The sequence below is a fragment of the Bacillus sp. 2175 genome, assembly GCF_057812155.1.
In genome coordinates this window covers 4,662,672-4,716,570 of record NZ_CM173819.1, presented here as the reverse complement: position 1 = coordinate 4,716,570, position 53,899 = coordinate 4,662,672, and the positions used below count along the sequence as shown (strand labels likewise).

Genomic DNA, 53,899 nt, shown 5'->3' with positions numbered 1-53,899 from the left:
GTTACTTAATTGACTTAGACGGTACGATGTATCGCGGGGAAGAACAAATTGAAGAGGCAAGCGACTTCGTAAAAGCATTAGGAGAGCGCGGCATTCCTTATTTATTCGTTACGAATAACTCAACGCGTAAACCAGAACAAGTGGCAGAAAAACTTGTTCGTTTCGATATTCCAGCGAAAGCAGAGCAAGTATTCACAACGAGTATGGCGACTGCGAACTTCATTTATGAACGTAAACAAGACGCAACTGTATATATGATTGGTGAAGAAGGCTTGCATGATGCACTTGTGGAAAAAGGATTTGAACTTGCGGATGAAAATCCTGATTTCGTTGTTGTTGGTTTAGATCGTGACATCACATATGAAAAATTAGCAAAAGCGTGTCTTGCTGTGCGTAACGGCGCAACGTTTATTTCTACAAATGGGGACATTGCCATTCCAACTGAGCGCGGATTATTACCAGGTAACGGTTCATTAACATCAGTTGTAGCAGTATCGACAGGTGTGGATCCAATCTTTATCGGAAAACCAGAATCAATCATTATGGAACAAGCTTTAAAAGTGCTTGGCATAGAAAAAAATGAAGCATTAATGGTTGGGGATAACTACGATACAGACATTTTAGCGGGAGTAAATGCTGGCATGCATACCCTTCTTGTCCACACTGGAGTCACAACTGTGGAGAAGTTAACAGAATATGAAGTACAACCAACGCAAGTTGTGCATAACTTGACGGAGTGGATTGAGAAGATGTAATGAAGAAAGCTGTTCCAAACTTTGGAACAGCTTTTTTTCTAATATTTGCGGGCAGCCCGATTGGTGTGGGCTAACATTCAGTTGTGACTAGTGTCGATTTTTGTCGGTAAGTCGATATATTTGAAAAATCGCCGATATAATATGAGTTGCGCCGATATATTTAGAAAATCGCTGATATAATATGAGTTGCGCTGATATATTTAGAAAATCGCTGATATAATATGAGTTGCGCTGATATATTTAGAAAATCACTGATATAATTTTATTAAAAAGCACGATTCACAACGTCTTTAACCTCTTCAAGATATTGTTTACGCACACTGTCATCCACAGAAGGAACACTTGTATAGAATGTATGCTCAATTGTTTCAATGCCTGTAAATTCAAAAATACCAACATCCGCTGTTTTCTTCATCGCATCAAACATGCCGCCTGCTGTGTATGCTTCTTTCGTATTGCCCATTGTAGATAATAACAATCCTTTTTTACCGCTTAATAACTTTTCAATACCGTTTTCACCGTAAGCATAAGCAAATCCATGGCTAAACACACGGTCAACGTATCCTTTTAAAATAGCAGGAAGTCCCGCCCACCAAACTGGATAAATAAATGTAATGCTATCAGCCCAAGAGATATGCTCTTGTTCTTCTTTAATATCTTCTGGTGTATTTCCTTTAGAAAATGAGATGAAATCGGAAGCGCCTAATACTGGATTAAAGTTTAATTCGTATAGATCGCGAACGCGTACTTCGTGACCTTTTCCTTCTAATTCACTTTTTACCGTTTCTAAAATCGCATGGTTGAAGCTTTCTGTATTCGGGTGTGCATAAACGATTACATGTTTCATTTTTCTTCCTCCTATTTGTGGATATGTGAATAGTTATTTGTATATCTGTAACTATTATGGTTACTGTTTTTGTAGAAGTCAAGTAATACATATGTATGTATAAAAAGACGCCCGAAAATCGCCTTTTTATACCCCGCTCATACAAAGTACAAAGAAGACAAATAAAATAATGACAAGCCCGATGCCGAAATTAAATACGAGAGTGCTATCCATATATGTAGCCTCCTTGTTTGAAAGTAAAAAGCACTCTAGTTAAGAGTGCTTTTTTATTTTGAATCTACTTTATAACTTTTAGAAAGTGATTCATGCGTGTAATGATTTACATTATTTTATGTATTTATACTTTGAAATGAGTAAGTCCTTGTTGGATATAGAAAAAAAGACACTCGTTGGAGTGTCTTTTAAGATGACAAAATGTGCCAATTGCTTGAGGTTGATAAGACGCTAATTTCCGTGTTAACGCCTTTTCTTTAATCAAGAAGTGTAGCAACAGCGATTCAAATAAATTGTACCACTTGTTTAATTATGGTGCGTATGCAATTGTGCATATTATGATCATGGGGTAGGTAATGAACTGTGAATAATTTGAAGTGATTTATTTACGATTTCTTCTGCAGCATATATGCCAATTGCGTCTGTTTTTAAAATATGGGGTTGTAAGTTATCATGCATTGCCCCTAACTCACCATGAAGTGGTGCGAAGGCATGGTTCGCCTTTTCAAGCATGCATAAATCAAGTAAAGAATCCCCAGCTGTAATAATCGTATCTATTTGCAAAATTTCTTTTATATATTGCACAGCGTCCCATTTGTTAATTGGTTTTGGTACAAAGTATAGCTTTCTACCTTGAAGTGAATGATTCCAGCCTTGTTTGTCTAACCAGGAAGTGAAAGATGATAATTCATCATAAGGAATGTTCTCCCGTTTAATAATGCAATAATGGAATAGATCATCGGCTGTTTTTTGTGATATAACCCAATCTTTATGAGCTATTTGTCCAAATTCCTTTAGTATGTCGTTTCTCTCTATACATTCAACCGATAGTCTTTCTTTTACTGTCCTGTTCCAAGTACCATCTTGTTTCCCGTTATGAAGGATATTACCGCCATTACTTGTAATGGCGTATTCGGGAATGATTTCGTCTTGGAATAAAGCAATCCGCTGAAACTGCTCAATAGTTCTTGTTGTAACTGGGATGAAATGTGAGTGCAGTTGTAATTTTTTTAGTAGTGAAATGGTTTTATGTGATATAAAAGAAATTTCTTTCCCATCTAAAGTTTCAATGAGTTGAATTGATTCATCTTCTATAGGGGCACGAAACGATTTCCGGGAATAAATAAGCGTCTGATCAAGATCACTGGCGAAAATCATATCGTTTTCCTCCTAAGGGGCTTAATGAGCCCGCAACATGAATAAGCCATATTCTCATAGATTTCAATAGAGACATTCTTTTCTTTAGCAAGAAGTAAAATATGCTTTAAATCGGGATTGTTTTGCTTACGTATTAAAATTTTCCACGGTATTCTCCGGAGTAATACGCGAGTTGTTTCACCGACTCCTGGTTTAATTAAGTTAATATCGTCAATTTCAAAGTGATTTTGGATAGACTGTATATCTTTTAATCCTTGCCAAGAGGGATCAGTGTAAGTTGAAGTAATATAACGTAATTGATTATCTATATGAGAATGAACAGAAGGGAATAAATCTGTTACCTCATCAACGAAGAAATTTGATAAGTCTTCTTGCTCTAGCTCTTTATAATATTTAACACCATGAAAATCATTTGGACCGATATAGGTGTCATTTAGTACAGTGCGGCTAATGAGTCCAGAGACTGTTGCATTTAAGCAAGCGCTAGGAATAAGAAAATCTTCACGTGTACCGTAAATTGAAGTACAGTAACCGGGATCAGCAAGCACAGCCATACAATGAGAAATGTGTGTATTATTTCGTTCGTTAAATGTGTGTACTGCATATTCTAATTCTTTTTTTATTGCACCTTTTCCAGTCCACCCATCAATGAATTGAATTGTTTCTTTAGGGTGATGTTCCAAAATATAATGGAGTGCATTTTCATCAATACCGCGTCCGCGAACAATAGAAATACAATAGTGAGGTACATCAAGGTTGTATTGATAGCGTATGTAGCGTTTGATAAGAATGCCAATAGGTGTACCAGCACGAGCTAATGAAACGAGGACAAGGTTAGTTCCTTTAGTTTGTATAATCTGTTCGGCGACAACTCCAACAGCGATGGCTAGTTTGTGTTTGTATTGTTGCAGGGAAGAAAAGAATAAATCCATATACGCTTTAGAGGGTTTATATTCCATTGGTAACATTTCGGAATAATGTGTGCCAGCTTGAATTGCTTGTTCTCTAGTTTCCGTGGAACTTTCTTTCATTAAATCACTAATATCTTTTAATAGAAAAATAGCATCATTTGGATTGTAACTACTAATATGAGAATTTACTTTTACCATAATTATCAACCTTCCTTTTCTATGCTATTTGAAAATGAGACGATATGAATAAAAGGAATAACTGTTTGTAACTGCTGTAGAAGAGGAGATAGGGCTTCTTCCCCTAAATCACGCTCAATGAAAACAAATACTTCATCGTAATCATGAGGTGAAATATTATAAAAGTAATTTGTAATAGTAGAATCTTCAGGACTTGGATATGAGAAATGATTATGAATGGCGTAGTTCACATCATTTGAAACAGAATGGATAGGGCTTCTTGTTGTAGATTGATATAAAATATTTTCACCCATTTCAGCAGCAATTTTCATTGGGATATACATAAATTCACCCGTTCCGAGACAGAGTGTTCGTTTTCCAATTCTTTCTCTTTTTAAAGTTTTTCCTGCTTCTTGGGCGAAAGAATGAATGTGCTTTTGTTCATATGCTGAAATGCCAAATCGCCCAGTATATTTTATATAATTTGATGTATAGGGTGATTTTAGGCAGGTAAGGGTATGTTTTTTGAAATCAGGTTTTGTTTCTTCAATTTGAATCTCTTTTTTTGCAATATTTAATGGTTGGCCAGTTGTATGAATACTGCCTTCTAATAAAGAAATAACATGAACCTTAATTTGAAGTTCTTCTTCTAATTGTTTAAATTGTTTTCTATTAGTATGAGAACGCCAGTCTAACAAAGAAGCAATTATATATTCTTCTCGTGGGAATTTATTTTGAATAGATCTAATAATATTTAATGCTGTTTTTCCTGTTGTCATCTCATCATCTACGAGAACAATTGGATTGTTGTTTTGAAAAAAGCTTTCATCTACATAACAACGGTGTGATGTTGCATGAGAATGTTCTTCCTCAAATGTAATGACAGATTCTAGGTGGGGTATCGATTCCCTAGTTGTATGTACATACTTTGCATTTTGAAAGCATTGAAACATAGAATGACCAAGTGATGTCGCTGTTTCAGCGAATCCGATGAACAAAACTTCTTCTTGCAGAGGATATTGATAACGAAATACTTCCTCTGGGATTTCATCAATTTCTAATGAAATGAGATTTAAAATTTCTTTTTGAAATGGATGAGAAATATTATGTAGTATTTCCATATATCTTGCAGCGAGAGCAACTCCACTTGATAGAGAGACTGCAGGTTTAATAGGAAGATGCTTTCCAAGGATTGTACTCACAAATAAAAAACTACGTTTCTTATTTATTCTCGCAGCCATTTGAAAAAGATTGTCTAGCGCTAAATTATATGGATTATCACGTACTTCTACATGAACTTGTATATTATTTAAAACGTTATACGTGTTGCTTTGCGTTTGTAATAAGGAGATCGGTGAATTGTTTGTTTTCATGTAGCACCCCGTAAATATTAGATTTTAAAATGGTTTTGCGAGCCCAGCCATAATGAGGTTTTACTTCATTCATTTTGTTAGAAAAACTGCTTTTTAGCACTCCATTATACGTATCTGCATTTTGTAAAATTAATCTCGCATCTAAATAATCTTCCATTGTGACAATGTGCATTGCCTGTACAACTTTAATATGAGATGGGTGAATAACTGTCTTTCCGATTAAGCCATTTGCATGGTCAAGTGATACCTCTTGAATAAGCCCTTCTTCATGATCATTAGAAAAATATTCCCATACACATCCTGAAATAATATATTCATTTGTTGCCCTTGAGAAAACGTTAATAATGTCTGAAATACAATCACGGACAACAGTAATATGATAGATAGGTGTGTATTTATTGCGCCGAATACTAAATATACTTGAAAAATCAGTAGCACCAATACGTACATTTAAGATGTAATCGTGATAAGAATCTAGTAAATCCTTTATTTGTAATAATGATTCTGCCCGTGTTTCCTTATACATAATTTCGGGTGATTCTAAAATCGGCATGCCATATAGCGATAATGAGTATAACTCGTTTATATATGCAAGCTGATCGATATAAGTCTTTCCGTTAATCGGTGTGAATTTTGGAAAGACAAAACCACATAAACAATGAACAGCACTACCTAATTCAGTAACAATTTTCTTCATTTGACTTGGCTGTCGAACTCTAATAAAAAGAAGTGGGATGTCTGCTTGATTTAGTATGTTGGCACTGACTAAGTTAGCGATTTGCTGTATTTGAACGACGATGTTTTGCTCTGCAAGTTTTACTTCCTCATCGCTTATAGCGTCCTCTAGACAAAGAATAATTGAGATAGCATCCACATGTTTCCTTCTAATTATATCTTCCGCAATCGTTTCTTTCGTGCCAGGAGTATATAGTGTAGCGCCTAGTGCGTAAGCTAGTTGTTCTTTTCCTATATTTTTTGAAAAACTAAGAGGTTCTTTATAGAAAAAATTTTGCCGTTCTTCTGAGGAGAGATAAGAAAAGTAATTCAAATTGTCACCACCTTATTTATAATGATTCTGTTTAATCGTAACATAATAAGAAAAATCTTCCATAAAAATTAAGCAAGAAATTAAAAAAATATATTGAGAAAGATGAATTATAAGATGAATATCGAATATTGTTAATAGAAATATAATAGGGGGAAAGAGAAAGTGGATATACATAAATTAACAGAGGAAGAAGCAAATGAGATAAATACTTGGACGTACGAGGAACCATATAATTTATATAGTTTTTCAGGCGAGAAAGAAGTAATGGAAGAGCTATTAGATGGAACGTATTATGGCTGTTGTGATGATCAAGGAGACCTCATCGGTTATTTTTGTTTTGGAGCAAATGCACAAGTACCAGGTGGAAGAGATGCTCATTTATATGGTGGAAGAGATGCTCATTTATATGGTGGAAGAGATGCTCATTTATATGGTGGAGAAGATGTGATTGATATTGGACTTGGCATGAAGCCGGCGTTAACCGGGAAAGGAATGGGGAAAGAATTCTTCCAAGCTGGAATAGCGTTTGCCACGAAAGAGTTTAATGCAAAAATGTTTCGATTAAGCGTAGCGACATTTAATACAAGAGCGATTACGTTATATAAAAATATCGGATTTAAGCAAGGGCCTATTTTTTTGAGTCGCGGAAGAGAATTTATGCTGATGGAATATGAAAGACCGTCAGCATGAACCTGACGGCCTAGAAAACACTATTATTCTGAGTGCTCAGCTCGGTGCGCTAAACGGCTTGAAGCAGCGGCAGCGATTCCGCCAACGATATCATCAAGGAACGTGTGCACCTTTCCAGTTGATTTATCATTTAAGTATTCTAAAATACCAGGTTTTAATTTATCAATATATCCAAAGTTCGTGAAACCGATAGAGCCGTACACATTCACGATAGAAAGTGCGATAACTTCATCAATTCCGTATAAGCCTTCATCACGTTTTACAATATCTTGTAACGGTTCACTTAGCATTCCCTTTTCAGCAAGGACATCAAGCTCGATACCAGTAATCAGTGCGTTTTGTACTTCACGTTTTGATAGTACACGTTCTACATTGTAACGGCATTCTGACATCTCTAAATTTGGATGATATTTTTTTTGAAGAAAATGAACAAGTTCAGCAATATCGTCAATTGTTACACCGCGTTCTTGTAATAGTTTTAATGCTCTTTCTTGTAGTTGATTTGATTCTTTCATGTTTATCACCTTTTTTTCTTTTTAGTATTTGTATACGTTTCGTTGCTTTATCATGTGCATAGGAATGAAAGGCGAGCACAAGCTCATATATATAAAGAAAAACCATAGGTGGCGACTGCGATGATTCAGCATATTTATGAGCATTATCACATGCATGTTAAAGAATTAATCCCCCTTGGCCCCTATAAAAGCTTTTGGATTCGCAACAAAATTTATGTACTTGTTCCAATTGGAGAAATGGAGGAAGAAGTACTTGTAGAGATGAAAAAGCTCAGTGATTATATGAACCAGCAAGGGGATATAACTGTAGCGACTTTCGTTCCGACTATACACGGCTACTATGTAAGTGAGATAGAAGAACAAAATTATTGCTTATTAAAAGGTATGCGCACGTTAGAACGACATGCTATGTCATTAGGAAGTGAGCTTTCTATATTCCATAAACGAGGTGCATTCTTTCCAGAAGAAATTGAGCAATTAAGCCGAATTGGTGAATGGAAAGCGTTATGGGAAAAAAGGCTCGATCAATTAGAAAAGTTTTGGCAATCACAAGTGATGAACCACCCTTCAGATGTATTCGATCAATTGTTTATTGAATCCTTCCCGTATTACTTAGGAGTTGCAGAAAATGCCATTCAATATGTTGTCGATACAGAAATGGATGATACGCCGCAACTAACGGATGCAGCAACAATTTGCCAAGAACGATTCACACCTTTATTATGGCATCAAACGAAGCGTCTCAAACTTCCTTTTGATTGGGTGTATGATCACCCGAGTCGAGATATTGCAGAATGGATCCGCCATATGACGATAGAAAAAAAGAAAGACTGGGAGCAAACAATCGTTCAATTTGTTACGGATTATGAACGGAATTATTCGCTATCCTCATTTGGCTGGCGCTTATTATTTGCAAGGCTCCTGTTCCCGCTGCACTATTTTGAAACGGTCGAACGATATTACCAAACTGGAAACGAAGAACAAAAAAGCATATATAGAGATCGCTTAGAAGCCATTTTACACGATGTGAACCGCTCAGAGCAATTTATGAAGCATTTTTATGGTTCGCTTCGTTTACCAGTAGATAAGCTTGGGATTAGAAAATTAGATTGGTTATCTTAAAAATATAAAAAAGAGACCGAGTGAGGTCTCTTTTTTATATACCACAATTTTATGTAATACATTATGCCCCTACCTGCTGATCTGTACATATATTTAAAACGAATTGATGCTTTTCGAGCTTTTCATTTACTTTACCCAATAATTCTTGCTGGATTTCTTTAAATAAAAATTGATAGCTTGTATTCCACGTTGGTATAGCGGATGAAAGGCCTAATAAATACTCTTTTTTCTTTTCTAGTTCTTGAATTGTTAAAAAAGTGTTCCCCATTTTTGGCATGTGTCGTCCCCCTATGTTTTTTACTTTATATGTGTGAACGATTCACTATATAGTATTAATTATCGCATTTTTTGAGAGGGATTTCCAATTTTGTTTTATGATGTTAACGGATAAATGTGATTTGAATAAAAAAAGGAGACCAAATTTGGTCTCCTTTTAGCAAGTGACTTTGAACGAGCCGCTTCCGCTTTTAATTAAAATACTTGTTCTACTTCGATAACGCCTGGTACTTCTTCAAGTAACGCGCGCTCGATACCAGCTTTTAGTGTGATTGTAGAACTTGGGCAGCTTCCGCATGCACCCATAAGGCGTAGTTTTACGATACCTTCTTCAATGTCTACTAATTCAACGTCTCCGCCATCGCGAAGTAAGAATGGACGTAATTTATCTAATACTTCTAATACTTGTTCTTGCATATGTGGGTTTTCCATTTTTATCGACTCCTTTCATCAGTTTTATTATAATCAAGATAGAGGGGAAAATCTATTTTTTCTCTTCTTGTTTTATTGTCGAAATTTTGTATCGTGTTTTTTCAGTATAGGGGTATGGAATAAGTTTGTAAAATGATGTGCTTATGTAATAAGACATCTGAATATACTGTTGGGACAAGAAGTGGGGGAGAAGAAATGGTTAATGTTCAAGTGTATGGGACGAAAGTAATTTGTGCGAGCTGCGTTGGAATGCCATCTTCAACAGAAACGTTTGAGTGGTTACAAGCGGCAATTGGTCGTAAATATGAAGGACAAGAAAATAAATTTAATTTCGAGTATATTGATTTCCAAGAAGAACAAGAAGATGCGGATAAAAAAGCATTCGCAGAGCGCGTAGTGGAAGAAGATTTATTTTATCCGGTCGTTCTTGTAAATGGAGAAATTGTTGGAGAAGGAAATCCTCGTTTGAAGGATGTTTACGAAGAAATCGAGAAATATTTATAAAACAAGAAGTCTTTGCGAATTTGCAAAGGCTTTTTTTATTGGAGGGATAGATATGAAAAATGGAGTGAAGCATGCGTTACCAACGGAAGTAGAGCAGTTAATGGAGCGGTACACAGTAGAATTAAAAGAAATTTTTTTGGATGAAAAAATAGTCGGGGTATATATTTACGGATCCATCGCACTAGGTGCATTTCATAAGGAAACGAGCGATGTTGATTTTGTTACAGTGATAAATGATTCCGTGAATGAAGCTGAAAAACAGCAGCTTGTGGAACTACATAAGAAACTTAGTGATAATATGCTAGGTAAAAGAATGGACGGTATGTATATTCCGCTTGCTGACTTAGGGAAATACAATGATGAAATGAACGAGTATGTGTATTGTGCAGATGGTAAAGCTAATGTTGGTCATTGGGACATTAATGCGGTCACATGGTGGACGTTGAAAAATCAAGGCATTACAGTTACCGGAAAAGAAGCAGAAGATCTTCCGCTGCAAATACAATGGAATGATGTAGTAAATACGATGAAATACAACGTAGAACAGTACTGGAGTGGGAAGGCGAAGAAGCCATATTTATTCTTTATAGAAGAATGGGTAGAATCAGCGGTTGTTACGATGGGGCGTATTTTATATACACTAGACCATAAAACAATCGTTTCAAAAGATAGAGGACTACAATACTTGTTAGAACATTCATCGGAAGAATGGGGACCTTTATTAAAAGAAGTAGAGAGAATACGGCAGAATCCAAAAGAAAAGCGAATGCTCTCAAGGTGGAGAAGGGCAGATATGACGAAGAGGTACTTACTACATTTAATTGAGATGTGTAGAGAGAAATGGTAGGGAAGAAAATGGACAATACAGTGGGGTGTATTGTCTTTTTTATTTTGTAGTAGATAGAAAAGTATTTACAAGTATTGTGTAGAGGAAAGATAATAGAAAAAATATGTGCATGGGGGAAGATGATGAGTAAATATAAATTACATATAGATAGAGAACAATTATGGAAAGGATGCGTTTTAAATTCGATTGCCCATGCAATTAATGTAGCGCATTGTCCAGATTTCTCACATGAAAGTTCATGGGATGGATTTAACTATAGTATGCAAGATAGCCAAGGCGGACAAGGGGTAATTACGTTTCATCCGAATTATACGATTGTATGTCTTCAAGATGTGAATAGTGAGAGAATGGATGAGTGGATTGATGCGAAAAGTTATTTTGAAGGGGCACCTTCGGAAGTAATAGATATTGCGAAAGAAGAAGCACTTCAATACGTATTAGAAGAAGTAGAAGGCGAAACAGTTCCTTTTATTACAACTGCATTTTGGATTGAGGATAGTGGTGCGTATTCAATTGATTCATTTGAAGAGATGGAAGAGCACGGTGGATTCTTATTAGAAATTCCATTACTTGATACAGAATCAGCAATGGAAAGACTGGAAGAAGAGTATGAACTGACAGAGGAACAAATAGAGCTTTTACAACTCGTGTATGAGAAAAAAATCCAAAGGCCAAATGAGGAAATTAAGTTGTCTAAAGAAGAAGTAGCAATGATTGGAACGGAAGATAGCGAAGGATTGGAAGCTAATAAGGAGTCATTTGCAGAAATGAATATTACTTGGGAGTTGTAGGATAGGATATAAAATTGTGATAAAGGACTAGTAGAAAGAACAATGTGAAATTACATTGCACTTTCTACTAGTTTTTTCATATACATATCAACTTCGTGAAAGAATATGGGCTCTTTTTCCTTAGTATTCAGATGCACGGTGCAATGTAAATATTGCTGTAAGTAGCGATTAGCTTGTTCGTACTGTTTTAATTTGTAGAAAGAAAAACAAGTAAGAAGTAGAAACGCTTTTTCTTCTAATATTGGAACGACAGCTAGTACCGGAGTAATGGAATGTATATTTATTTCCACTAAATTTTCATAAGATGTCCACGTTTGAAACCAGTCGAAAATAGTAGAAAGGTAACCCGGAATGTTGATAGTTTCATGTGAAACATTATGCAATAGCTGGTTCTGTTTGATATGTATAGGCTCTATTCTCGTTTGTAGAATGCAATCGAATATTGAAATGTTTTCTTTTATTTGTAATTGGTGCGTAATAAGCTGCGGGAGACCGATAGGGTGGACTCCTATATTTATATAAAAGTCATCTCCAAACTGGCTTTTTTGTATGTTAATGAGCTTATAAAATCCGTTTTCAGCTTTGAAAAATGTATGTCTTTTTGTCTTAAAGCCGAGTGGTTTTAAAGTGGCGTGTAAATTTGTAATAAAATCTTGCTCCTTTTTAGAGCCAGGCTTATTCTTCGTCATATTCATAAGTAGTTAAGTTTTGTAAGAAACTTTCAAAGTTAGGTGCTAATTCAATAATTTCCTCAAACTCATTATCGATAAATATAACTGGAGGATTTTCAGCTACATTTCGATAGTCTAATGCAATCCATGTATGTCCATCACCAGATAAAAGTATGATATTCTCAGGCATTTCCCATTCTCGAATTAAATAGCGGCTCTCTAAAATACTAGATTCATTTTCATCAAAAGAAATACCATATAAACCAGATACATTAACGTGATCGTCTGCCCAAGAATTTGGCTTTGAAGTAGGGTGAACATCGAGACGAAGAGTTCCCCCATTTTGTTCTTTTAGAAGGTTTATATATGATTCTGGAAGCTTTACGTTCAGTACTTCTTCTGCTTTTTTGATTAGTTCATCGTTAATGGGTGCTAGTTTTAAATAGTCATCGTCTGCCCAAATTGTACTCTTCATATTCGATCACCTCAAATAATAGTTTTAAGAATCTTATGTCATATATTATAGTTAGTTTAGATAACATGCAATAGAGGGAGGGACGGAGTATGGATGTGTATGAATACCTCGATCACGTAAATTCTAAAGAAGATTTATTAAAATTTCTTGTATACCTCCAAAAGGATTTTAAAGTGAATAGAGATGAATGGGAGAATGTAGAGGTAGAGACTTATTTAGAGGCATTAAATAGTTGGTTAGGTTCTTGTGAATCGGTTTATATAAATCAAGGAGAGAAGTTTCCAGAAAATATTTCATGGAAGTTTATTGCTCAAATGTTACTTGCGGCAGCTCATTATGAATAAAATTAGATTTTTAAAAGATAGAATGGAGAAGATATCTTGATTAACCATAATAAAATTAAACAACTTTTAGCACATGTAGATCGTGCTGATGATAATGAAATTGAGCTAGAGTATGAATCTGAACCTATGACGATAGAATTGTTTAATAGTGAAGAAATAGAAGAAGGGCAACTTGGTTATAGTTTTGATGAAGAAGGTCAAAGCTTAGTCGGGAATGAAGAAGGAGATTGGAAAGAAGGATGGATTGTAATAGGGATAGATTCATATCTTGGAGACCCGATTTTTGTAGATAGTAACGATGAGAACTGTCCAGTTTATACAGCTATGCACGGTGAGGGAGAATGGGAGCCGGAATGTATAGCGGAGCGTATAGAAGATATTATTGAGAAAGTGAAGGGGAATGTGCGAGAAATAAAATAGTATTTCAATGTGATTAAGAGGGAGGAAATGTAGTATATATTCACTAAAAAAGATGTATAAAAATGATTTTGATGCATCCTTTTTAGTGAATATATAAAATAATTAACTTAGTGTATTAAATATATGATACATGATTATTTTAATATATTTAAAAGTAAAATGAAATAAGAAACGGATAATTGTCGGAATATATTCGATTTCCGTTCATTTTTATGAAATATGTGTACTTTTTGTTAGATTCCTTCATTTTGTGCATATACAATAAATGTATATAGAAATAAGAAAAGGATGATGTACGTGAAGGACACTGTTTTACAAGAAACGATTTCTCCACAAGAATTACATAAAGTTGTTCAAAAGAATACAGCTTATTATGACTTTAAGTGGGGGAAAGTAGAAAATCCAGCGCAAGGGAATACATGGAATTGGGTAGCCTTTTTCTTCCCAACTTTTTGGTTAGCTTATCGAAAAATGTATAAGTTATTTATTATATTTGCGTTATTGGCTATACCTAGTATATTTATACCCCCTTTTATAGATATTCCAGATGGGATTTATGTAACATTTAGTTTAGCTCTTCAATTAGGAATGATGATATTTACTGGATGGCAAGGAAACCGTTTATATTATAAGCATGCTGTTCGTGTTTTTCGTAAGGGAGAAGATTCGTCTGATCATGAGAAGGCGTATTTCTTACAATCAAAGGGTGGCGTAAGTATTGCTGGTATGATTGGTTTACAGGTTATAGTCGGGATTGTGTTTGGGTTAGCTGCGCTCGGGCTGTCCTTTTTACCAACTGAACCGAATATTAAAAACGTTGTTCGTTCAAGTGGTGAAGGGGTTACTTTAGAGATTATGACTGATAATCCAACTTGGAAGTTTGTTAAGAAAGAAAAAGATTATGACGTAGTAGAGTTTACTGGTTATGATTATACAGAGAAGAAAAACGTGAAAATTAAATTTGCTGTTTATTTCGATGAAGATTATTTCGAGTGGCAAGAGGTATATGAAAATAATAAGAAGTTAAGTGAAGAAGAAGTGGAAGAATATCAAATTTACATTGAAGAAAATAATTTGGGTTTCTAGAGAGAACTCGTTCATTTTGAAAAGAAGAATCTTGTGAAGGTTCTTCTTTTGTTTATTAGGGGGAGAGAAATGATTTCAGCATTAATAGAAGCTCTAATAGGATCTATTAGTTTAAGTACGGGTTTACACACGAAAAAGATTGATGTTAACATACGTTACTTGCAGCAGTATGAATGGTTTCGAATGATATATGAAGACGAGAAGTATCAAAAGTTATTTATTACGAACTACAAAGTTCGCTCATATTTACAAAGTAAGCTAAGAGTTCGATTGCTCGTAAAAAATAAAAATGCACAACGAAGATTTTTAAAATTAGTAGAAGAGCAAATAGAAAAACGGCATACAAATTGAAATTTTGTAAAATACAATAAAAAATGAGAATTTGAGGTAGGGTTGTCAATAACGTGAGACTATGGCACTATAAAGAAATGCTATACAAATTTTATTTATCGAGATGTAAACATCAATTTTGATTTTTACGTATAAATAATGAACGGAGGAAATGAATTTATGGCTACTTTACCAAATTGTCCAAAATGTAATTCAGAATATACGTATGAGGATGGCGTTCTTTTCGTATGTCCAGAATGTGCTCATGAGTGGGGCCAAGAAGCAGAAGCTGAAAATAATGATGGTGCAAAAGTTGTAAAAGATGCGAACGGAAACGTTCTTCAAGATGGCGATGCTGTTACTGTTATTAAAGATTTAAAAGTAAAAGGAACTTCTTCAGTTGTGAAGATCGGTACGAAAGTAAAGAGTATCCGTCTAGTTGATGGCGATCACGATATCGATTGCAAAATCGACGGTTTCGGAGCTATGAAGTTAAAATCACAGTTCGTTAAGAAGGCGTAAGTAAATAGAAGAGGAGGCGAATAGCCCCCTCTTTTTATTATGTCACTTTTTGTCGGTAAATCGATATTTCGTACAAAATCGTTGATATATTCTGAGTTATGATAGATATATTTGCAAAATCGTTGATATATTGCAAGTTATGATAGATATATTGAAAAAATCGTTAATATAATTTCACTCACCGAGAACGATGCATCATTTACTGAGCGAAAGTTACGATTTACCTCGCATCATAGTCAACCTCTTTCAACTGACATCGCTTATTAAAGAACGTTTTATATCCAAGCTGTAAAAAGATAATGACAGCAAAGGCAGTACTTCCAGAAATACCGAGTATGATGGCGATTTGATATTGAATGGCTGTGAATGGTGATACACCGGATAATATTTGACCAGTCATCATGCCTGGTAAGCTTATAATTCCCATTCCGACCATAGAATTAATTGTTGGTAAAATAGCAGAGTCAAAAGCGTCTCGAATGAGCGGAGCAGCTGCTTCTTTCGGTGTTGCGCCGAGCATAAGTGCACCTTCAATTTGACCTCTTTGCGATTTCATATTGTTTAAGAACGTATTTGCACCAAGAGAAACACCAGTCATGGCATTCCCAACTAACATTCCTGTAATAGGGACGATATATTGCGGAGCATACCAAGGGTCATGACCGATAATAACAAAGATAAATAGTAGAAGTGGTCCAATTGATCCGGCGATCATGGAAAGGGCGGCTACTCGTTTTAATTCTTTAGACATTGGGATGTTAACCCGTTTATAAATATTAAAAATTGCAAAGGTAGTAATAGAAGTGATGAGAGCGATTGTATAAAATGGATTACTGTTTTCAAATACGTATGTAAGGACATATGCAACAAGTACGAGCTGAATCGTCATACGGAATGTTGCGAGCGCGATTTGTTTTTCGCGAGGTATTCCTTTTAATTTTACAAGTCCAATTAAAATAAGAATGAAAATATAGGCAGCTGCAAGTTGCCAAATTTGGAGTTCAATAACGCCCTTCAACTGAGAGCACTTCCTTTCTAGTTGCACCCTTTGTTTTGCTAATTTCAATAATATCGTCTGCAATTTCTTCTGGAAGTTGTTGCGAGTGTGTGATGAAGATAACTGTTTTTTTCTTTTTTCGTGCTAGTTCAGTAAATTGTTTCATAACGCGGCGTTCTGTATCACTGTCTAATGCTGAAGTGGGTTCATCTAATAAATAGACAGGCGGATCCATAAGTACGATACGTGCAAAGGCAAGTCTTTGTTTTTCACCGCCGGATAATGAGGAGGTGCTATCTTCTAATTGCTTGTCTAAGCTAACGGTTTGTAATGCACTCCGCAGGGCATCATCATTTGGAAATGGTTTTTCAGAAAGACGAAGTCCCATTAATAGGTTGTCTTTAACGGTTCCATCAAAAATAGGTGGAGTTTGCCCAAGCATAACTACGTCACGACGTAATTGAATAGGGTAATAATCAGAAATTAACTTTCCGTTATATTCAATTGTACCGGATGTTGGGGATTGTAAATCATTTAACATGCGAAGTAATGTGCTTTTTCCGCTTCCGCTTTCACCGATAATACAAGTAATCTTTTCTTTTTGAATCTGTAAATAAGGAATGTGTAGTATATCTTTATATATAACGTCTTTTAATATAAACATAAATCGCTCCTTTCTGATTCTAGTTATATCGTATCAAAAAAAGAGGGGAAAATGGTTATAACGAACAACGTTTTTTCTTCGTCTTGAGTTTTATTAATAAGTTAAGTAAACGATCTAATTCTTGGCTGAAAGAAATCACTTTATCATGAGTGAATCCGTATCGTTCAACGAGATAGATTAGCTCTTTCTTTTTCGCTTCTATTCGATTGTTTAGTTTCGATAAGTTCATAAGTGGAATGTAATGCCTCCTACAAAAGTATTTATCACATGAAAAATAAGACCGAATGAACTCGGTCTTAAAGGAAGTAATAAAACAACTTACAAATAGCATACAATGTTTATCAATATTTTTTAATATAAAAATGAAAAATAAATCATTATAAATATTGAGAAAGATGTGTCTGATAATTTTTAAAAACTGATGCAAAGAGGCTGCCTACATAGTAGACAGCCTGTAAAGTATTAACCTTTATGATATTTGTACATCCAAAGAAGACCAGATTTTAATAATCTCGGTACACGTCCCATTAATGGTTGGTTTGCTAGTAAACCAAAGCCGTGCTTCTTACCAAGAGATCCTAGAACACCTTTTAATTTAATAACAGGTAGTTCATCCGGGAGTGGTTCATTATTCCAACGTTTTAATAATATTTGGACAATTTGTTCTCCTTGACCTTCAGCCAGTTGGGCAGATGGTGCATGTGGAAGTGCTGCGCAATCTCCTACAACGTAAACATGATCGTTATTTGGAATATTATGATATTTAGTTAAGACAACCCGTCCGCTACCATCTTGTTCAACTGGAAGGTTTCGAACAACTTCATTTGCTTGAATACCAGCTGTCCAGACGATTGCATCACATTCAAGTGGTTCATCGTGGTTGTACACAATATTTGGTTCTACTTTTGTAATGTTAGAGTTTCGTATAATGTTAACTTTATGCTTTACAAACCATTCTTCTACGTATCTACTTAATTTCTCTGGATATGGGAATAAAATTCTATCTTTTCGATCAAATAAATAGATTTTTAAATCAGAACGGCTTTCACGAAGTTCACTTGCTACTTCAACGCCACTTAAGCCAGCACCAACGACAGCTACTGTTGCATTTGGTTCTAGACTATTTAATTGTTCATATGTCTTACGTGTTTGTTCAATTGATTGTAGACTATGTGTATATTCTCTAGCTCCAGGAACGTTATGATATTTATCTTCACAGCCAAGTCCGATAATTAAATCATCATATTGGATCGCTTCGCCGCCATCAAGATGAACAGCTTTTTCTTCGAGGTCAATATTTGTTACTGTGCCGTATTGAATATTGAGGCGTGGGTGTTCAGGAAACGGTATACGAATATGCGTTTCTGAAATAGTACCCGCAACTAATGCATAATATTCAGTTTTGAAGCAATGATATGGTACTTTGTCGATTAATGTCACTTGTACATCATCTGGAAGTTGGTTGCTTGGAAGTAGCCTTTGCAGAATTCTCATTCCACCGTAGCCCCCACCTAGTATTACGAGGTGTTTCATGATGGATTACCCCTTTTCTGTTGAAATATCCCCTAATCATAAAATTTTATATTAATAAAATATTTTGACTTTACTCAATCAAATTATATCGAATTTGTGAACAAATAACAATGCATGAATGAATACTCTGTTGTACAATAAGAAGAAAAGTAAACTGTTTTTCTTTTTAAGTTACTCTTTCATTGTAAGTAGCATGTTATATAGAAGAAATCATCTACTTTGAAGTGAAGTAATGAAGTAACTAAATAGTTTAGACTGTGTAACGAAAACAACAAGAAACAGCTTAGTTTTCTTCTTATAGATAAAGTGAAAAGGTAATTTGTTTTGTAGTACAGGGGGGAGAATTTTGATTAAACCATTAATTGAATTTTGTGTAGGTAACCTTGCAAGTGGTTCACAAGCAGCTCTAGAAAAATTAGAAAAAGATCCGAATTTAGATGTAATGGAGTATGGTTGTTTAGGATATTGTGGCATTTGTTTTGAAGGACCATTTGCACTTGTAAATGGTGAAGTTGTACAAGGTGCAACAGTAGAAGAGCTTGTTAATAATGTATATGAGTATTTGGATGAAAATCCAATGTTTTAAGGTGTTGCGAATTAGCAGCACCTTTTTCATTAGATAAAACTTTATTTCGTGGGGAAGACTAATACTGAGTATTAGTCTTCCCCAATCGAAAATAGTAGGATAAATAAAAAAAGGCCCTTTTTAGAAGGGCTTTTTTCTTACACAAATTGTGTAAGAGTGGCTCATCGCCAAACGTTGTCAAATATGAGAAACGGGGGACATTCATATTGTGTTCTAAAAGCATGCATTTTATACTTAACATAACAAATTATTTTTGGAGTGAATATAAATGAGCCAATTTTCTTTTACAAAAATGCATGGTCTTGGCAATAGTTATATATATGTAAATATGTTTGAAGAGCAAATTCCTGAAGAAGATTTAGCCCTTGTGGCCGAAAAGGTTTCAAATATTAATACTGGTATTGGAGCAGACGGGATGATTTTAATTTGCCCTTCAGACGTAGCTCCGGTGAAGATGCGTATGTTTAATAATGATGGTTCTGAAGGAAAGAGCTGTGGTAACGGTTTACGCTGCGTAGCGAAATATGCGTATGAGCATAAACTAGTAGAAGAAACAGTTTTCACAATTGAAACGTTAGCTGGTATTGTAACGGCTGAAGTAACAGTAGAAGATGGTGTCGTGACATTAGCAAAAATCGATATGGGAGCACCTCGTCTAACACGTGCAGAAATACCAATGCTTGGTGAAGGTGAAACACCATTTATTCGTGAAAACTTCTTATACAATAATCATCGTTATGCATTTACAGCTGTTTCAATGGGAAATCCGCATGCGGTTATTTTTGTTGATGATGTAGAAAAAGCACCTCTTACAACACTTGGACCAGTTCTCGAGACACATGAAATGTTCCCAGAGCGAGTAAATGTTGAGTTTATCGAAATTTTGAATAATGACGAGATGAACTTCCGCGTTTGGGAACGTGGATCTGGTGTAACGCAAGCTTGCGGAACAGGAGCGTGCGCTGCAGTTGTAGCTGCTATTTTAAATGGAAAGATGGAACGTGGTAAGGAAATTACAGTCCATTTAGCTGGCGGCGATTTAATGATTGCGTGGACTGAAGAAGGAAACGTGTTGATGAAAGGACCTGCGGAAGTAATTTGCCGCGGAGTGTATGAGTACAAGATAGAAGCGTAAAGATGTATAATGGACTAAGAACAGAAAGGAAGGTGTATTTCATGATTGAAGTAACAGAACAAGCAGCTTTTCAAATTAAAGATATGTTAAAAGATGCTGAAGATGGAGAGAAGTATGTGCGCCTTGCTGTACACGGCGGCGGATGTAGCGGTCTTTCTTACGGCTTAGGATTTGAAGTAGAACCAAAAGAAGACGACACAGTTCTTGAGTTTTTCGGTGTTGAATTTGTTATCGATACAGAAAGTGCTCCAATTGTTAAAGGAGTAAAAATTGACTATAAACAATCTATGCTTGGCGGCGGATTCACAATCGACAATCCAAACGCGATCGCATCATGCGGATGTGGATCATCTTTCCGTACAGCATCGAATGCTGGTAAGCCAGAAGAGTGCTAAGTTTTTAGCCAAAATAGAAAAGGCCTTTTTAGCGATGGAATAAAATTGAAGTGACCCCCGAAAGTTAGACAGGTCGTTTCATTAGGCAGCCTCTAGGGTATGAGCCCGGTATTGTACTGGGCTCATACCCTTTAATTTTGCCTTAATTCTTTTATGATTATAGTATTCTATATACTTTGCTAATTCTTGTTTGAAATGTGTTATACTTTCAAATTCTTTTCGATACAGAAATTCCGATTTCATGATACCGAAGAAATTTTCAATAACGGCATTGTCATAACAGTTTCCTTTGCGAGACATACTTTGAGTTATGCCACAATTCTTAAGAGAATGACGGTATTGTTTCATTTGATAGTGCCAACCTTGATCAGAGTGAATGAGGAGTTTATCCGGATTGGTTACACAATAAAGGGCTTGGTCCAACATCGTTGAAACAAGGGAATAGGTCGGTCTTGAACCAATTGTATACGTGATAATTTCACCATTAAATAAATCCAACATTGGTGATAGGTATAACTTCTCCCCAAATAACTTAAACTCCGTAATATCTGTAACCCACTTTTCATTTGGTTTTTCAGCTTGGAAGTTGCGATTTAAAATATTTGGCGCAATTTTCCCAACTGTCCCTTTGTAAGAGCGGTATTTTTTCATACGAACCAGACATTTTAACCCTAATTCTTTCATAAGGCGATACACTTTTTTATGATTTACTTTGTGTCCACGATTCATAAGTTCATCACGAATACGACGATAACCATAACACCCATCGTGTTCATTATAAATAGCTTGAATCAGTTCTTTTACCTCCGCATTTGGATCAGGACGATTAAAACGTTTCATCCAGTAATAGTACGTACTACGTGGAATGTTTGCGAGTTGAAGTAACTCCTTGATAGGAAATTCATGCCTTAACTCGTAGATTACTTGCGCTTTGTCTTGTTTGGTGATTTTTCTTTGTTTTGAACTAAGGCATTCAACTTTTTTAAATATGCATTTTCCATACGTAAACGCTCATTTTCCGCTTGTAAGGCTTCGATTGATCCTTCATCTACTGGCTTTATTTTTTTATCTTTCATGGTTGGACGCCCCTTTTTCTTTGATTGTAGGGCATCCAATCCTCCTGTTTCATAAGCTATTTTCCATTTCCGAAGTGTTTCATAAGACGGTATATTGAAAAGTGCCGCTGTTTCTCTGATAGATGTCCCGTGTTCATTCATATAATAAAGTACATCTAGTTTATACTGGGCTGGGTAGAATGTATAGCACTTTTCAAAGGCCTTTTCACCTGAAGACTCATATCGTCTAATCCACTCACGAAGTACGCTAGGGTTAACTCCTATAGATTTAGCAATTGTTTTTCCACTTTCTGTACCATCTAAATATCGTTTCACCGCTTGGATTTTTTCTTTTGAAGAAAATTTAGCCATAAAAAATGCACCTCCAATTGTTAGACTGTGTCTAACAATTGGGGTGCACTTCAAATCGTTAGAAAGGCCTTTTCTTTTTGCGTTAAAACAGAAAATGCATGTAAATTTACTTTAGATTTTAATTTAAATGTTATTATATATGGTATATATGATTAACGCTGTGAATTCGAGATTCATATTGTTCATTTTAAGATAAGATTATGTAGAAAAAATGTAAATAATTAGCAAAAATATACTATTTATTAGTTATATTTAATGTTAATATTTGTAACGAGGATGATTGGCGAGGGCTGATTAAAGTTTCACTTTATACAAAAAAGGGGCATGAGGGAGAAGGTTATAGCCAATTGTATAGAACTGAATACTTCCGTATTAATTAAAATACATTGATTACTAGATATTAAAAACCACCGGGGGAGATTAGAGTGAAGTCATTTAAGAGAGTACTTATAGTAGGGATGGCGTTGACTACAGTATCGATTTTGGGAGCTTGTTCTAGCGATACAGACGTATTAACAAAAGCAGGAGCAAAGCAACCAGCGAAGGCGGAAGGTGAAGTACTAAAAGATCAGAAGAAAACACCTATGACTACGAGCAAACGTGAAAGTATTAAAAATGAGGATGCACCATCATCACAAAAGCGTTATATTTCTCATGATGAATCTCAAAAGATTGAGGAAGGTATGACGTATACGGATATTCTTAATACGATTGACTATGGTGGTGAGAACATAAAACATTATAATAACCATGAAAAACGCGTATTTTATACTGAAAAAGATACGGATGGTACATATGAAATTATGGTTGAATTAAATACATATGGTTACGTTGTAAATATTGAACGTACTGCTATAAAGGATAAAGATAAAGATAAAGAGAATCAGGTATTTACGAAACGTAGTGAAGAGCCTGTAAAGGAATATGAAGAAAAAAACGATCGTGTACCGTGGTATAAAGATGTAAATAACAATTCGGCAGCAGTAAGTTACAATCATTATTTGAAAATCAAAAAAGGTATGCCCGCGAATCAGGTAAAAGCTGCAATTGGACAGCCACATGTGATTGAGAAATATAAATCTTATTCAGTATATGACTATACTGGTTATGGTGGAGAAGGATCATTACGTGTAATCTTTGAACCGAATGGAACTGTTACGGATATAGTGGAAGACAGTTTACCACGATAATAAATTAGTTACGGGAAGAATTGTAGTAAAGTTGTCTTTGATTTTATAAAGTTTTTGGGAGCATCTCCGAATATAGGTGAAAAAATAATTCTCTTAGCCATGTTAACTACAGTATTAGTATTTACCGAAGTTTCTTCCAAATTCAATAGCGTTATCGTGGATGTTGTTGTCGTATTATCTTTGTTGATATATACCGCAGTAGGGCAGAAATTGTAACTGGACGCGGAGGAGTAGCAGCTTCCTTTTAAAAGAAGGAGGAAAATATGATGGAGGATATTCTTGAATTTATAGGGAGATACGTAATTAAACCTATTATTAGTTTAGTGAGATATCTTGTAATAGAGATTATAATTGAGGGCATAATAGAAGGCGTAATAAACGGTATAAGGAAATTACGTGATAAGTGGCGAAATTGGCGTGAAAGACGTTATTGGCGGTAGTGTAGCTGATGAGCGTGAGAAACAAAAACGTTATACAGAAGCTTAATGGAATGACAATTTCTAAAGTGAAGAAATAATTATTATCTTACAAAAGTGTAATGTTCATGTCATGTTTTTGAATTTCTTCTTTAAGCTCCGGGCTTTAAGATAAGAATATAAGAAAAAACATATGAGGTGAAGGAAATGAAAAGATACATTGCACTATTTAGTATTTTAGTTGTATTTGCAAGTTTGTTAGTTGGTTGTGATTTAAACCGTATGGGTAAAGATGAGTATTATGTTCAAATTACAGTAGATGGAAAAGAATTTGATAGTAAAGCTAGTAATGGGCAGAAATTTAAAGATTATGAATATAAGCTGACTGGCTTTGATAAAGACGGTAAAGAGAAAGAATTAGAATTCATAGCTCAAAAAAATCTTCGTAAAGAAGCATTCCTACGCGTATACCACTCAGATAAAAAAGGTGTAACAGCTTGGGAAGAAGTGAAAAAAGACGAGCTTCCAGCGAAAGTGAAAGAAAAACTAAGTGTGAAATAAGACAGATAAAAAGGAATTGACGAACAGGGTCTTTTCTAAAGTTGTAATATCAACGATTTATAGTTAATCGGTAACGGTTTGGTAACAATTATAGCAAATCTTTTTCCATAAACGCAACTACTTCTGCTTGCTTCGAAGGATACAAATGGCTATAAGTATTTAAAGTTGTTGCTACATCAGAATGCCCTAATCGCTGGGCTACAACCAGCGGGCTAACACCTTTATTTATTAGATAAGAAGCATGAGAATGTCTAAACTCATGCATTACAATCTCTTTAACCATAGCAATCTTTAGATAGTTGTTGAATTTTTTATGTAATGAAGTTGTGGCGAGACTATCATAGAATTCACCAAAAACAACATAATCATTTTTAACTGGTGCTGTTAGTGCAGCATCTTTTTTTATACTTTTTAATAAATTCATTACAAAGTTAGGTAACATAATAATTCGATTAGAAGCTTTAGTTTTTGGTTCTGTAACTTGACGATTGTATTTAGTTTTGTGAATGTTAATGGTCTTTTCTTCGAAATTTATATCTTCCCAAGTTAAAGCTAGTAGTTCGCCTTTTCTTGCTCCACTATAATAAAGAGTTGAAAAGAATGCTTTATACATGGGCTCATCTACCACACTGATAAACTGTTTAAATTCTTCGAATTCCCAAAAGTTAATTCTTTTCTTTGATTCTTTTTGAAAATTCCCAGCAATTCTTGCTGGATTGGTTGTTAAACCATGAAATTTTATCCCAAAATTAAATATTGCTGAGAGTGTAGTGTGGAATTTTTTTAAATATTCCGCAGAGTATTCATTGATCATTTTGTTTTGATAGTCCATTACATGTCTAGGTGTGATACAGTCAATTTTCATTTTTCCAAATTCTTTCATTAAATGATTGTAGATGGCATTTTTTATGGTATTTATTGAAGATTGTTTCCTCCTCTGCGTATACCAATTGAAATAACTATCTGCAACGTGCTCAAATGTTAGATTGGAGTTTGATTCTTTTTCAACTAACATTTTAGCTTCTGCTTCACGTGCTTCTTTTTTTGTTTTAAACCCACGACGTTTTACTTGCTTGGTTGTCCCATCAAACTGACGGACTCTTACTACGAAGAAATATGTACCTCGTTTGTCATCCTTATAGATCACCATAGGGGTTCCTCCTTTATATAAAGAGTGATAATTCAATTTATTGAATAGATTATAGCTTGTTTGTTACCAAAAGAAAAGATGTCCCAATGAGAACATCTTAATAATGGATTTAAGTTTGAAGAAATAACCATTGGTAAACGGCTAATTTTATGTTATGCCATTTGTTAATAAAAGGAGTCAGTCCAATAAAAGAATCCGCTGCAATCTGCAACGGATTCTAGTCTTAGAAGTTTGAAGCAACTAAGACGTTTTGTGATGGAAATTCGATTATAACATATGACGTTTAAAAACCAAATGGACCTTATAGGATTTGAACCTATGACCGGACGGTTATGAGCCGTCTGCTCTGACCAACTGAGCTAAAGGTCCTTGTATGAATAGTATATCAGCGTGTACAAAAAAAGAAAAGGCACAATCAATATGAAAGTGTCTTTTCTTTCAGCTTAATATTCCTTTAAATAAATAGAGGTGTACCTCTTTTATCAGGATGTAAACACAACCTATAAAACAGAATCATCTTTAAATCCAGATTGTTAGCACACACAATAAAAAGAAGCGAGGTAAATATTTAGATAAACGCTATGTCACTAGTGCGATTGACATATTACGCTCTTAATAATAAGAGAATCTGATTTATAGAATGTATCCACGTTTTTTATTGTACTACTTCTATTATGTACATGGTGTATTTTTTGGTGATTATGCAAAATTGCATTATTGCAGTTTCTATAAAACACAAAAAAAGACATCCAAATAAGGATGTCTACGAAATTAAACCATCTTACTTTTAATAACAGAAGAGTAAGGGAACTCAATTATTATTAAACCATCATATTGATAAAAACAGAAAGGATACTTTTATATTATCATATAGTGCTATCTGTTAATATTGATAAAAAATAAAAGCTAATTTTTGGGAAAGAGATAAAATTTAATAATTGGCTGGGTGTGGATTTTTCGTAATGGCTGGTTTTGTATCACTAAAATTGAAATATACTAACAAAACAATGGAGGAATGGGAAACAATTGTCATTTTAGAGAAACAATTGTTGAAAAAATCAAAAAAGACAATTATTTTAAAGGGGATTGTGTTATATTGGGTGCGTATATCCAATTATGGAAGAGAATTTGCAGTTTCGAAAGTTTATGAAATTAACAAAATAATATTATTGAACATAAATATAGACCCATAGAAGCGTGTGTACAAGTGTTGTGACCACAATTACACCGTTCCCTAACCGTACCTTAGGAAACACTTGCCTCGTATGAGTCCATCTTATTATATCATACATTAGCAATGTTCCTTATTGAAAAATAAGTTAGGATGGAAAGTTTATGTTCGGAGAAGGGGGAAGTGAATTTGCAACATGTAATGGATCAGTTGTTGAAAAGAATAGAATTTTGCGGATATTCAAGAAGGAATTTTGCTGAGAAAATCAAAGTAAGTCGTGAAACATTCAGGAGAGGACTTACTTGTGAATATGAAATGGATGTAGCAGTATTTTTTCAATCCATTGAGATTTTATTTGAGCATCCAACTGAAAAAAGAAAAATCATAAGAGAATTTTTCAGTATGTGTGAAAGTATCTCTAACATTGAAGTGGCTTTAATATATTGTCAGGTTCAAGGTGAATATAATCTGATGCAACATTTAATAAAAAAGCATGAAAGTAAAAAGAATTTAGGAATTTTCTTTAGCATATATAAACTTTTTAATAAGAGGAATAAAAATGAGTTAAAAGGACAGGCACTGCACGATGAATTGAACAAGCGGCGTTTTTCTTCGAATCCACATTGCCAGGTGATGGTAAATATACTGTATATGCTAGCATTAGCTGATAAGCCGAATAATAACGCCATTATTGAATATGTAGACGCTGTAGAAGCAAATTTAAAAAAAATCAAAAAAGGTCATATTAAAGATTATCTTAGTATGCTAGCAAATGAAAGAAAAGCATACATGTATCTTTGGAGAGTGCAACTTGATGAATGTAGGGAAACATGTTATAAAATAATTAACTCTTCCCTAGATATTCCAATTGTCAAAGCGACATCATTATGTTGCGTTGGTGAATCTTACCAGTTCGAGTCGCCGATTATGTCTGAAAAGTTCCTAGAACAATCTATTAAAAAATTAGAAGAAGTTAATGTCCCTGTAAAAACTCAAAAGTATATAGCTTTTCAAACTACATTGGCGCATGTAAGGATAACTAACAATTTAAACATTGATAAGATTGATGTTACGGTAATTCATGAAAATGAACAGGCTAATTATGAATATAACTATGGTGATAGAGAGTTAGGAGTTTCAATGTTTGAACAGATGAAAAGAAAAGGATTTACTCCTTTTCAACGTCTTTCTTATTCAAAATGTATTGGTGATATGGAAGGAATTAAACAAGCTCTACTCGAATTTGAATTAGCAGGGTTAAGTTTTTATGGACAGTTATGTAAGGATATTTTAATGAACAAAGGGGAAGTGCTACAATGAAAAAGAATTTAATTGCACTTTTAATGTGCGTAGGGGTATTAGGATTCGGATTATTTGGAGAAGTTAATCAGCTAGAAAAAACAAATCCAGTTCAGTATATGATGACTGATCCCGGCGGAAGTTAATATAGTTACTATAAAAAAGAAAGTCGCTACTTCGGTAGCGGCTTTCAGTGCGTTTAAGGAGTGACACAAATAAAATCACACGTCGTAAAACTGTGTCGCCTGATTTTTGATTAAAATGAATAGGAGGAATTTTAATGTTAAACACTGTAGAGGTAGATGTTAAAGAAAAAATAAGTGAGTTAGTTGAACTTGCATATAAAGGAGATCAAGAAGCAATTGAAAAAATAATCAAAATAAAAAAAGAACTTGGTGGAAGTTAATCTGCCAAGTTCTTTTTTTATAGATCATTGATCATATTTATAATTTTGCTTCGTTTATCAGCAGGAAGCTGATTAATACGTTTCATGATATCTTCAACATCATCTGTTATTTTTTTTGATGTTTCTTCATCAAAAGTTTTATGCTTTGAAAGCCCCATAATATAATCAGCGGAAACGTTTGTAACACGAGCTATATTTTCTACCGTTTCCCTACTAGGTTCACGTTTATTTGATTCATATAGCGAAATCATTGTGTAGTTTACACCGACAGCATCTGCAAGTTCATTTTGTTTCATTTTTAAAGATTTACGAACCTCTTTTATACGACTACCCATAGTTTCAGACATTATTAAACCTCCTTTTAACTTTACGTTTATTTCTCTCTTTGTTATATATAATGTACAATAAAACTTTGCTTAAAGACAAGTTTTTTTATTTTTTTTAGAAAATATACTTTGCAACAAGCAAATTTAATTGTACAATGTGTTTAACAAAAGAAAAATAAAGAGAAAAAGATAAACAAATACTTTGCAACAAGCAAGTTTTTATTATCAAAACCTTTGCTTGTTGCAAAGGTTTAGGGAGGTATATAGTGTGGATAATGAAAAAGACTTATCTGCTCGAGAAGCAAAAAAGGCTTACATGCGAGCCTGGAGAGCAGCTAATAAAGAAAAGGTTAAAGCAACTCAGGAACGATATTGGAAGAAAGTGGCGCAGAAAATGAATATGGAAGAAAGTGAAATTAAGAATGATTACAATCGCAATTGGTATCAGAAAAATAAAGATAAAAGAAATGATTACATGCGAGATTATTACCAAAAGAAAAAACAAAATTCTTAAGGTAACTGAAAAAAGGTGATAACAAAATGATAGAGGAAAGCACGTTTTCATTAATGATAGTTGCAATCGTGATTTGTATAGTCTCTTTAGCAGTTTGTTTTTTGGATGAGCCAATTGAAAAGTTTATAAAGGATGATGATAGAGATGTATAAAAACCTATTTATTGTTCGAAGAGAACATCGTATGACGCAAGAGGATGCTGGGAAGTTAGTAAACATATGCCAGCAAACGTATTACCTAAAGGAAAAGGGAAAACGTGATTTTACTCTTACAGAAGCAAAATTACTCGCACAACATTTTAAAACAACAGTAGACGACTTATTTGCGAAGTAACTGGAGGGGAATTTTAATGAAAAACGGTAAAAAATTGACAAAACGTGAAAAAATGCACCTTAAATCATACAAATTGAATCCTGATAATTGGTTAATTTTTAAGAAGGTAGATGGCGAACTACATTTAGTGCATCGTCATACGAACTCAATACGAGTCATTCCAAGTGCATAGGATGGACAAGCACTATTAAAAATGAGGAGGGTATTATATGGATTAATTAACAGTAGCAAACGAATTAAATATTTTAGGACAACAATATATTGCTGGTTATCAGTTCACCGGAATTGAGGGTGGGTTCGGCAAAGGTAAGAAAGCTATGTTAGTTAAGGAAATTGCCATCATTCATGATAAGCCAATAAAAGAAATTAATCGTCGTATTAATGAAAATCGTATCCGTTTTATGGACGGAATTGATATTCTCGATTTAAAAAGTGGTGCTTTTAACCCACCACAATTATTAAGTCTTGGCTTTTCAAATATGCAAATCGCAAAATCTAATAACATATACCTTCTATCAGAACGAGGATATGCAAAGTTATTAAAAATTCTCGAAGATGAGACTGCATGGGAATTATATGATCAATTTGTTGATGGTTATTTCAATATGAGAGCCAAGGAATATCAACAACAAGTGCCTACAGATCCAATGAGTATTTTAAAGCTTACTTTTGAAGCGCTAGAAGGGCAAAAGCAAGAACTCCAGCACATCAAATCAGATGTCAAAGACTTACGAGAAAATGCGCCGTTATTTGCTGTAGAATGCGATGAAATATCAAATGCAGTCAAGCGTCATGGCGTTGCGCTATTAGGTGGTAAACAGTCTAATGCGTACCAACATGCGGGGATTAGAGGTAAGGTCTACCGTGATATCTATAATCAGTTATATCGTGAATTTGGAGTAACAAGCCATAAAGCAATTAAACGTGGTCATTTGGCACTCGCAACAAAGATTGTTGGAGCGTATACGTTACCTATTGTGCTGAGTGAGAAAATTAATATAGTAAACTCTCAAATTAAGTTTTCTGAGATGTAAAAAAGTTGGAAGGAGGAAATAACCATGATGGAAGAAAGTGTTTTTTCAGTATGTATCACTGGGTTTCTGATCTGTGGACTTCTACTTGTTGTTTATGCACTAGATAAGCCAATTAAAGAATTTACAAAAGATGTGGAATGAATTTGAGGGGAGAAAGCGCTATGACGGTATCAATTTTAAAGAAAGATATACAGAAAAAACAAATACTAGATGAATTCTTGGAGCATTGTGAAAAGAAACAAATAGAGGCGATTCAAAAGAATGATCCATTGTTACTTTGTACTTGGATTAAAGAAGCAAGATTGGCTCGACGGGAGCTTATAGCGCTATACCGTGAGAAAGAAAAATATGATACCCAACTTGAACGGGATCGTAAAAGCATTCTAGGGATTGTGGAACATTTGAAAAGTAGAGGTATCAATGCTTCAGTTGTGAAGAGGGCGCATCATAATACGCTTTCTGAAGAGTGCTGTTAAAAGTAAAAAAGCCCTATAAAATAGGACTTCTTCTGTACATAGGTCATACTACTTGTTTCGTGCACTGACATTCATCATAAACAGTATATCAGATATATTCTGAATTATCTTCATGTAAATGCTTTAGAATGACGAAAAGACCTAAAATTAGGTCTTCTCATCGGCAATATCAGTCTAGAACAGTATACCTAACAGGAGTGAGTTAAGTAACCGGAATGCTCTTATAGTATAGCAAACTATTACATTTAAAAACAAGAAGGGATGGTAAAAGGAAATGACAGCAGAAGAATTATTTGAAGAAAAGAAATATTTAGTGATTGCAGCAGTTAAGCAACAATTTGGAAGTATCGCAAGAGCTGGACAGATTGCAGAAATAAACAATATGGATTTGGATGATTTAATACAAGTTGGCCATCTGTATTTATGGGAGCATTGTATGAATTATGATCCAGAGAGAGTAGATACATTCAATGCATACGTGATGAAAGGCATGAAATGGGCAATGAGTGATGAGCTTCACTTGAAAGGGACGCCTTTTAAGATAAGCAGACGAGTTGGTCATGAGGAACGGAATAAAATGAATATTCATTCGATTGATTTGCATCGAGATGGAGAAACGGTAAAAGAATTTTATGCAGTGTCTCCTATCGATGTGGAACAAGAAGCGATATTATCCATTGAATTTGAAGAAATGACGAGTGTACTTGAAGAAAAAGAAAAGTCAATTATTCCGCACGTCGGTGAAGGGTATACCACAAGAGAAATTGCTGTGAAATTAGAGATGAAGAAATCTACTGTTCAAACAAGAAAGACACGGGCATTTTTAAAGATGAATCCAGATTATAAGCCAATAAAACAAAAATCCTTTTTCTTGGGGAAAAGAATGATAAAGAGAAACCACCAGTTGGGGCTGGTGATCTAATAGAAACACATGTTGCGTACGAGATGCAAAAAAAGACCTGTTATAGCAGGTCAAAAGTCAGGGTATTTCGTGAAAGAATATAACTTATTCATCATTCTAACAGGAAAAAGTGAAAAATAAAAGATTGAAAATAAAAAATATTAAATCTTTTTGTTGAGAAATATCAAATACCCTAGTAGTAAAGATATATTGAAAAAATGTTAGATAGAGAAGGGGGACTGGAATGAATACCAATGTAATAAAAGTCGCAAGAATAAACCTGCAAGGTAACACTTTAGACCAGGGCTGGTTTAAGTACCTTACTTTAGAAAATGGCAAGCCCTATATGGTTGCGATTACAATACTTAGCGAAATTTTTTATTGGTATAAACCAACTGAAATAAAGGATGAAAGAACAAATGAAATCCAATATAAACAAAAATTTAAAGCAGACAAACTTCAAAAAAGTTATCAACAATTGGCTGATTCATTTGGTTTTACCAAAAGACAAGTACAAGAAGCATGCAAATACTTAGTAAAAAGAGAATTAATTGCAATTGAATTTCGTACGATCATAGTTAACGGAACGAGGCATAACAACGTTATGTATGTGGAACCAATTGTGAAGAACATCGAAAAAATTTCTATTTTATATCAAGAACCTATCACATCAGAAAGTGACACCCTCCCACATTCTAATGAGAGAGGCTCCCACACTAAAACGGAGGAGGCTCCTACATTGAAACGTGGGACAAATACAAAGATTACTACAGAGAATACTACAGAGATTACTACAAATAAAAAGACTTCTTGTCACAAGTTTGAAACTTGCGACATGGAGCATGCCAAATTGTTATTCCAGTTAATTTTAGAAACCAATCCAGAACATAAAGAGCCGAACTTCGAGAAGTGGGCCAATGAATTCCGCTTAATTCGCGAAAGAGACAAGAAAACAAATCAACAAATTGTGTATCTCTTGGAATGGTCTCAGGATCATTCCTTCTGGAAAAAAAATATATTGTCACCTAGTAAGTTGAGAAAGCAATGGGACAGGTTAGTAATTGAAGCCAAAGAAGAACACGAGGTGAAGAAAAATGAGCAGATTCGCAAGCATAGCGGAAGTCATGGCAGATTTGCAAAAGAGGGCTATGAAAAATTGCCAGAACCAACAAAAAAGTGGAGAGAACTTACAGACAAGGAACGAGAGGAATCACAACAAGAATATGAAAATAACATTGAATGGCTCGGAGAAGACGCTTAATGATACCTGTCCGTTATGCAGTGGAACGGGAATGATCTTAAATGGATGGACAGGTAGAATGTGTGATTGCCAAAAGAAACAATCTGAAATAGCAAGGTTGAAAAATGCAATGATACCAGAAGAATTTGAAGAAGCACGTTTTAAAAATTATATTCGTCATACCGATATGCAAAAGAAAATGTTTAACAGCATGATGGAATACTTAAAAAAGTTTAATGAAATCAGGGATACGAAGCGCAATAGCTTTGGATATATCGCTACATATGGCGAGGGAAGGTTAAAAGCCTTATCCATCAATGAACGGGTTGAGAAAATGAAACTTCACAACAATTACGGATTAGGTAAAACGCATCTACAAATAGCAGCTGCTAGGTGGATTATACAAAATGTTCAAACTGTAAATAAAGACATTGTAAATGCACAACCGAGAGGGTGCAGAGTAGTTTGTATAAGTGATGTCACTTTTATGACAGAGATTATGTCAGCAAAGCGTGATGATAAAAAGGAGTACTTTGAAAAGCTCCATACAGTCGTAGAGTATGCGGATGTGCTGGTTTGGGATGATCTAGGTAAGAGCAAACATACAGAATCTCGTGAAGAAATGTACTACGAAATCATTAATGAGCGATATAAGCGTAAAGCGCCCATCATTTTTAGCTCAAATGAAGATGAATATACCTTACCTGAAAAAATTGGGTTTGCAGCTGCTGATAGATTGCTAGGGATGGCAAATCACTATTTGATTGAAGTCGAGGGAGAAAGTTATAGACGGTAAAGGGGAGAAATCAATCATTTTGTGGGAATGGAGTTGAGTGTATGGAACAATTAACCTTTGAAGATATCGTAGGAAACATGGATTATACAGCGCATAGTACGGCTGAGAAATTCCTCTCTAATCATTCAGTAACACCTACCTATGCAGTAGAATTTTTTGACCGAGATGAAAAACAGAAGTTACGTTGGTTTGAAGTGAATACAGAGGCTGAAGCAAAAGAAAAAGCGGTAGAAACATACGGGAGAATTCAAATCATTAAAGTATATGTGTCCAATCGAACATTGAAAGAAATTATGGAGCTGGACTAAGGGCATTTTTATCAAGAGAGCACATGCATTTCCTAAAATGGACAAGCCAATGCAAAGGAGAACAGGCATAGATGAAAAGAGAAATAGACATGAAAACAAACGGCATTTACATTGTGGTGGATGGAAAAATCAACTTTGAAGAACCCCCAAAGAGCGGCTACGGACAGCAAGTCTTATATTGGGTAAAGGGAAAAGTGTCTCATACACAAACAACGATTACGAAGAAGTTTAAATAAAACGAGGTGGGAAAATAATGAATATACAAGAAGCTACTAAGTTAGCGATGGAACAAAATAAATTTATTTCACGATTACACTTTATGAAGACCTTTAAGGTCAAGATTAAGCCAACAAATACGTATGAGTTGTGTGGAAATTATCCAATTTATCCTAACGAATTTAAACCGCGCAGGGCGTGGAATCCCTGCGCAGATGATTTAATTGCTGATGATTGGATAATTGTTGATTAAGGTAACCATGATCTTGCTTCTTTTGCAAATTTGTATCCGGTTTTAAGAGAATTATTCTCTTCACAATATGCAATCCCTTGTGGAAGTAAGACAGTGTTATAGGCAACATTGTCTGCTGCATACACAGAGACTAAATCTTCATCTCGCAAACGATAGAGTGCTTTCGAAATAAAATCATCAGTCTCATTTTGGTACAACTCTTTAAATGTTTCAAAAGAGAACATATCTGTCCCATGGTTTTTATACTCAGTTACCATGTATTTTAGTAGTTTTTCTGAAAGCTTAGTTATTTTCATTAATTACACCTCCCCTCTATGGGGAATTATATCAAGAAAATTACAATAAATGAGAATTTTATGGGGAATTTAGTCGGGAAGCAAGTCAAGCACGTGTAGATGTAAAGTAAGACAAAATTTGAATTTTATTAAAAAATGGAGGAATGAACCATGAATACAGTAATTATTCAATTCGGTCAAGGTACAGAAGCATGGAAGGATATGCGAGAGATTACGAAATTTCTACAAGAGAAAGGCTATTTCATTGAACCTTATGAAGAAATTGGATCTGTAAAACTAACTAAGAAAATCAGTGACGAATTAGTGGATAAGATAAGAAAATTCAATTGTGATCTTTGCTTTCAAAATAAGGATATTGAAGAGAAATCAATTTATCAATTTGATGAAGGTGGCGACATTGTCGCATGCATGGATTGTGAGAAAAAAGCGTTTGAACATTCAAAAAACTAAACCAAAGCGTTATTTTGTAGCCATGTAAAAAAAGTGCATATTTAATATGTACTCTTGAAAAAAGGAGGCACTTTTGAGAGATGAGACATAATACAGCGTATGCTCGTCTCAAGTAAAAGTGCATCGAACTCAATAAAATATTTGTTTTGGAGGGAAATGAAAGTGGCGAAATGCAATTATGTTGGATGTGACAATGATGCAACAACCAAAGGTTTTATATTTGCTAGAGATCCACAAGGCAGGAAACATCTTCCTACAGATGTATACGCTTGCGATAAACATAAAAAGTCTCTCAGTTTTTTTGAATATAACACTGCTAAAACAAACTAAATTTTGATTTGGAGGAGAACGTAATGGAAATCAAAGTGAATGAGCAAACACAACGTTTTTATCTAGCGTTTGATGAATGGGTACAATGGGTACCTGCAGTTGGTCATGGAATTAAAGTGGGACAATATCATTTTTGTGCAATTCCATTAAGTGACTCTATTAATGTTTCAGAAGTAACGTCAGGTGTGAAGGCTATAAGTGTCCCTATAAATTTAAAGGTTTGGATGTTAACAAGCACTAAGGAAGATACAATGAGGTTTTTAGAAAAAGTTGGTGAGCATTTAAAAATAATTATGGAAGAACGAGGGGATTTTGATGAGTTACTCAAAAAACAGAAAAAAATAGCTTTCGAACGTTTAGGTGCGATGCCACCGATTGAAAATATTGATACGGATTGGATATTTGAGGAGGAAAGTGAAGTTGTACATTAATTGATACAAAATCTTTATTTTTAAATTAAAGAGCGCCTTGTAAAGCTCCTCTGATACCTAATCATAATGAAAATAACGAGCTCATATAGGGAAGTATTTATAATAATTAGGGATCATTATGTTCCAGCTTAGATTTCTCGGCTGGAGGAATAAAATGCTCACGGACAAAGTTTTGATAAATCATACCGCTTATAAATGTAATATAAAACACTACACACAAAAAGATTAAAATGTATTTAAATACCTTTTTCAAATTAGCACCACCCTAAAAGAGAGTTTTAATAGGATGTGTAAAAAAAGGTACGATTATACAAGGGCGGAGCGGTTAGCAAGAATAAAATAAAAACGTTATTTTAAATTTAATAAAAAAAAGAGCACATTAATGTATGTGCTCTAGGTAAATATTTTAAAAAAAGGAGTCTTAAAGAATTTAAATTGTCAATACACTATATGTTTGTCTTAAAAAAATGTGCATGAGATAAAATAGAAATTTTATTTGGGTGAAAGTGAGGTGTAGGGGCTGGAATTAGTTTTTTGGATAGTTATCTTCATTGTAATGGGCCAAATTGCTTGTACAAAGATGGATTTACAACAATTTTTAGATACTTATAAGGAAATGCTGGTTATACAAAACAAAAAGATTGATGACTTATTGAGATATATTAATAAGTGTTAATTAGTAGAAAATATTTAAAAAGAAGGACCCACATTGAGGGGGTGGGTCCTTTTACTGAAGCCAGGCATATATACTAAGCATATAGAGATTAACTATATATTACCAAAAACGAATTGAAATTTCTATGTGCTAATTGTTGAGAAATAATTTATAAAAGTTTTATTTTGTAGAAAATCAACAAAATAAAACGAGCACTTGTGCCAGAGTGCCCGTTTTATAAGATGACATCATTTATTATGTTATGTTTGTGAGTCATGAACAATTAAATGAGTCGAAAAGTAAGGTTCGAAATAGTTTATGTACCTGTTAATAAATAGGTGCTTGTACTAAAAAGAAGTGAAGAAATACAAGGGAGGATTATTGGAGTTCCGGCTTATCGCCCATGTATAGTATGTGCTATGTATGAAAGGATATTCAGATTTGCAAAAAATAAAAAGAGCACCTTCGAACAGTGCTCTTTCCCGGAAGTGTATATTACATGGACTTGCAAGAGGTTTTTAAGGAATAAAATGAATAAGCTCGCTCCTGAAAGGAAGAAGCCATACAATAACATATGAAAACGTCGTCGCAGGAGTGACAATGAAAGTATTTAAAACCCAACAAAATGATCCTTTTAAGTGGTATTTGAATGTTTTTTTGTAATTTCATAGCGAAAAATATTTTATCAGAATTGGTAGGATGCACAAATTTACTGTCGAATTGATACATGAACTAGAAGGAGGGAGACAGTATATGCTATATCATTTGATAAAATTAGGGGAAGCATTAGAATCTGAAGTAAAGCAATCTGAGGGGAGATTATATTTTGATTCAGTTAATTTTGGAGTTTGGGTGTCAAAAAGTATTTTGTATATCGAAAAGTATCATAAAGATTCTTTTATAGTAAATCAAATGAAGCAAAGTTATAAAGAAATAGATTATACAAATAATTATACATTTTACAAATTGATGTTAAGTACATTGAAAGTAATACAAGAAGAGGAAAATGAAGAAAAAGAGGAGGCTAAAGCATAATTTATAATCAATTGAAGGGAAAGTCATAAGGTTATCATATAAGTTTTGAGTAGAAGAATGGAATAAAGTCCGGCTAGAAAACTAGAGGACACCAATTCATTAAAGCAGCAATTCAAGCTGTTTTAGGAATAGGTGTCCTTTTATTTTGAGAAGGGAGATGGGGAGATGAAGGTGTTGAGAGATCAATTACGTGAATGGAAAAGCAATCAAACAAAAAAGAAAACTAAGAAAAAACGAAAAGAGAAGTTAAGCACTCGTCAAATTGAGGATTTAATGGAGGGGCATAGGCCTTGTTATGAACGAAGATATGGAGCAATAAGAGAAAAGTAATTTAAAAATAAAAAGGAGTGGTCTGGAATGACTAAGCAATTATCTTTCTTACCAAAAATCGATAGAGCAGCAACGCAAGAGCAATTGGAGGGGATGTTGGAAAGTGTACGTATATATAAGCAATTTGGAATGATACGTAAGGAAATGAAAGTCACTCCTTCTTATGAAAGGAAAGAGCATGGTCCTACACATGCAGTTGGCAAACCGTTAGAAGATGTAGCAATCTCTAATATTCAACAAAGCAAGCGTGAAGAATGTTTAGAGAAAATGGCATTTCGAGTTGAACAAGCATTAAGTCGATTCGGAAACAATACAGTTGGAAAAAACCAGAGGGACATTATAGTTAAACGATATTTAGAAGACGAAGATGTATGCGATTATATGGTATATAACGAAATTGGCATGAGTGAACGTACGTATCGACGTGTGAAAGCTAGAGCGTTTTATAAACTGGCCTTTGCTCTTAGACTAGAAGTTTATGAAACTGAAGAAACTGGAGGGAATGAATCATGAATTTTGTCCAGCCCATACGTGATTCAGAGCAAATACAACAAATCAAAGAATATTTAAAAGAAAAGAATGCACGTAACTATATTTTATTTGTAATGGGAATCAATACAGGGTTACGTATCAGTGATATTTTAAAACTAAAGGTTGGAGATTTAAAAGGTAGTCATATCTCAATGCGAGAAATGAAGACAGGTAAGCAGAAACGCATACAAATAACAGCAGCACTAAAGAGAGAGCTTCGATGGTTTAATGAAAATAGAGAAGATGATGAGTACCTATTAAAAAGTAGGCAGGGAAAAAATCGGCCAATCGGTCGTAGTATGGCATATAAGATACTAAGTGGAGCGGCAGCAGAGTTCGGATTAGATGAAATAGGAACACATACGCTAAGAAAGACGTACGGGTATCACATGTACATGCAAACGAAAAACATAGCATTACTTATGGAGATATTCAATCATTCGTCAGAGAAGGTCACGTTACGTTATATAGGTGTAAACCAAGATGCAATGGATAAAGCAATGACTAGGTTTAAAATCTAATCATTGCTTTTTTCTTTTTACATCTATACAGTTACTCATAAATTTCGTAATGTGTAACTCAAAAGAGAAAGTGAAATGAAATCAATGATACCAAGGGTTTTGGCGAAGGGGTCAGTTACACACAATTAAACATATGGGTAATTGGAAGGTATAAAATATGCACATGACGTATAAAGGTTATATAGAATGAATGAGAGGTGGAACAGATGATGTGTGAAGAATTGTTACAAGCATTGGTTCAATATCAAATGCAGCAAGGAGAAAAGCTAAGCACATTAAGGTTAAACCAAGATTACTATAAAACAGTATTAGAGCAATTAGCTTACCCTGATTGGCTAATTGAAAAGAAAATTAAGAACTTGGATCAGACGTTTCTCGGGGTTGAAGTAGAACTGACAAGTGAAGTGGAAACTTTTGAAATGAGGAGGATAAAAAAAGTGGCAGAATTTTGACCGCTTTTTGGCAGGAAAAAGGCCGACGTTTTTTATAAAAGCATGTTATATTTGTATTATGAGAAGTGGCGGAAAACACAACTCACTATGTTTTTCTTGAATTCTAAACGGTTCGTAATGACGGCACATAAAATCCGAAACCAGCAGATGGTACTGATTAAATGATACCGTCCATAAAAGGAGCATCCATTTGGATGTTCTTTTTTATTACTAAGCGAACCACATAAACATAAGTATGAGAAGAGCAAAAATAAATAACAAACAGTGTGCAAACTTCATGAAGTACTCCTTTTAGAATTAATATGTATTAAAAGTACAAATAATCTAATATAAATAGTGAAAATAGGTATACAACAATGTAATATAAGTCAGTCATTTTATGGAGCAAGGGTGGTAATCAGGATGAGTGGCTATTCTAAAATTATTTTATCCAATGGAAATGAATATATTGTGCCAATCCAGCCTAGTCTTTTGATTGAAAAGGAACTTATAGATAAGGATGGGGAAATTTACAATAAGTTTATTCTTGTTCCACAAATAGATATAGAAACAGGGAGTAAGATGCAATTTAATTTAAATCCTCAGCATATAGCAACAATTGAAGAATTTAGTATAAGAAGACAAAAGACCGTTCCTTCCGTATTTAGAGTGGAAACAAATAATGAAAGATTGAAGGGAAAGCATCCATAGCAGGTGCTTTTTTTATTTTTAAGGGGGTGAAAAAATATGTTCTTTTTCAAAAGAAAGAAACGGAAGAAGGCAGTTGCTCAAAGCAATATAAAAAAGAATGCTGAAAGTACAAATAATGATTTGTTAATCCAAACGACAACAGCAAGTGTAATAAGCTCTAGTTCAGATTATGGTGGCTATAATAGTAATCATTCAACTTCATGTTCATCGCATTCATCGTATGATTTAGGAAGTTCATTTGATAGTTCGTCAAGTTGTGATTGATCAAGTAGCTGAGTATCTGCTTTTTATTTCGGAGGAGGATGAAGGATGGAATCTATAACAAAAATAATTGCTAATTTAGAAAGAAGCGTTAACGATTTACAAAGAGATAATGATGGTATGAAACAAGCTTTACTTAATGTTTCAACGAATGTAGAAGCATTGAATAGAAAGGTCAATATGTTAGAAGAAACGTTAGCGACGAAAGTTGGTATAACTCATGTTTAACAATTAATTAAACAATATGAGGAGGATTCACAAAATGGCTAATAACAAATTGATTATTGAAGTAACTGCTGATACAACTGAAGCATTAGAAGGGATTAAGGAAGTAACAGAAGTTGCAAATGAATGTGCGGAAGCGTTAGAGAAGTTAGAAAAGGTTATGGGTAGACTTACAAATAAAAAGGATTCTTTATTTATAGAAGTTCCAGTTGTTTTAAATGGTAAAGCAATAGCTAAAAAAGTTAGTGAGTTTACTGAAACTAGAGAAAGGCTTTAACCTGAGGTGATAAAAAATGAAACTAAATAAACAAGAGCAAGCGGTTGCAATTGGTACATTCATTTCAATGCTAGGACAAGACCTTGTAAATGAACGCATCGATAAACAGAAATTAGAAAGAGTACTTCCTATCTTTAATGAAATGCAAGATAATACAACACCAAAGCAAAAGAGAGAAGCAATGATTAGTTTGCTTGGTAAAGCGGTGGATGAATTCTTAGAAAAATAGCTATAAAAAAAGGAAAAGCAACTCGCTTGGGGGGCAAATTACTTTTCCAAATGGCAATGTTAATTCTATTATAACAATTTGTATTTATTTGTAAATATATAATTAGAATATTCTTTTAAATGAGGTGAGGATAGATGAAAGTCTACTGTTCTAACTGCAATGAAGATTACAATATGCAACCAAAAGTAGCACAGCTTTCTAATCGCATTGAGAAGTGTTACTTCACATGTCCTCATTGCGAACATGAGCATGTCCCTGTATATGTGAACGATAAGATTCGTAAGCATCAAGCGGATATAGCTAAGTGTCATGAACGGATTAATAAAAAGAATCTGGCCATCGAGGATGAAATGAAACGATTGAGGAAGAGGATGGAAGGTGCCAAGTAAACCATTCAAGCCGTGCAAGTCATTAGGTTGCAATGAACTAACACGGGATAAGTATTGTGCTAAACATATCGAAAAGGAAAAAGAAATCGTAAAATATTACGATAAACATATTCGAAACAAAAGTTCACGTTCATTTTACAACTCCAAACAATGGAGAGAGATGCGTGGGCTTATTTATCGTAGAGATCATGGCTTATGTGTTCAATGTAGAAGCAAGGATATCATTAAGATAGGTGATGTAGTTGATCATATGATTCCTATTCGTGTTGATTGGTCGAAACGATTAGAACCATCTAATTTACAAACGCTTTGCCATGCTTGCCATAACAAGAAAACAAAAGAAGATGAGAAGAAAAACAAAAAATAATTCGAAAGAAAAAATTTATAAACATCCCCCCACCATGAAAAAGCAAAAGGCGAATTCCTGGAGACCGCCGCCTAGCTTTCCGTGTAAAAAGTTCGTTTTATTCCATAAAAGGGGGTTCAGCCAAGGGAGGTGGTTCACATAGGAAGGAAAGCGAAGCCGATTCATTTGCATTTGTTAGAAGGTAATACAAATCGATTGACAAAAGATGAAATTGAACAACGATTAAAAGCTGAAAAACAGTTGCAAGCAAAAAAGGACAAGGTAAAGCCACCAACGTGGTTAGATTCAGTTGCAAAGAAAGAGTTTAGGAGAATTGCTGGTGAATTATTGGAGCTAGACGTAATCACGAACATAGATGTGAATGCATTAGCAACATATTGCGATGCTTACTCTGACTATGTTGAATGCACCAAAATTATCCGAGAAGAAGGACTTCTTGTTGAATATACCAATAAGGCAGCTGAAACGAATAAAGTTCCCCATCCACTACTTACAAAGAAGAAACAGTTACATGAACAAATGAAGGCTTTGGCTGTTGAGTTTGGTCTTACACCGAGTGCAAGAGCGAAAATTGTCATTCCAAATAGTAAACAAGGTCCGAAAACAAACGTAGAAAAGGAGTTTGACGTATAACATGATCAGACAATGGATGCTGGACTACTGTGATGATGTACTAAATGGCGAGGTTGTTGCTTGTCAGAAGCATAAACAAGCTTGTAAGCGATTTTTAAGAGATATTGAACGTGAAGGATCTGAAGATTTTCCATATGTTTTTAAGGAAGAAAAAGCTCTCCGTTTCTTAAAGTGGATGTCTCTTTTTAAACATACAAAAGGAAAATTAGCAGGTCAGAGAATTGAACCACATTCCATACAAATTTTCGTGTTTAGCAATATTTATGGATGGGTGCACCGAAATACAGGGTTACGTCGATTTAAAAAGGCATATTGGCAAGTAGGGCGTAAAAATGCAAAGTCACAATCTTTAGCGTGCGTGGGCTCATATGAAGCAATGGCCTTTGGTGAGAACATGTCGGAAGTATATGTTGGTGCCACAAAAACAGAGCAAAGTAAAATTGTTTGGAACGAAATTAAAGCGCAAATGAATGGGTGCGAAGACCTAAAAGAAAAATTCAATATTGCGTATGGGAAAATTGAGCATCTCAAAACAGATTCTTTTATTTCCGCGCTCTCAAAAGATGCGGGAAAATCCGGGGATGGACTAAATGTTCAGTGCGGGATTATTGATGAGTATCATGCCCATCCTACCTCTGAAATTTATGATGTTCTGGTGTCAGGTTCAGGTGCTCGTCCGAATCCACTCATGATGATTATTACAACAGCTGGTTTCAACTTGAGCCATCCTTGCTATCGTGTGGAGTATCAATATGTTTCTAAGATTTTAGACCCGAACATTGATATTGAAAATGAAGAATATTTTGTGATGGTCAATGAATTAGATAAGGATGATGAAATTACGAATCCTGAAGTCTGGGAGAAAGCGAATCCTATTTTATGTAGTTATGAAGAAGGACAATCTTTTTTAAAAGGAGAATTGCAATCAGCATTAGATGTCCCAGAAAAAATGCGGAATTTCCTGACTAAAAACATGAATCGTTGGGTGGACATGAAAGAAAATGGGTACATGGACATGCAAAAATGGAAAAATTGTAAAGAAACTGTGGAATTATCCGAATTAAAAGGATTGGAATGTACAGTAGGTGTCGATTTATCAGCAAAAATTGATTTAACAAGTATTTCATTCGAGTTTAAAAAGGATGATAAGTATATCGTATTAAGTCATAGCTTTATGCCGGAAGATACGTTAGCTGAAAAGAGACAAACGGATAAAGTGCCTTATGATTTGTGGGTACAACAAAAATGGATTACCACAACACCTGGTGCGGTAGTTGATTATGAATTTATCAAAACACATATTAGAAATATGGAAAAAGACCATAAATTTAAGATTAAAGAAATATGTGCGGATCCTTGGAATGCAACGCAATTCATGCAAGACATGGAAGCAGAAGGGTATACGATGATAGAAATACGCCAAGGGATGGCAACTTTATCAGGTCCTACAAAAGATTTTAGAGAACAAGTGTATTTAAAGAAAGTCATCCACAATAACAATCCTGTATTAAATTGGGCAACAAGTAACGCTATAACAAAACAGGATGCGAACGAAAATATTATGTTGGACAAGTCAAAAGCAACAGAAAGAATCGATCCGATTGCGGCTGTCATTAACTCACATGTTCGTTGTATGCTCAATTCTGGTGAGGTAGACTTAAATTCCTATATTTTAAGTCAAGATTTCTCATTCTAGGAGGAATGACATGCGGTTTTTATTATTTTTCATCAGTATTTTAGAAGATATTCTATTGATTACGGGGTTGTCCATTATTGTTGGGACGACTTTTTTTATGAATCCGATTTACGGCTGGTATCTGTTAGGGGTTATTCTCACAATGTTGGGGGTGGTAATGATAAGAAGATAGAAGGGAGGTGAAATTTTTGATTTTTCGGCAATTATTTAGAAATCAGGATACGACAGATTTAAAAAATCCTTCTCCCTGGTTTAAAAGTTTATTTGGCTATCAAGCCGTAAGCGGTGAAAAGGTAACGGTTGAGTCCTCTTTAGGTGTTCCGACGGTTTATCGGTGTATTAACATCCTTGCAAATAGTGTTGCGATGCTTCCGTTTCAAACATTTAAAAAGACAGCGAAGGGAAGAGAACGGGATAAGGCACATCAAGTATCGTTTGTTCTAGAAAGAAGACCAAATCCTTATCAAAGCCCATTTAAATTTAAACATTTAATTGAAACACATCGTAATACATGGGGAAACGCCTATATTAATATTCATTGGGGTGTGGATGGAAGACCAAAAGAATTATGGGTATTAAATCCGGCTGTTACAACGCCCACTGTGGACTTAAAGACCAATAAACTATGGTATTTTACGAGTTTGCCAGACGGTACACCTATAAAAATACCTGATGATGACATAATCCATCTTACTACATTGTCTACTGATGGTTTAAGGGGGAAACCTCCTATTCAAATTGCAAGAGAGTCTATAGGGAGCTCACAAGCAGCTCAAAAGTTTAAAGGTAAGTTCTTCACAAACGGGGCAGCGCATAGTGGGATATTAAAAACAGAACAACCGTTAAATAGAGAGGCTAAAAATAAACTTCGTGATGCCTGGGAAGAAGCAAATACAGGTCTAAATAATGCGCAAAGGATAGCCATTTTAGATGCTGGTTTAGAATTTGAGAAGGTTGGAATGCCTTTAAAAGATGCCCAATTTATTGAAGGTATGAAATTTGATAAGGGCGAGATTGCAAATATCTTTAATATTCCTTTGCACATGATTAATGAGTTAGATCGTGCTACTTTCTCCAATATTGAGCAACAAGCGTTGGATTTTATTCAAAATACATTGAGTCCAATTCTTATTCAATATGAAGAAGAGTTTTCTTATAAATCATTTTCGTTTCATGAGCAAAAACGATATTACTTGAAGTTTAACCTAACAAGCTTATTACGTGCTGATTCTAAATCACGAGCAGAATTCTACAAAATTATGTTAGATGCTGGTGCATTTTCAATTAATCAGGTGCTGGAACTGGAGGATATGGACGGGATTGGGGAATACGGTGATAAACACCGTGTTGACTTAAACCATGTATCTATTGAAATCGCAGACGAATATCAATTGGCAAAAGCTAATGGAGGAGTGTTACAGAAGGGAGATGAGGACGATTAAAGACGTATTTACAATTAAAAATCAAACAGATTCTTCAGCTGATCTATTCATTTATGGTGACATCATAAACAATACCGGATGGAAATGGGACGATTCCGATGTGATGCCGGATGATGTGAAAAATATTTTAGGGCAGTTGGATGATAAAAGTAATTTAAATATCTATGTAAATAGTGGTGGTGGTTCTGTATTCGCTGGTTTAGCTATTTATAACATGTTGAAACGTAATAAAGCGCAAAAAACTGTTTATGTGGATGGTGTTGCAGCTTCTATCGCTTCCGTAATCGCCTTGGCTGGTGATCGTGTTGTTGTCCCTTCTAACGCTTTCTTAATGATTCATAAGCCCTGGACATATGCAGCTGGAAATGCAATTGATTTACGAAAAGCAGCAGAGGACCTTGATAACATCGAGACAGGAATCATGAATGTATACAAAGAGAACTTAAAAGAAGGTATCGAAATTGAAGAAATTCAGCAATTAGTAGATGCTGAGACTTGGTTAAGTGGTGAAGAAGCTGAAAAATACTTCAATATTGAAGTTGTGGAAGCAAAAGAAGTCGCAGCTTGTAGCAGTGATTACTTTGATAAATATCAAAAAACACCAAATAAGATTGTAGCAAAGGCTCCTTCTATTTCAAAGAAGGATAATAACGAACAATTAAAAATACAAAATGCACTAGACCTGTTAGAGCTATAGGTCTATTTTTTGTGCCAAAAAAAGGAGGAAATACGGAATGGATAAACGTGAACAAGAATTAAGACAGAAAGTTGCTGATTTGAAAGCGAAAGCGGAAGGGTTTAATAACAGCGGTAAATATGAAGATGCAAAGGTGAAAATTGAGGAAGCGAAAAACGCGAAAAATGAATTGGATAACTATCTAGCAATGATGCAAATTCAAGTTTCTGACCCTGTAAATTCACAAGCAAAAGTTTTGCCCCCATCATCAGTTCAAAATGAAGATTCATCGTACAAAGAAGTGTTTATGAAAGCTATCCGTGGTCAAAATTTAAGTCATGAAGAAGCAAGCGTTATGCAGGAATACAAAGCAGCATTATCTGAGAATACAGGTAAAGACGGAGGTTATATTGTTCCAGAAGATATTACGACAACGATTAATCAATTAAAACAAACGGTTGATAACTTAGAGCAATATGTAAATGTGCAACCTGTTTCAACGAATAAGGGAGCTCGCACATTAGAAAAACGTGCAGCATCTACACCTTTCGCTCCATTATCTGAGTATGGAAACCCAAATGCAATGCAAGAAATTGCTTCACCACAATTTGATCGTTTACCGTATGTTATTGAGGATTATGCAGGATTTCTACCTGTACCAAATGATTTATTAAACGATACGGATCAAGCGCTAGAAGCTTATTTACGTCAGTGGATTGCGAAGAAATCTATTGCAACTCGTAATTATTTAATTTTACAAGAAATCAATAAATTAACAAAAGTTGATTTAAAGGATTATAAAGGCATTAAAACAGCATTAAATGTCACATTAGACCCAGCTTTCTCGGCTGTAGCAAACATTATTACAAACCAAGATGGATTCAATTACTTAGATCAATTAGAAGATAAAGATGGTCGCCCACTTCTTCAACCAGATCCAACAAATCCAACACGTAAGCTATTATCAGGAAAGCCAGTTATTGTTTTATCCAATAAGACAATTGCTACAGATAAAGATGGTAAAGCACCATTTATTGTTGGGGACCTGAAAGAAGCAGTTGTGTTATGGGATAGACAGCAGTTATCGCTTGATATGACAAAAGAGGGTGGAAGTGCTTGGAGAGGTAATACAACAGAATTCCGAGCAATTGAACGTGAAGACGTTACGTTATGGGATACAGAAGCGGTTGTATATGGTCAAATTACAGTTACGGCCAAAGCTTAATGATGTAGGAGGGGTTCTTCTTGGTACTAACATTAGAAGAAGCAAAAAAGTATCTTCGTGTGGATGGGGATGAGGAGGACGATCTCATTACATCTTTCGTAGAAGCAGCTGAAATATATATTAAAAATGCTACAAGTAAAAATGTGGATTTAAAAAGCGAGCTTGCTAAATTAGCAGCTCGTATTTTAATTGCTCATTGGCATGAAAACCGTGAAGCGGTTGGAAAAGCTGAACAATTGGCATTTAGTTTGCAGTCGATATTAGTTCAGTTGCAATATTGTGGTGGTGATTCAAGTGAATCCAGGTAAATTAGATAAACGTCTTACCTTTCAAGTGAAAGACGAGGAAGCAAAGAGCCCGGACGGTGATCCAATAGAAGGTTACAAGGATTCCTTTACTGTATGGGGCTCCTTTATTTTTTTAAAGGGAAGAAAATATTTTGAAGCAGCGGCAGCTAATAGCGAAATTCAAGGTGAAACAGAAATCCGATATCGTGCTGATGTGAATGCTGATATGAAGATTAAATATAAGAACGTAATGTATGACATTGTTTCAGTTATTCCAACTGAAAAACACACTTTATCAATCATGTGGAAGCGTGGTGGAATGAATGGCTGATGGTGTTGATTTTTTAGGTTTTGATCGCCTGATATCTGAATTAGAGCAAATGGGTTTACGTGGAGAAAAGATTGAAGATAAAGCCCTTGCAGCAGGTGGCGAGCCTATTCGAAAAGCTATTTCTGAAATAGCTCCAAGGAGTGATAGCCCTAAAAAAGCAACAAAAAGCGAGCCGTGGCGAACAGGACAACATTTGGCTGATAATATACGGGTTACAAAAGCAAAAATGGAGGGCGGCATAAAAACAATCAAAATTGGTATAGATAAAGCGGATCGTTCCCCCTATTTCTATGGAAAGTTCTTAGAATGGGGAACTTCTAAAATGCCAGCAGAGCCATTTATAGAACCTGGATTTAATTCTTCAAAAGAAGCGGCAATTCGTGCTATGACAGACATCTTGAAGAATGAAATGAGGTTGAATGTATGATAAATTTACGACCTGAAATCGTGCAAGCTCTTGAAAATAATCAGGAGCTTGTTTTTTTATTGGGTGGAAAACGTGTTTATTATCGTAAAGCTAAAAATGCTGAAGAGTTTCCGCGTATTACGTTTTTTGAACTAGACAATAGACCAGATGGATTTTCGGATAATAAAGAAAGTGAAAGTGAAATCACATTTCAAATCGATATTTGGTCAAAAGGTAGTACAACAGCAATCCATCAAAAAGTGAATGGAATTATGAAAAGTATTGGTTTTTCACGCTATGCGATTGCTGATTTATATGAAGAGGATACACAAATTTTTCATTACGCGATGCGATTCGCAAAAGGAGTGGAGTTATAGATGGCTGGAGAAGTAATTAAAATTAGTTCAACCGTCGGTGTAGATAGCCTTGTTTACGCAAAGTTATTAAAAGATGATGCAACAGGTGTTGACTATAGTGCAGTGAAAGAAATGGAAGGCGCTGTAAAAATTAAAACTTCTAAAAAGGTAGCTTCGGAGATTATGTGGAGCGATAATAAGAAATCAGAAATTGCAGAGTCTGACGGTGAAATTGAGGTTGAAATCGAACTTCGTAGTATTTCGCTTTCAACTAAAGCAGACATTGAAGGATATCCAGAAGTGAAAGATGGCGTATTAGACGAAAAACGTGAGGGTGAAAAGCCCTATCTAGCAATTGGATACCGTTTTTTAAAGGCAAATAATAAGTATCGTTATGTTTGGCTACTTAAAGGAAAGCTTTCACAAGAGGAAGAAGAAGGCGAAACGAAGAAGGATAAGCCTAACTTCCAAACAACGAAACTCAAAGGTTCATTTATTGAGCGTGATTTTGACGATAGGCCTAAATTTACAGCTGATGCTGATGAACCTACATTTACAAAAGCTGTGGGAGATAATTGGTTTAAAAAGGTGTATGAGAAGCCTGTAGTACAATCACCAGCAGGAAAGTAAGGGGGAGCAAAAGCTCTCTCTTTTTTATTAACGAGGAGGAAAAGCCATGAAATTAACACTATTAATCAAGGAAGAAAAGAAAATTTTTCATTTACCGGAGTTTATTCCAGCACGTTTAATTCGTCAAGCACCTGAACTTGCTGATATTCCAAATAATCCAGGTCCTGAGGATATGGATAAAATGGTTCAATATGTAGTAAAAGTTTACGGGGAACAATTTACATTAGATCAATATTGGGACGGTGTGGATGCTCGTAAATTTTTATCCACAACTTCCGATGTAATTAATGCGATCATCAATGAAACTGTGGGAGCGGCTGGTGGCACACCAGGAACTGGAGAAGAAACAAACCCAAACGCGTAGAGGGAGGGGGGCTAACGTTTAGTGAGTTTATGGACGAGCTCTACCTCTCTTTATTACGTCAGGGGTATAAACACCATCATATCGATAACGAAATGGATATCTGGCATTATTTAAGGCTAAACCAAAAATATCGTGAACAAGATCATTCAAATAGTGGAAATCAGAATTTAAATGAAATGGAAGTTCCAGCAGAAAACATTATCTAATAAGGGGGAAGATGATGGCGAATGAAATGAATAATTTAGTCGTTAGGCTGTCCCTTGATAATGTGAATTTTCGTCAAGGTATAGCAAACTCAGGACGTGCGGTTAGGACATTACAGAATGAGCTGAAATCTGTAAGTACAGGAATGGGTGGCTTCGCAAATGCTAGTCAACAAACGCAAGCGAAAATGAATACACTCAGCAGGCTTATTGAAGCGCAAAAAGAAAAAGTTAGAGCTTTGCGACAAGCCTACGATCAAAATAAGGCTAAGTTAGGTGAAAATGATGCAGCAACCCAGCGATATGCTTCGCAAGTGAATAAAGCAGTTGCTGATTTAAATAGATTTGAAAATGAATTAAAGCAAGTAAACCGTCAAGCTGAACAAAAAGGGATGGATAAGTTAAACAACTCTTTAAAATCTCTACAGGCTGAATTTCAGTCTATTACAACAGGCATGGGCGGTTTTTCTAATGCGACAGAACAAACACGAGCTAAAGTAGATGTTTTATCTCGTATGGTAGATAAACAAAAAGAGAAGATCAGGGAACTTCAACAAGCCTATAATCGTGCTAAAACTGAAGAAGGTGAAGCAAGTCAGTCAGCGCAGCGGTACGCCGAACAAATTCACCGGGCAACAGGTGAATTAAATCGATTTGAAAACGAATTACGTCAGTCGAACCATGAATTAGAACAACAAGGAAATCGTTTATTAAACTTCGGTACTCGTATGGAGACGTTAGGTAATCATTTGCAAAATGCTGGTATGCAAATCGGTATGGTGTTTGGCGGAATGACTTATGCAATAGGTCGGGGTTTAAAATCAGCTGTAGAAGAATCCATGAATTTTGAGCAACAAATGGCCAATGTGAAAGCTGTGTCTGGCTCTACTGGAGAAGAAATGAAGAAATTAAGCGAATTAGCTGTCAACATGGGAGAAACAACAAAATACTCTAGTGTTCAAGCAGGACAAGGTATAGAGGAATTAATAAAAGCTGGAGTTAGTTTAACAGATATTATAAATGGTGGGTTAGAAGGTGCTCTTAACTTAGCGACAGCAGGAGAACTAGAATTAGGTGAAGCGGCAGAGATTGCATCCACAGCCTTAAATGCATTTAAAGCAGATCATCTTTCTGTTGCGGATGCAGCAAACATTTTATCTGGAGCGGCTAATGCTTCAGCAACAGATGTACGGGAGTTAAAATACGGTCTTTCAGCTTCATCAGCAGTAGCAGCAGGAGCTGGAATGACATTTAAGGATACAGCTACTACGTTAGCGGTTTTTGCACAAAATGGTTTAAAAGGTTCTGATGCAGGTACTTCTTTAAAAACAATGCTTATGCGATTAAATCCAACAACAAAAGAAGCATATAACCAAATGAGGGATTTAGGGTTAATTACTTATAATGCACAAGCTGGCTATGATTTTCTTGTTAAAAACGGTATACAACCAGCTTCAAGGAGCGTCGGTGATATTGAGCAAGCTTTAGAAGGCTATGTAATGAAAATAGAAGGTGCGAAAAAGTGGAATGACAAGTGTGATACAACATTCCGTGAATTAGCTACAAGTTCAGCGTTCCTATCATCAAAATTCTATGATCAACAAGGACATATTCAAAGCTTAGAAAATATTTCAGGAACACTTCATGAATCAATGAAAGATTTAACAGACCAGCAACGAAGTATGGCTTTGGAAACGTTATTCGGATCGGATGCTGTACGTGGTGCAACGATTCTTTTCAAAGAAGGTGCGAATGGGGTAAACAGCATGTGGGATGCCATGTCAAAAGTGACAGCAGCTGAGGTTGCAGCCACTAAGATTGATACATTAAAGGGACGTCTTACATTACTAGATTCAGCGTTTTCGACAATGAAAAAGACAATTGGTGATGCGCTTGCCCCTGTGGTTAGTGTTTTTGTTGCTGGATTGCAGAAGCTTGTAGATGGATTTAACTCATTACCAGGGCCAGTACAAAAGGCCATTGCAATTACAGGTGGTATTGTTCTTGCGCTAACAGCGGTTGCTACTGTTATTGGAGTAATAATGGGGGCAATCGGTATGGTTGTTTCTGGTATAGGTTCTTTAGCGATAGCAATGGGTGTAGCTACAGCAGCTACTAGTGTAACGGGTGCAGCTTTAGGAATATTAACCGCAGTTTTAGGACCAGTAGCAATTGCATTAGGTGTGGTGGCGGCCGCTGTTGGTGTTGGGGTATTAGCATATAAAGGATATCAAAAAGCAACTGAAGACAGTATTACTTCTGTAGATCGCTTTGCTACGAATAATAAGTTAGCACAAGATGAATATCAAAAAGCTTTAGCTAGTTCAGATGCAGCAACAAAAAAATATATGAAACAACAAACCGGAGAAATTAGTTCATCGACTAAAAAAGTTCTTGGCGACTATTTTAAGTTATCTGATGGTATTAGACAAAAGTTAACTGAAATTAAACTGAATCATGAAGTAATGACAACTGAACAAGCTCAAACACTTGGTCAACAATACGATCAATTAACTGAGAAAATCATTACGAAAGTTGATGAGCGTAAGCAAAAAGAAACGGAACGATTGAGAAAATTGTTTGCTGATTCATATGTTCTTACGAGTGAAGAGGAAAATAAAAGGCTAGAGTTATTAAATCAAAAATATGAAGATGAGAAAATAAAAGTAGCAGAAAAGAATCAGAAAATAAAAGAGATTAATGATTTAGCGGCATCAGAACATCGAGAAAAGACACATAGTGAGAATGTTGCTATTCAAGCTTTACAAGACGAAATGGATAGAATAGCTGTTCAGCACATGACACAAAATCAGATGGAGCAAAAAGTAATTCTTGAGAATATGCGTGTACAGGCTAGTGAAATATCCGCAAGACAAGCAGCAGAAGTTGTTGAAAATAGTGCTAAAACAAGAGATAAAGTCATTAAAGATGCGGAAAAGACACGTAATGACAAAATAGCAGAAGCCATTAGACAACGCGATGAGATGGGCAGTTTAAATGCACAAGAAGCTGAGGCTGTAATTGCCGAAGCCAAACGTCAGTATGACAGCACTGTTTCAACAGCACGAGATAAGCATAAGGAAATTGTGGGTGAAGCAAAATCCCAAGCTGGGGAACATGCAAATCAAGTTGATTGGGAAACTGGTCAGATAAAATCAAAATATCAAGTAATGAAAGATGATGTCGTTCAAAAGATGAAAGAAACTTGGTCAGGTATAACAAAATGGTGGGAAGAAACAAAAACTTCCGCAAGCAACAAGGTAGAAGAGATAAAAAATACAGTTTCAAGGAAATTTGAAGAAAAGAAAAAAGCTGTCGTTGATAAAATGAAAGAAATAAAGAGCGAT

Annotated in this window: 77 protein-coding genes, 1 tRNA gene and 1 pseudogene (2 of these 79 only partly in view); 60 read left to right on the top strand and 19 right to left on the bottom strand. The window is 35.0% G+C overall.

The genetic code is table 11. The features are described 5' to 3' along the window. Positions 1-755: the 3' portion of a TIGR01457 family HAD-type hydrolase gene (locus ACXKY9_RS24635; RefSeq protein WP_000276463.1), read on the top strand. The gene continues 10 nt to the left of window position 1, outside the view; the window shows 755 of its 765 coding nt (coding positions 11-765); the start codon falls outside the window, past its left edge; its stop codon occupies positions 753-755. A gap of 265 nt (positions 756-1,020) precedes the next feature. On the opposite strand, the gene ACXKY9_RS24630 is transcribed toward ACXKY9_RS24635, so the two are convergent. The 5 genes from ACXKY9_RS24630 to ACXKY9_RS24610 form a co-directional block, all read right to left on the bottom strand. Beyond that, positions 1,021-1,602, bottom strand: a complete 582-nt coding sequence (locus ACXKY9_RS24630) for an NAD(P)H-dependent oxidoreductase (protein WP_000683436.1) — start codon at positions 1,600-1,602, stop codon at positions 1,021-1,023. Positions 1,603-2,157: 555 nt separating this feature from the next. Beyond that, positions 2,158-2,973 carry an HAD family hydrolase gene (locus ACXKY9_RS24625; RefSeq protein ID WP_000575377.1) on the bottom strand — a complete coding sequence of 272 codons (816 nt, stop codon included), beginning with the start codon at positions 2,971-2,973 and terminating at the stop codon, positions 2,158-2,160. Continuing rightward, on the bottom strand, positions 2,970-4,082 hold the full coding sequence (locus tag ACXKY9_RS24620) for a cysteine protease StiP family protein (RefSeq protein WP_000241505.1): 1,113 nt from the start codon (positions 4,080-4,082) through the stop codon (positions 2,970-2,972). Before ACXKY9_RS24620 ends, ACXKY9_RS24625 begins: the two co-directional genes overlap by 4 nt. 5 nt (positions 4,083-4,087) lie before the next feature. Next, positions 4,088-5,434 (bottom strand): phosphoribosyltransferase family protein, encoded by a 1,347-nt coding sequence (locus ACXKY9_RS24615; protein WP_000856300.1) that lies wholly within the window; start codon positions 5,432-5,434, stop codon positions 4,088-4,090. Then, positions 5,379-6,482: an HpcH/HpaI aldolase/citrate lyase family protein gene (locus ACXKY9_RS24610; protein WP_001106091.1), complete on the bottom strand. Its 1,104-nt coding sequence runs from the start codon at positions 6,480-6,482 to the stop codon at positions 5,379-5,381. Before ACXKY9_RS24610 ends, ACXKY9_RS24615 begins: the two co-directional genes overlap by 56 nt. A gap of 162 nt (positions 6,483-6,644) precedes the next feature. On the opposite strand from ACXKY9_RS24610, the gene ACXKY9_RS24605 reads away from it, so the two are divergent. Beyond that, positions 6,645-7,172, top strand: coding sequence for a GNAT family N-acetyltransferase (locus ACXKY9_RS24605; protein WP_000351148.1), 528 nt, complete (start codon positions 6,645-6,647; stop codon positions 7,170-7,172). Positions 7,173-7,195: 23 nt separating this feature from the next. On the opposite strand, the gene ACXKY9_RS24600 is transcribed toward ACXKY9_RS24605, so the two are convergent. Then, on the bottom strand, positions 7,196-7,687 hold the full coding sequence (locus ACXKY9_RS24600) for a phosphatidylglycerophosphatase A family protein (RefSeq protein WP_000665094.1): 492 nt from the start codon (positions 7,685-7,687) through the stop codon (positions 7,196-7,198). 120 nt (positions 7,688-7,807) lie between these two features. Here ACXKY9_RS24600 and yutH point away from each other — a divergent pair, with 120 nt between their 5' ends. Further along, on the top strand, positions 7,808-8,809 hold the full coding sequence (gene yutH, locus ACXKY9_RS24595) for a spore coat putative kinase YutH (protein ID WP_000614218.1): 1,002 nt from the start codon (positions 7,808-7,810) through the stop codon (positions 8,807-8,809). A 61-nt stretch (positions 8,810-8,870) separates the two neighbouring features. Here the strand turns inward: yutH and ACXKY9_RS24590 are convergent, their stop codons facing one another. Then, the gene (locus tag ACXKY9_RS24590) at positions 8,871-9,086 is read right to left on the bottom strand and encodes a hypothetical protein (protein WP_001125494.1); all 216 of its coding nucleotides are present in this window, start codon (positions 9,084-9,086) and stop codon (positions 8,871-8,873) included. Between the two features lie 194 nt (positions 9,087-9,280). Continuing rightward, positions 9,281-9,517 (bottom strand): NifU family protein, encoded by a 237-nt coding sequence (locus tag ACXKY9_RS24585; RefSeq protein ID WP_000431159.1) that lies wholly within the window; start codon positions 9,515-9,517, stop codon positions 9,281-9,283. A gap of 195 nt (positions 9,518-9,712) precedes the next feature. Here ACXKY9_RS24585 and ACXKY9_RS24580 point away from each other — a divergent pair, with 195 nt between their 5' ends. From ACXKY9_RS24580 to ACXKY9_RS24570, 3 genes are all read left to right on the top strand, one after another. Continuing rightward, positions 9,713-10,021, top strand: a complete 309-nt coding sequence (locus tag ACXKY9_RS24580) for a YuzD family protein (protein ID WP_000248588.1) — start codon at positions 9,713-9,715, stop codon at positions 10,019-10,021. 52 nt (positions 10,022-10,073) lie between these two features. Then, entirely contained in the window at positions 10,074-10,868 is a 795-nt protein-coding gene (locus ACXKY9_RS24575) for a nucleotidyltransferase domain-containing protein (RefSeq protein ID WP_002101505.1), read from the top strand. A 122-nt stretch (positions 10,869-10,990) separates the two neighbouring features. After that, positions 10,991-11,659 (top strand): hypothetical protein, encoded by a 669-nt coding sequence (locus ACXKY9_RS24570; RefSeq protein ID WP_000049707.1) that lies wholly within the window; start codon positions 10,991-10,993, stop codon positions 11,657-11,659. Between the two features lie 50 nt (positions 11,660-11,709). Here the strand turns inward: ACXKY9_RS24570 and ACXKY9_RS24565 are convergent, their stop codons facing one another. After that, the gene (locus tag ACXKY9_RS24565) at positions 11,710-12,348 is read right to left on the bottom strand and encodes a DUF4304 domain-containing protein (RefSeq protein WP_002101500.1); all 639 of its coding nucleotides are present in this window, start codon (positions 12,346-12,348) and stop codon (positions 11,710-11,712) included. Then, positions 12,335-12,805 (bottom strand): SMI1/KNR4 family protein, encoded by a 471-nt coding sequence (locus tag ACXKY9_RS24560; RefSeq protein WP_000843107.1) that lies wholly within the window; start codon positions 12,803-12,805, stop codon positions 12,335-12,337. Before ACXKY9_RS24560 ends, ACXKY9_RS24565 begins: the two co-directional genes overlap by 14 nt. Positions 12,806-12,894: 89 nt before the next feature. Between ACXKY9_RS24560 and ACXKY9_RS24555 the strand changes: the two genes are divergently transcribed. The 5 genes from ACXKY9_RS24555 to phnA all read left to right on the top strand — a co-directional run bounded on the left by ACXKY9_RS24555 (position 12,895) and on the right by phnA (position 15,507). Beyond that, on the top strand, positions 12,895-13,149 hold the full coding sequence (locus tag ACXKY9_RS24555; protein ID WP_000383681.1) for a DUF7660 family protein: 255 nt from the start codon (positions 12,895-12,897) through the stop codon (positions 13,147-13,149). A 36-nt stretch (positions 13,150-13,185) separates the two neighbouring features. Next, positions 13,186-13,569: a hypothetical protein gene (locus tag ACXKY9_RS24550; RefSeq protein ID WP_000607080.1), complete on the top strand. Its 384-nt coding sequence runs from the start codon at positions 13,186-13,188 to the stop codon at positions 13,567-13,569. A gap of 288 nt (positions 13,570-13,857) precedes the next feature. After that, positions 13,858-14,655 (top strand): DUF2628 domain-containing protein, encoded by a 798-nt coding sequence (locus tag ACXKY9_RS24545; protein WP_003285671.1) that lies wholly within the window; start codon positions 13,858-13,860, stop codon positions 14,653-14,655. Positions 14,656-14,724: 69 nt separating this feature from the next. Continuing rightward, on the top strand, positions 14,725-15,006 hold the full coding sequence (locus ACXKY9_RS24540; protein WP_000622258.1) for a hypothetical protein: 282 nt from the start codon (positions 14,725-14,727) through the stop codon (positions 15,004-15,006). Positions 15,007-15,165: 159 nt separating this feature from the next. Continuing rightward, positions 15,166-15,507 carry an alkylphosphonate utilization operon protein PhnA gene (gene phnA, locus ACXKY9_RS24535; RefSeq protein WP_000212737.1) on the top strand — a complete coding sequence of 114 codons (342 nt, stop codon included), beginning with the start codon at positions 15,166-15,168 and terminating at the stop codon, positions 15,505-15,507. 220 nt (positions 15,508-15,727) lie between these two features. On the opposite strand, the gene ACXKY9_RS24530 is transcribed toward phnA, so the two are convergent. The 4 genes from ACXKY9_RS24530 to ACXKY9_RS24515 all read right to left on the bottom strand — a co-directional run bounded on the left by ACXKY9_RS24530 (position 15,728) and on the right by ACXKY9_RS24515 (position 18,701). Continuing rightward, positions 15,728-16,525, bottom strand: coding sequence for an ABC transporter permease (locus ACXKY9_RS24530; RefSeq protein WP_000679246.1), 798 nt, complete (start codon positions 16,523-16,525; stop codon positions 15,728-15,730). Next, complete coding sequence (locus ACXKY9_RS24525; protein WP_000470265.1) at positions 16,509-17,168, bottom strand: ABC transporter ATP-binding protein; 660 nt, start codon at positions 17,166-17,168, stop codon at positions 16,509-16,511. Before ACXKY9_RS24525 ends, ACXKY9_RS24530 begins: the two co-directional genes overlap by 17 nt. Before the next feature lie 55 nt (positions 17,169-17,223). Further along, a complete protein-coding gene (locus ACXKY9_RS24520) occupies positions 17,224-17,397 on the bottom strand; it encodes an aspartyl-phosphate phosphatase Spo0E family protein (protein WP_001054089.1) in 174 nt (57 codons plus the stop codon). A gap of 233 nt (positions 17,398-17,630) precedes the next feature. Next, positions 17,631-18,701, bottom strand: coding sequence for an NAD(P)/FAD-dependent oxidoreductase (locus ACXKY9_RS24515; protein WP_000682077.1), 1,071 nt, complete (start codon positions 18,699-18,701; stop codon positions 17,631-17,633). 346 nt (positions 18,702-19,047) lie between these two features. Here ACXKY9_RS24515 and ACXKY9_RS24510 point away from each other — a divergent pair, with 346 nt between their 5' ends. From ACXKY9_RS24510 to ACXKY9_RS24500, 3 genes are all read left to right on the top strand, one after another. After that, a complete protein-coding gene (locus ACXKY9_RS24510) occupies positions 19,048-19,287 on the top strand; it encodes a YuzB family protein (protein ID WP_000595026.1) in 240 nt (79 codons plus the stop codon). Between the two features lie 268 nt (positions 19,288-19,555). After that, positions 19,556-20,422: a diaminopimelate epimerase gene (dapF, locus tag ACXKY9_RS24505; protein WP_000077397.1), complete on the top strand. Its 867-nt coding sequence runs from the start codon at positions 19,556-19,558 to the stop codon at positions 20,420-20,422. A 41-nt stretch (positions 20,423-20,463) separates the two neighbouring features. After that, the gene (locus ACXKY9_RS24500; protein ID WP_000573825.1) at positions 20,464-20,817 is read left to right on the top strand and encodes a HesB/IscA family protein; all 354 of its coding nucleotides are present in this window, start codon (positions 20,464-20,466) and stop codon (positions 20,815-20,817) included. An 81-nt stretch (positions 20,818-20,898) separates the two neighbouring features. On the opposite strand, the gene ACXKY9_RS24495 is transcribed toward ACXKY9_RS24500, so the two are convergent. Further along, positions 20,899-22,244, bottom strand: a protein-coding gene (locus tag ACXKY9_RS24495) for an IS3-like element ISBth10 family transposase (protein ID WP_087942842.1) whose coding sequence is annotated in 2 segments (ribosomal slippage) — positions 20,899-21,803 and positions 21,803-22,244 — 1,347 coding nt in all. Because the reading frame shifts where the segments join, the coding sequence is not laid out codon by codon here. A gap of 425 nt (positions 22,245-22,669) precedes the next feature. Between ACXKY9_RS24495 and ACXKY9_RS24490 the strand changes: the two genes are divergently transcribed. The 3 genes and pseudogenes from ACXKY9_RS24490 (at position 22,670) to ACXKY9_RS24480 (ending at position 24,411) form a co-directional block, all read left to right on the top strand. After that, entirely contained in the window at positions 22,670-23,434 is a 765-nt protein-coding gene (locus ACXKY9_RS24490; protein ID WP_000834606.1) for a hypothetical protein, read from the top strand. Between the two features lie 411 nt (positions 23,435-23,845). Continuing rightward, a pseudogene (locus tag ACXKY9_RS24485) lies at positions 23,846-23,914 on the top strand (methyltransferase); the annotation flags it as partial. A 143-nt stretch (positions 23,915-24,057) separates the two neighbouring features. Continuing rightward, positions 24,058-24,411 carry a YxeA family protein gene (locus ACXKY9_RS24480; protein ID WP_000833145.1) on the top strand — a complete coding sequence of 118 codons (354 nt, stop codon included), beginning with the start codon at positions 24,058-24,060 and terminating at the stop codon, positions 24,409-24,411. A gap of 88 nt (positions 24,412-24,499) precedes the next feature. Here ACXKY9_RS24480 and ACXKY9_RS24475 read toward each other — a convergent pair whose 3' ends face one another. Together ACXKY9_RS24475 and ACXKY9_RS24470 are read right to left on the bottom strand one after the other, a co-directional pair. Further along, complete coding sequence (locus tag ACXKY9_RS24475; protein ID WP_000237487.1) at positions 24,500-25,561, bottom strand: tyrosine-type recombinase/integrase; 1,062 nt, start codon at positions 25,559-25,561, stop codon at positions 24,500-24,502. Positions 25,562-25,856: 295 nt separating this feature from the next. Next, positions 25,857-25,930: transfer RNA gene (locus ACXKY9_RS24470), tRNA-Ile, on the bottom strand. Positions 25,931-26,523: 593 nt separating this feature from the next. Between ACXKY9_RS24470 and ACXKY9_RS24465 the strand changes: the two genes are divergently transcribed. The 4 genes from ACXKY9_RS24465 to ACXKY9_RS24450 all read left to right on the top strand — a co-directional run bounded on the left by ACXKY9_RS24465 (position 26,524) and on the right by ACXKY9_RS24450 (position 28,437). After that, on the top strand, positions 26,524-26,754 hold the full coding sequence (locus tag ACXKY9_RS24465; protein ID WP_000896931.1) for a hypothetical protein: 231 nt from the start codon (positions 26,524-26,526) through the stop codon (positions 26,752-26,754). A 167-nt stretch (positions 26,755-26,921) separates the two neighbouring features. Continuing rightward, a complete protein-coding gene (locus ACXKY9_RS24460; protein WP_001164934.1) occupies positions 26,922-28,052 on the top strand; it encodes an AimR family lysis-lysogeny pheromone receptor in 1,131 nt (376 codons plus the stop codon). Then, the gene (locus ACXKY9_RS24455; protein ID WP_000739860.1) at positions 28,049-28,177 is read left to right on the top strand and encodes a hypothetical protein; all 129 of its coding nucleotides are present in this window, start codon (positions 28,049-28,051) and stop codon (positions 28,175-28,177) included. The genes ACXKY9_RS24460 and ACXKY9_RS24455 overlap by 4 nt, the downstream gene beginning before the upstream one ends. 134 nt (positions 28,178-28,311) lie before the next feature. Beyond that, a complete protein-coding gene (locus ACXKY9_RS24450) occupies positions 28,312-28,437 on the top strand; it encodes a hypothetical protein (protein WP_000935496.1) in 126 nt (41 codons plus the stop codon). Between the two features lie 17 nt (positions 28,438-28,454). Here the strand turns inward: ACXKY9_RS24450 and ACXKY9_RS24445 are convergent, their stop codons facing one another. After that, positions 28,455-28,784 (bottom strand): helix-turn-helix transcriptional regulator, encoded by a 330-nt coding sequence (locus tag ACXKY9_RS24445; protein ID WP_000005253.1) that lies wholly within the window; start codon positions 28,782-28,784, stop codon positions 28,455-28,457. A gap of 247 nt (positions 28,785-29,031) precedes the next feature. Here ACXKY9_RS24445 and ACXKY9_RS24440 point away from each other — a divergent pair, with 247 nt between their 5' ends. From ACXKY9_RS24440 to ACXKY9_RS24385, 12 genes are all read left to right on the top strand, one after another. Beyond that, on the top strand, positions 29,032-29,277 hold the full coding sequence (locus ACXKY9_RS24440) for a hypothetical protein (protein WP_000368216.1): 246 nt from the start codon (positions 29,032-29,034) through the stop codon (positions 29,275-29,277). A gap of 26 nt (positions 29,278-29,303) precedes the next feature. Beyond that, entirely contained in the window at positions 29,304-29,429 is a 126-nt protein-coding gene (locus ACXKY9_RS24435) for a hypothetical protein (RefSeq protein ID WP_000568868.1), read from the top strand. Then, positions 29,422-29,610 (top strand): helix-turn-helix transcriptional regulator, encoded by a 189-nt coding sequence (locus ACXKY9_RS24430; RefSeq protein WP_000277643.1) that lies wholly within the window; start codon positions 29,422-29,424, stop codon positions 29,608-29,610. The genes ACXKY9_RS24435 and ACXKY9_RS24430 overlap by 8 nt, the downstream gene beginning before the upstream one ends. A 16-nt stretch (positions 29,611-29,626) precedes the next feature. After that, positions 29,627-29,782: a DUF6906 family protein gene (locus ACXKY9_RS24425; protein WP_000788369.1), complete on the top strand. Its 156-nt coding sequence runs from the start codon at positions 29,627-29,629 to the stop codon at positions 29,780-29,782. A 145-nt stretch (positions 29,783-29,927) separates the two neighbouring features. Then, a complete protein-coding gene (locus tag ACXKY9_RS24420) occupies positions 29,928-30,644 on the top strand; it encodes an ORF6C domain-containing protein (protein ID WP_000960416.1) in 717 nt (238 codons plus the stop codon). A 161-nt stretch (positions 30,645-30,805) separates the two neighbouring features. Further along, positions 30,806-31,120, top strand: coding sequence for a hypothetical protein (locus ACXKY9_RS24415; protein ID WP_000218620.1), 315 nt, complete (start codon positions 30,806-30,808; stop codon positions 31,118-31,120). A gap of 274 nt (positions 31,121-31,394) precedes the next feature. Next, on the top strand, positions 31,395-32,042 hold the full coding sequence (locus tag ACXKY9_RS24410) for a sigma-70 family RNA polymerase sigma factor (protein WP_015382495.1): 648 nt from the start codon (positions 31,395-31,397) through the stop codon (positions 32,040-32,042). Between the two features lie 223 nt (positions 32,043-32,265). Then, positions 32,266-33,282, top strand: coding sequence for a hypothetical protein (locus ACXKY9_RS24405; protein WP_015382176.1), 1,017 nt, complete (start codon positions 32,266-32,268; stop codon positions 33,280-33,282). Further along, on the top strand, positions 33,245-34,057 hold the full coding sequence (locus tag ACXKY9_RS24400; RefSeq protein WP_002133989.1) for a DnaA ATPase domain-containing protein: 813 nt from the start codon (positions 33,245-33,247) through the stop codon (positions 34,055-34,057). Before ACXKY9_RS24405 ends, ACXKY9_RS24400 begins: the two co-directional genes overlap by 38 nt. Positions 34,058-34,098: 41 nt before the next feature. Then, positions 34,099-34,365: a hypothetical protein gene (locus ACXKY9_RS24395; protein WP_000436951.1), complete on the top strand. Its 267-nt coding sequence runs from the start codon at positions 34,099-34,101 to the stop codon at positions 34,363-34,365. A gap of 71 nt (positions 34,366-34,436) precedes the next feature. Beyond that, positions 34,437-34,601 carry a DUF3954 domain-containing protein gene (locus tag ACXKY9_RS24390; protein ID WP_000817807.1) on the top strand — a complete coding sequence of 55 codons (165 nt, stop codon included), beginning with the start codon at positions 34,437-34,439 and terminating at the stop codon, positions 34,599-34,601. A gap of 17 nt (positions 34,602-34,618) precedes the next feature. After that, entirely contained in the window at positions 34,619-34,834 is a 216-nt protein-coding gene (locus ACXKY9_RS24385) for a Thoeris anti-defense Tad2 family protein (protein ID WP_001025406.1), read from the top strand. Here ACXKY9_RS24385 and ACXKY9_RS24380 read toward each other — a convergent pair. Beyond that, the gene (locus ACXKY9_RS24380) at positions 34,831-35,130 is read right to left on the bottom strand and encodes a hypothetical protein (RefSeq protein ID WP_000705118.1); all 300 of its coding nucleotides are present in this window, start codon (positions 35,128-35,130) and stop codon (positions 34,831-34,833) included. The two genes, ACXKY9_RS24385 and ACXKY9_RS24380, sit on opposite strands and share 4 nt — an antisense overlap. A gap of 150 nt (positions 35,131-35,280) precedes the next feature. On the opposite strand from ACXKY9_RS24380, the gene ACXKY9_RS24375 reads away from it, so the two are divergent. The 27 genes from ACXKY9_RS24375 to ACXKY9_RS24245 form a co-directional block, all read left to right on the top strand. Then, positions 35,281-35,580: a DUF8088 domain-containing protein gene (locus ACXKY9_RS24375; protein WP_038413787.1), complete on the top strand. Its 300-nt coding sequence runs from the start codon at positions 35,281-35,283 to the stop codon at positions 35,578-35,580. A 353-nt stretch (positions 35,581-35,933) separates the two neighbouring features. After that, complete coding sequence (locus ACXKY9_RS24370; protein ID WP_000404184.1) at positions 35,934-36,341, top strand: hypothetical protein; 408 nt, start codon at positions 35,934-35,936, stop codon at positions 36,339-36,341. Positions 36,342-37,749: 1,408 nt separating this feature from the next. Beyond that, entirely contained in the window at positions 37,750-38,031 is a 282-nt protein-coding gene (locus ACXKY9_RS24365; RefSeq protein WP_000965619.1) for a hypothetical protein, read from the top strand. A gap of 165 nt (positions 38,032-38,196) precedes the next feature. Beyond that, the gene (locus tag ACXKY9_RS24360) at positions 38,197-38,361 is read left to right on the top strand and encodes a hypothetical protein (RefSeq protein ID WP_000866514.1); all 165 of its coding nucleotides are present in this window, start codon (positions 38,197-38,199) and stop codon (positions 38,359-38,361) included. Between the two features lie 27 nt (positions 38,362-38,388). Further along, positions 38,389-38,874: an ArpU family phage packaging/lysis transcriptional regulator gene (locus tag ACXKY9_RS24355; protein WP_000166155.1), complete on the top strand. Its 486-nt coding sequence runs from the start codon at positions 38,389-38,391 to the stop codon at positions 38,872-38,874. Then, positions 38,871-39,413, top strand: a complete 543-nt coding sequence (locus tag ACXKY9_RS24350) for a site-specific integrase (RefSeq protein ID WP_001012176.1) — start codon at positions 38,871-38,873, stop codon at positions 39,411-39,413. The genes ACXKY9_RS24355 and ACXKY9_RS24350 overlap by 4 nt, the downstream gene beginning before the upstream one ends. 206 nt (positions 39,414-39,619) lie before the next feature. Continuing rightward, positions 39,620-39,865 carry a hypothetical protein gene (locus ACXKY9_RS24345; protein WP_015382276.1) on the top strand — a complete coding sequence of 82 codons (246 nt, stop codon included), beginning with the start codon at positions 39,620-39,622 and terminating at the stop codon, positions 39,863-39,865. A 402-nt stretch (positions 39,866-40,267) separates the two neighbouring features. After that, a complete protein-coding gene (locus ACXKY9_RS24340; RefSeq protein ID WP_000017440.1) occupies positions 40,268-40,555 on the top strand; it encodes a hypothetical protein in 288 nt (95 codons plus the stop codon). Positions 40,556-40,591: 36 nt separating this feature from the next. After that, a complete protein-coding gene (locus tag ACXKY9_RS24335; protein ID WP_000464752.1) occupies positions 40,592-40,819 on the top strand; it encodes a hypothetical protein in 228 nt (75 codons plus the stop codon). A 45-nt stretch (positions 40,820-40,864) separates the two neighbouring features. Further along, complete coding sequence (locus tag ACXKY9_RS24330; RefSeq protein WP_000443965.1) at positions 40,865-41,044, top strand: hypothetical protein; 180 nt, start codon at positions 40,865-40,867, stop codon at positions 41,042-41,044. A 34-nt stretch (positions 41,045-41,078) separates the two neighbouring features. Next, positions 41,079-41,318, top strand: a complete 240-nt coding sequence (locus ACXKY9_RS24325) for a hypothetical protein (protein ID WP_000002725.1) — start codon at positions 41,079-41,081, stop codon at positions 41,316-41,318. A 16-nt stretch (positions 41,319-41,334) separates the two neighbouring features. After that, positions 41,335-41,547 carry a hypothetical protein gene (locus ACXKY9_RS24320; RefSeq protein ID WP_000773601.1) on the top strand — a complete coding sequence of 71 codons (213 nt, stop codon included), beginning with the start codon at positions 41,335-41,337 and terminating at the stop codon, positions 41,545-41,547. 134 nt (positions 41,548-41,681) lie between these two features. After that, a complete protein-coding gene (locus tag ACXKY9_RS24315; protein WP_000870105.1) occupies positions 41,682-41,936 on the top strand; it encodes a hypothetical protein in 255 nt (84 codons plus the stop codon). Next, positions 41,926-42,303 carry an HNH endonuclease gene (locus ACXKY9_RS24310; protein WP_001139454.1) on the top strand — a complete coding sequence of 126 codons (378 nt, stop codon included), beginning with the start codon at positions 41,926-41,928 and terminating at the stop codon, positions 42,301-42,303. The genes ACXKY9_RS24315 and ACXKY9_RS24310 overlap by 11 nt, the downstream gene beginning before the upstream one ends. 129 nt (positions 42,304-42,432) lie before the next feature. Further along, positions 42,433-42,936 carry a phage terminase small subunit P27 family gene (locus tag ACXKY9_RS24305; RefSeq protein ID WP_000233390.1) on the top strand — a complete coding sequence of 168 codons (504 nt, stop codon included), beginning with the start codon at positions 42,433-42,435 and terminating at the stop codon, positions 42,934-42,936. A 1-nt stretch (position 42,937) separates the two neighbouring features. Continuing rightward, positions 42,938-44,632: a terminase large subunit gene (locus tag ACXKY9_RS24300; protein WP_000621131.1), complete on the top strand. Its 1,695-nt coding sequence runs from the start codon at positions 42,938-42,940 to the stop codon at positions 44,630-44,632. A gap of 188 nt (positions 44,633-44,820) precedes the next feature. Beyond that, positions 44,821-46,074, top strand: coding sequence for a phage portal protein (locus tag ACXKY9_RS24295; RefSeq protein WP_000577489.1), 1,254 nt, complete (start codon positions 44,821-44,823; stop codon positions 46,072-46,074). After that, complete coding sequence (locus ACXKY9_RS24290) at positions 46,061-46,771, top strand: head maturation protease, ClpP-related (protein ID WP_001259159.1); 711 nt, start codon at positions 46,061-46,063, stop codon at positions 46,769-46,771. The genes ACXKY9_RS24295 and ACXKY9_RS24290 overlap by 14 nt, the downstream gene beginning before the upstream one ends. Before the next feature lie 37 nt (positions 46,772-46,808). Further along, positions 46,809-47,975, top strand: a complete 1,167-nt coding sequence (locus ACXKY9_RS24285) for a phage major capsid protein (RefSeq protein WP_000361137.1) — start codon at positions 46,809-46,811, stop codon at positions 47,973-47,975. A 20-nt stretch (positions 47,976-47,995) separates the two neighbouring features. Continuing rightward, positions 47,996-48,283, top strand: a complete 288-nt coding sequence (locus tag ACXKY9_RS24280; protein ID WP_000244586.1) for a head-tail connector protein — start codon at positions 47,996-47,998, stop codon at positions 48,281-48,283. After that, entirely contained in the window at positions 48,270-48,593 is a 324-nt protein-coding gene (locus tag ACXKY9_RS24275; protein ID WP_015382490.1) for a phage head closure protein, read from the top strand. Before ACXKY9_RS24280 ends, ACXKY9_RS24275 begins: the two co-directional genes overlap by 14 nt. Continuing rightward, positions 48,586-49,020, top strand: a complete 435-nt coding sequence (locus ACXKY9_RS24270) for an HK97-gp10 family putative phage morphogenesis protein (RefSeq protein ID WP_000763219.1) — start codon at positions 48,586-48,588, stop codon at positions 49,018-49,020. Before ACXKY9_RS24275 ends, ACXKY9_RS24270 begins: the two co-directional genes overlap by 8 nt. Continuing rightward, positions 49,017-49,376, top strand: coding sequence for a tail completion protein gp17 (gp17, locus tag ACXKY9_RS24265; protein WP_000609194.1), 360 nt, complete (start codon positions 49,017-49,019; stop codon positions 49,374-49,376). The genes ACXKY9_RS24270 and gp17 overlap by 4 nt, the downstream gene beginning before the upstream one ends. Then, entirely contained in the window at positions 49,377-49,985 is a 609-nt protein-coding gene (locus ACXKY9_RS24260) for a major tail protein (protein ID WP_000896769.1), read from the top strand. Between the two features lie 46 nt (positions 49,986-50,031). Then, the gene (gpG, locus tag ACXKY9_RS24255) at positions 50,032-50,349 is read left to right on the top strand and encodes a phage tail assembly chaperone G (RefSeq protein WP_015382489.1); all 318 of its coding nucleotides are present in this window, start codon (positions 50,032-50,034) and stop codon (positions 50,347-50,349) included. A gap of 29 nt (positions 50,350-50,378) precedes the next feature. Continuing rightward, positions 50,379-50,555 (top strand): hypothetical protein, encoded by a 177-nt coding sequence (locus tag ACXKY9_RS24250; RefSeq protein WP_000344049.1) that lies wholly within the window; start codon positions 50,379-50,381, stop codon positions 50,553-50,555. A gap of 14 nt (positions 50,556-50,569) precedes the next feature. Next, positions 50,570-53,899: the 5' portion of a phage tail tape measure protein gene (locus ACXKY9_RS24245; protein WP_015382488.1), read on the top strand. The gene runs 594 nt beyond the window's last position; the window shows 3,330 of its 3,924 coding nt (coding positions 1-3,330); its start codon is at positions 50,570-50,572; the stop codon falls past the right edge of the window.

Bases quoted from the DNA above. Each gene is read 5' to 3' on its own strand.
- ACXKY9_RS24515 (WP_000682077.1), bottom strand. From the start codon at position 18,701: ATGAAACACCTCGTAATACTAGGTGGGGGCTACGGTGGAATGAGAATT.
- ACXKY9_RS24540 (WP_000622258.1), top strand. From the start codon at position 14,725: ATGATTTCAGCATTAATAGAAGCTCTAATAGGATCTATTAGTTTAAGT.
- ACXKY9_RS24525 (WP_000470265.1), bottom strand. From the start codon at position 17,168: ATGTTTATATTAAAAGACGTTATATATAAAGATATACTACACATTCCT.
- ACXKY9_RS24330 (WP_000443965.1), top strand. From the start codon at position 40,865: ATGGAATCTATAACAAAAATAATTGCTAATTTAGAAAGAAGCGTTAAC.
- ACXKY9_RS24250 (WP_000344049.1), top strand. From the start codon at position 50,379: ATGGACGAGCTCTACCTCTCTTTATTACGTCAGGGGTATAAACACCAT.
- ACXKY9_RS24335 (WP_000464752.1), top strand. From the start codon at position 40,592: ATGTTCTTTTTCAAAAGAAAGAAACGGAAGAAGGCAGTTGCTCAAAGC.
- ACXKY9_RS24590 (WP_001125494.1), bottom strand. From the start codon at position 9,086: ATGCCAAAAATGGGGAACACTTTTTTAACAATTCAAGAACTAGAAAAG.
- ACXKY9_RS24395 (WP_000436951.1), top strand. From the start codon at position 34,099: ATGGAACAATTAACCTTTGAAGATATCGTAGGAAACATGGATTATACA.
- ACXKY9_RS24475 (WP_000237487.1), bottom strand. From the start codon at position 25,561: ATGGTGATCTATAAGGATGACAAACGAGGTACATATTTCTTCGTAGTA.
- ACXKY9_RS24350 (WP_001012176.1), top strand. From the start codon at position 38,871: ATGAATTTTGTCCAGCCCATACGTGATTCAGAGCAAATACAACAAATC.
- ACXKY9_RS24425 (WP_000788369.1), top strand. From the start codon at position 29,627: ATGAAAAACGGTAAAAAATTGACAAAACGTGAAAAAATGCACCTTAAA.
- ACXKY9_RS24420 (WP_000960416.1), top strand. From the start codon at position 29,928: ATGTTAGTTAAGGAAATTGCCATCATTCATGATAAGCCAATAAAAGAA.
- ACXKY9_RS24315 (WP_000870105.1), top strand. From the start codon at position 41,682: ATGAAAGTCTACTGTTCTAACTGCAATGAAGATTACAATATGCAACCA.
- gpG (WP_015382489.1), top strand. From the start codon at position 50,032: ATGAAATTAACACTATTAATCAAGGAAGAAAAGAAAATTTTTCATTTA.
- ACXKY9_RS24480 (WP_000833145.1), top strand. From the start codon at position 24,058: ATGAAAAGATACATTGCACTATTTAGTATTTTAGTTGTATTTGCAAGT.
- ACXKY9_RS24380 (WP_000705118.1), bottom strand. From the start codon at position 35,130: ATGAAAATAACTAAGCTTTCAGAAAAACTACTAAAATACATGGTAACT.
- ACXKY9_RS24270 (WP_000763219.1), top strand. From the start codon at position 48,586: ATGGCTGATGGTGTTGATTTTTTAGGTTTTGATCGCCTGATATCTGAA.
- ACXKY9_RS24545 (WP_003285671.1), top strand. From the start codon at position 13,858: ATGATGTACGTGAAGGACACTGTTTTACAAGAAACGATTTCTCCACAA.
- ACXKY9_RS24500 (WP_000573825.1), top strand. From the start codon at position 20,464: ATGATTGAAGTAACAGAACAAGCAGCTTTTCAAATTAAAGATATGTTA.
- ACXKY9_RS24620 (WP_000241505.1), bottom strand. From the start codon at position 4,082: ATGGTAAAAGTAAATTCTCATATTAGTAGTTACAATCCAAATGATGCT.
- ACXKY9_RS24320 (WP_000773601.1), top strand. From the start codon at position 41,335: ATGAAACTAAATAAACAAGAGCAAGCGGTTGCAATTGGTACATTCATT.
- ACXKY9_RS24430 (WP_000277643.1), top strand. From the start codon at position 29,422: ATGTATAAAAACCTATTTATTGTTCGAAGAGAACATCGTATGACGCAA.
- ACXKY9_RS24290 (WP_001259159.1), top strand. From the start codon at position 46,061: ATGAGGACGATTAAAGACGTATTTACAATTAAAAATCAAACAGATTCT.
- ACXKY9_RS24400 (WP_002133989.1), top strand. From the start codon at position 33,245: ATGAAAATAACATTGAATGGCTCGGAGAAGACGCTTAATGATACCTGT.
- yutH (WP_000614218.1), top strand. From the start codon at position 7,808: ATGATTCAGCATATTTATGAGCATTATCACATGCATGTTAAAGAATTA.
- ACXKY9_RS24575 (WP_002101505.1), top strand. From the start codon at position 10,074: ATGAAAAATGGAGTGAAGCATGCGTTACCAACGGAAGTAGAGCAGTTA.
- dapF (WP_000077397.1), top strand. From the start codon at position 19,556: ATGAGCCAATTTTCTTTTACAAAAATGCATGGTCTTGGCAATAGTTAT.
- ACXKY9_RS24375 (WP_038413787.1), top strand. From the start codon at position 35,281: ATGAATACAGTAATTATTCAATTCGGTCAAGGTACAGAAGCATGGAAG.
- ACXKY9_RS24355 (WP_000166155.1), top strand. From the start codon at position 38,389: ATGACTAAGCAATTATCTTTCTTACCAAAAATCGATAGAGCAGCAACG.
- ACXKY9_RS24630 (WP_000683436.1), bottom strand. From the start codon at position 1,602: ATGAAACATGTAATCGTTTATGCACACCCGAATACAGAAAGCTTCAAC.
- gp17 (WP_000609194.1), top strand. From the start codon at position 49,017: ATGATAAATTTACGACCTGAAATCGTGCAAGCTCTTGAAAATAATCAG.
- ACXKY9_RS24450 (WP_000935496.1), top strand. From the start codon at position 28,312: ATGTTAAACACTGTAGAGGTAGATGTTAAAGAAAAAATAAGTGAGTTA.
- ACXKY9_RS24455 (WP_000739860.1), top strand. From the start codon at position 28,049: ATGAAAAAGAATTTAATTGCACTTTTAATGTGCGTAGGGGTATTAGGA.
- ACXKY9_RS24365 (WP_000965619.1), top strand. From the start codon at position 37,750: ATGCTATATCATTTGATAAAATTAGGGGAAGCATTAGAATCTGAAGTA.
- ACXKY9_RS24385 (WP_001025406.1), top strand. From the start codon at position 34,619: ATGAATATACAAGAAGCTACTAAGTTAGCGATGGAACAAAATAAATTT.
- ACXKY9_RS24580 (WP_000248588.1), top strand. From the start codon at position 9,713: ATGGTTAATGTTCAAGTGTATGGGACGAAAGTAATTTGTGCGAGCTGC.
- ACXKY9_RS24260 (WP_000896769.1), top strand. From the start codon at position 49,377: ATGGCTGGAGAAGTAATTAAAATTAGTTCAACCGTCGGTGTAGATAGC.
- ACXKY9_RS24370 (WP_000404184.1), top strand. From the start codon at position 35,934: ATGGAAATCAAAGTGAATGAGCAAACACAACGTTTTTATCTAGCGTTT.
- ACXKY9_RS24285 (WP_000361137.1), top strand. From the start codon at position 46,809: ATGGATAAACGTGAACAAGAATTAAGACAGAAAGTTGCTGATTTGAAA.
- ACXKY9_RS24615 (WP_000856300.1), bottom strand. From the start codon at position 5,434: ATGAAAACAAACAATTCACCGATCTCCTTATTACAAACGCAAAGCAAC.
- ACXKY9_RS24600 (WP_000665094.1), bottom strand. From the start codon at position 7,687: ATGAAAGAATCAAATCAACTACAAGAAAGAGCATTAAAACTATTACAA.
- ACXKY9_RS24445 (WP_000005253.1), bottom strand. From the start codon at position 28,784: ATGTCTGAAACTATGGGTAGTCGTATAAAAGAGGTTCGTAAATCTTTA.
- ACXKY9_RS24300 (WP_000621131.1), top strand. From the start codon at position 42,938: ATGATCAGACAATGGATGCTGGACTACTGTGATGATGTACTAAATGGC.
- ACXKY9_RS24555 (WP_000383681.1), top strand. From the start codon at position 12,895: ATGGATGTGTATGAATACCTCGATCACGTAAATTCTAAAGAAGATTTA.
- ACXKY9_RS24435 (WP_000568868.1), top strand. From the start codon at position 29,304: ATGATAGAGGAAAGCACGTTTTCATTAATGATAGTTGCAATCGTGATT.
- ACXKY9_RS24340 (WP_000017440.1), top strand. From the start codon at position 40,268: ATGAGTGGCTATTCTAAAATTATTTTATCCAATGGAAATGAATATATT.
- ACXKY9_RS24345 (WP_015382276.1), top strand. From the start codon at position 39,620: ATGATGTGTGAAGAATTGTTACAAGCATTGGTTCAATATCAAATGCAG.
- ACXKY9_RS24625 (WP_000575377.1), bottom strand. From the start codon at position 2,973: ATGATTTTCGCCAGTGATCTTGATCAGACGCTTATTTATTCCCGGAAA.
- ACXKY9_RS24410 (WP_015382495.1), top strand. From the start codon at position 31,395: ATGACAGCAGAAGAATTATTTGAAGAAAAGAAATATTTAGTGATTGCA.
- ACXKY9_RS24570 (WP_000049707.1), top strand. From the start codon at position 10,991: ATGAGTAAATATAAATTACATATAGATAGAGAACAATTATGGAAAGGA.
- ACXKY9_RS24585 (WP_000431159.1), bottom strand. From the start codon at position 9,517: ATGGAAAACCCACATATGCAAGAACAAGTATTAGAAGTATTAGATAAA.
- ACXKY9_RS24560 (WP_000843107.1), bottom strand. From the start codon at position 12,805: ATGAAGAGTACAATTTGGGCAGACGATGACTATTTAAAACTAGCACCC.
- ACXKY9_RS24415 (WP_000218620.1), top strand. From the start codon at position 30,806: ATGACGGTATCAATTTTAAAGAAAGATATACAGAAAAAACAAATACTA.
- phnA (WP_000212737.1), top strand. From the start codon at position 15,166: ATGGCTACTTTACCAAATTGTCCAAAATGTAATTCAGAATATACGTAT.
- ACXKY9_RS24520 (WP_001054089.1), bottom strand. From the start codon at position 17,397: ATGAACTTATCGAAACTAAACAATCGAATAGAAGCGAAAAAGAAAGAG.
- ACXKY9_RS24465 (WP_000896931.1), top strand. From the start codon at position 26,524: ATGGCTGGTTTTGTATCACTAAAATTGAAATATACTAACAAAACAATG.
- ACXKY9_RS24390 (WP_000817807.1), top strand. From the start codon at position 34,437: ATGAAAAGAGAAATAGACATGAAAACAAACGGCATTTACATTGTGGTG.
- ACXKY9_RS24405 (WP_015382176.1), top strand. From the start codon at position 32,266: ATGAATACCAATGTAATAAAAGTCGCAAGAATAAACCTGCAAGGTAAC.
- ACXKY9_RS24565 (WP_002101500.1), bottom strand. From the start codon at position 12,348: ATGACGAAGAATAAGCCTGGCTCTAAAAAGGAGCAAGATTTTATTACA.
- ACXKY9_RS24325 (WP_000002725.1), top strand. From the start codon at position 41,079: ATGGCTAATAACAAATTGATTATTGAAGTAACTGCTGATACAACTGAA.
- ACXKY9_RS24360 (WP_000866514.1), top strand. From the start codon at position 38,197: ATGAAGGTGTTGAGAGATCAATTACGTGAATGGAAAAGCAATCAAACA.